47 protein-coding genes and 1 pseudogene (1 of these 48 running past the window's edge) are annotated in these 57671 nt (G+C 67.4%); 30 read left to right on the top strand and 18 right to left on the bottom strand.

Going from position 1 to position 57671, the window contains the following annotated elements:
* From eccB to fdhD, 5 genes are all read right to left on the bottom strand, one after another.
* Window positions 1-983: type VII secretion protein EccB (eccB, locus tag BST15_RS06395; protein ID WP_083070866.1), on the bottom strand; the 983-nt coding region annotated here is incomplete at its 3' end.
* On the bottom strand, window positions 980-2812 hold the full coding sequence (eccA, locus tag BST15_RS06400; RefSeq protein WP_046190754.1) for a type VII secretion AAA-ATPase EccA: 1833 nt from the start codon (window positions 2810-2812) through the stop codon (window positions 980-982). The genes eccA and eccB, both read right to left, overlap by 4 nt.
* Before the next feature lie 272 nt (window positions 2813-3084).
* Window positions 3085-3984 (bottom strand): class I SAM-dependent methyltransferase, encoded by a 900-nt coding sequence (locus tag BST15_RS06405; protein ID WP_046190758.1) that lies wholly within the window; start codon window positions 3982-3984, stop codon window positions 3085-3087.
* Between the two features lie 276 nt (window positions 3985-4260).
* Complete coding sequence (locus BST15_RS06410) at window positions 4261-4638, bottom strand: hypothetical protein (RefSeq protein ID WP_046190753.1); 378 nt, start codon at window positions 4636-4638, stop codon at window positions 4261-4263.
* Between the two features lie 106 nt (window positions 4639-4744).
* Window positions 4745-5569: a formate dehydrogenase accessory sulfurtransferase FdhD gene (gene fdhD / locus BST15_RS06415; RefSeq protein WP_046190757.1), complete on the bottom strand. Its 825-nt coding sequence runs from the start codon at window positions 5567-5569 to the stop codon at window positions 4745-4747.
* Between the two features lie 192 nt (window positions 5570-5761).
* On the opposite strand from fdhD, the gene BST15_RS06420 reads away from it, so the two are divergent.
* On the top strand, window positions 5762-6796 hold the full coding sequence (locus tag BST15_RS06420) for an FUSC family protein (protein ID WP_157861716.1): 1035 nt from the start codon (window positions 5762-5764) through the stop codon (window positions 6794-6796).
* Here BST15_RS06420 and BST15_RS06425 read toward each other — a convergent pair.
* Window positions 6793-7368, bottom strand: coding sequence for a VOC family protein (locus tag BST15_RS06425; RefSeq protein WP_046190751.1), 576 nt, complete (start codon window positions 7366-7368; stop codon window positions 6793-6795). The genes BST15_RS06420 and BST15_RS06425 overlap by 4 nt on opposite strands.
* Before the next feature lie 90 nt (window positions 7369-7458).
* Between BST15_RS06425 and BST15_RS06430 the strand changes: the two genes are divergently transcribed.
* Genes BST15_RS06430 through BST15_RS06445 form a run of 4 tightly spaced genes read left to right on the top strand, consistent with a single transcriptional unit; the run spans window position 7459 to window position 11831 of the window.
* Complete coding sequence (locus tag BST15_RS06430) at window positions 7459-8100, top strand: TetR/AcrR family transcriptional regulator (RefSeq protein ID WP_046190750.1); 642 nt, start codon at window positions 7459-7461, stop codon at window positions 8098-8100.
* A 2-nt stretch (window positions 8101-8102) separates the two neighbouring features.
* Window positions 8103-9059 (top strand): 2-hydroxyacid dehydrogenase, encoded by a 957-nt coding sequence (locus BST15_RS06435; protein WP_188108944.1) that lies wholly within the window; start codon window positions 8103-8105, stop codon window positions 9057-9059.
* Window positions 9060-9093: 34 nt separating this feature from the next.
* Window positions 9094-11292 carry an acyl-CoA dehydrogenase family protein gene (locus tag BST15_RS06440; RefSeq protein ID WP_083070868.1) on the top strand — a complete coding sequence of 733 codons (2199 nt, stop codon included), beginning with the start codon at window positions 9094-9096 and terminating at the stop codon, window positions 11290-11292.
* A 26-nt stretch (window positions 11293-11318) separates the two neighbouring features.
* On the top strand, window positions 11319-11831 hold the full coding sequence (locus BST15_RS06445; RefSeq protein WP_046190748.1) for a DinB family protein: 513 nt from the start codon (window positions 11319-11321) through the stop codon (window positions 11829-11831).
* A gap of 78 nt (window positions 11832-11909) precedes the next feature.
* On the opposite strand, the gene fadD2 is transcribed toward BST15_RS06445, so the two are convergent.
* A complete protein-coding gene (fadD2, locus tag BST15_RS06450; protein WP_046190747.1) occupies window positions 11910-13580 on the bottom strand; it encodes a long-chain-fatty-acid--CoA ligase FadD2 in 1671 nt (556 codons plus the stop codon).
* 66 nt (window positions 13581-13646) lie between these two features.
* On the opposite strand from fadD2, the gene BST15_RS06455 reads away from it, so the two are divergent.
* Window positions 13647-14897, top strand: coding sequence for a DNA polymerase domain-containing protein (locus BST15_RS06455; protein WP_046190746.1), 1251 nt, complete (start codon window positions 13647-13649; stop codon window positions 14895-14897).
* Window positions 14898-14915: 18 nt separating this feature from the next.
* Here BST15_RS06455 and casI read toward each other — a convergent pair whose 3' ends face one another.
* The 4 genes from casI to BST15_RS06475 are packed head-to-tail and all read right to left on the bottom strand — an operon-like array spanning window position 14916 to window position 19672.
* Window positions 14916-16595 carry a steroid-22-oyl-CoA synthetase gene (gene casI / locus BST15_RS06460; RefSeq protein WP_083070869.1) on the bottom strand — a complete coding sequence of 560 codons (1680 nt, stop codon included), beginning with the start codon at window positions 16593-16595 and terminating at the stop codon, window positions 14916-14918.
* 53 nt (window positions 16596-16648) lie between these two features.
* Window positions 16649-17410 carry an SDR family NAD(P)-dependent oxidoreductase gene (locus tag BST15_RS06465; protein ID WP_046188655.1) on the bottom strand — a complete coding sequence of 254 codons (762 nt, stop codon included), beginning with the start codon at window positions 17408-17410 and terminating at the stop codon, window positions 16649-16651.
* A gap of 22 nt (window positions 17411-17432) precedes the next feature.
* Entirely contained in the window at window positions 17433-18464 is a 1032-nt protein-coding gene (locus BST15_RS06470) for a phosphotransferase family protein (protein ID WP_046188656.1), read from the bottom strand.
* The gene (locus BST15_RS06475; protein ID WP_046188657.1) at window positions 18461-19672 is read right to left on the bottom strand and encodes an acyl-CoA dehydrogenase family protein; all 1212 of its coding nucleotides are present in this window, start codon (window positions 19670-19672) and stop codon (window positions 18461-18463) included. Before BST15_RS06475 ends, BST15_RS06470 begins: the two co-directional genes overlap by 4 nt.
* Before the next feature lie 156 nt (window positions 19673-19828).
* Between BST15_RS06475 and BST15_RS06480 the strand changes: the two genes are divergently transcribed.
* The 12 genes and pseudogenes from BST15_RS06480 (at window position 19829) to BST15_RS06535 (ending at window position 34645) form a co-directional block, all read left to right on the top strand.
* On the top strand, window positions 19829-20740 hold the full coding sequence (locus BST15_RS06480; protein ID WP_046188658.1) for a TetR-type transcription factor C-terminal domain-containing protein: 912 nt from the start codon (window positions 19829-19831) through the stop codon (window positions 20738-20740).
* 3 nt (window positions 20741-20743) lie between these two features.
* A complete protein-coding gene (locus BST15_RS06485) occupies window positions 20744-24346 on the top strand; it encodes a hydantoinase B/oxoprolinase family protein (protein ID WP_046188659.1) in 3603 nt (1200 codons plus the stop codon).
* 19 nt (window positions 24347-24365) lie between these two features.
* On the top strand, window positions 24366-25322 hold the full coding sequence (locus BST15_RS06490; protein WP_046188660.1) for an ABC transporter substrate-binding protein: 957 nt from the start codon (window positions 24366-24368) through the stop codon (window positions 25320-25322).
* A gap of 96 nt (window positions 25323-25418) precedes the next feature.
* The gene (locus BST15_RS06495) at window positions 25419-26078 is read left to right on the top strand and encodes a 5-oxoprolinase subunit B family protein (RefSeq protein ID WP_046188661.1); all 660 of its coding nucleotides are present in this window, start codon (window positions 25419-25421) and stop codon (window positions 26076-26078) included.
* 5 nt (window positions 26079-26083) lie between these two features.
* Window positions 26084-26980 (top strand): 5-oxoprolinase/urea amidolyase family protein, encoded by an 897-nt coding sequence (locus BST15_RS06500; protein ID WP_046188694.1) that lies wholly within the window; start codon window positions 26084-26086, stop codon window positions 26978-26980.
* 10 nt (window positions 26981-26990) lie between these two features.
* A complete protein-coding gene (locus BST15_RS06505; protein ID WP_109370697.1) occupies window positions 26991-27536 on the top strand; it encodes a GNAT family N-acetyltransferase in 546 nt (181 codons plus the stop codon).
* Between the two features lie 442 nt (window positions 27537-27978).
* Window positions 27979-29196, top strand: a complete 1218-nt coding sequence (locus tag BST15_RS06510; RefSeq protein ID WP_046188662.1) for a sodium-dependent bicarbonate transport family permease — start codon at window positions 27979-27981, stop codon at window positions 29194-29196.
* Between the two features lie 227 nt (window positions 29197-29423).
* On the top strand, window positions 29424-30827 hold the full coding sequence (locus tag BST15_RS06515) for an MFS transporter (protein ID WP_046188663.1): 1404 nt from the start codon (window positions 29424-29426) through the stop codon (window positions 30825-30827).
* An 85-nt stretch (window positions 30828-30912) separates the two neighbouring features.
* Window positions 30913-31218: pseudogene (locus BST15_RS06520) on the top strand (winged helix-turn-helix domain-containing protein); the annotation flags it as partial.
* Window positions 31215-31907, top strand: a complete 693-nt coding sequence (locus tag BST15_RS06525; protein WP_046188664.1) for a sirohydrochlorin chelatase — start codon at window positions 31215-31217, stop codon at window positions 31905-31907. The pseudogene BST15_RS06520 and the gene BST15_RS06525, both read left to right, overlap by 4 nt.
* A gap of 184 nt (window positions 31908-32091) precedes the next feature.
* Window positions 32092-33492, top strand: a complete 1401-nt coding sequence (locus tag BST15_RS06530) for a nitrate/nitrite transporter (RefSeq protein WP_046188665.1) — start codon at window positions 32092-32094, stop codon at window positions 33490-33492.
* A gap of 1 nt (window position 33493) precedes the next feature.
* The gene (locus BST15_RS06535) at window positions 33494-34645 is read left to right on the top strand and encodes a uroporphyrinogen-III synthase (RefSeq protein WP_046188666.1); all 1152 of its coding nucleotides are present in this window, start codon (window positions 33494-33496) and stop codon (window positions 34643-34645) included.
* On the opposite strand, the gene nirD is transcribed toward BST15_RS06535, so the two are convergent.
* Window positions 34642-35010, bottom strand: a complete 369-nt coding sequence (gene nirD, locus BST15_RS06540; RefSeq protein WP_046188667.1) for a nitrite reductase small subunit NirD — start codon at window positions 35008-35010, stop codon at window positions 34642-34644. The genes BST15_RS06535 and nirD overlap by 4 nt on opposite strands.
* A complete protein-coding gene (gene nirB / locus BST15_RS06545; RefSeq protein ID WP_046188668.1) occupies window positions 35007-37574 on the bottom strand; it encodes a nitrite reductase large subunit NirB in 2568 nt (855 codons plus the stop codon). The genes nirD and nirB overlap by 4 nt, the downstream gene beginning before the upstream one ends.
* Window positions 37575-37794: 220 nt before the next feature.
* Here nirB and BST15_RS06550 point away from each other — a divergent pair, with 220 nt between their 5' ends.
* From BST15_RS06550 to BST15_RS06570, 5 genes are all read left to right on the top strand, one after another.
* Complete coding sequence (locus BST15_RS06550; RefSeq protein ID WP_046188669.1) at window positions 37795-38253, top strand: Hsp20/alpha crystallin family protein; 459 nt, start codon at window positions 37795-37797, stop codon at window positions 38251-38253.
* Between the two features lie 165 nt (window positions 38254-38418).
* Window positions 38419-38715 carry a hypothetical protein gene (locus tag BST15_RS06555; RefSeq protein WP_046188670.1) on the top strand — a complete coding sequence of 99 codons (297 nt, stop codon included), beginning with the start codon at window positions 38419-38421 and terminating at the stop codon, window positions 38713-38715.
* A 69-nt stretch (window positions 38716-38784) separates the two neighbouring features.
* Complete coding sequence (locus tag BST15_RS06560) at window positions 38785-39615, top strand: hypothetical protein (protein ID WP_046188671.1); 831 nt, start codon at window positions 38785-38787, stop codon at window positions 39613-39615.
* 42 nt (window positions 39616-39657) lie between these two features.
* Complete coding sequence (locus tag BST15_RS06565; RefSeq protein ID WP_083070871.1) at window positions 39658-41577, top strand: fumarate reductase/succinate dehydrogenase flavoprotein subunit; 1920 nt, start codon at window positions 39658-39660, stop codon at window positions 41575-41577.
* The gene (locus tag BST15_RS06570) at window positions 41577-42332 is read left to right on the top strand and encodes a succinate dehydrogenase/fumarate reductase iron-sulfur subunit (RefSeq protein WP_046188673.1); all 756 of its coding nucleotides are present in this window, start codon (window positions 41577-41579) and stop codon (window positions 42330-42332) included. The genes BST15_RS06565 and BST15_RS06570 overlap by 1 nt, the downstream gene beginning before the upstream one ends.
* A 38-nt stretch (window positions 42333-42370) precedes the next feature.
* On the opposite strand, the gene BST15_RS06575 is transcribed toward BST15_RS06570, so the two are convergent.
* Together BST15_RS06575 and BST15_RS06580 are read right to left on the bottom strand one after the other, a co-directional pair.
* Complete coding sequence (locus BST15_RS06575) at window positions 42371-43240, bottom strand: inositol monophosphatase family protein (protein WP_046188674.1); 870 nt, start codon at window positions 43238-43240, stop codon at window positions 42371-42373.
* A 59-nt stretch (window positions 43241-43299) separates the two neighbouring features.
* Window positions 43300-43776, bottom strand: coding sequence for a flavin reductase family protein (locus BST15_RS06580; protein ID WP_276037974.1), 477 nt, complete (start codon window positions 43774-43776; stop codon window positions 43300-43302).
* Between the two features lie 282 nt (window positions 43777-44058).
* Between BST15_RS06580 and BST15_RS06585 the strand changes: the two genes are divergently transcribed.
* The 3 genes from BST15_RS06585 to BST15_RS06595 all read left to right on the top strand — a co-directional run bounded on the left by BST15_RS06585 (window position 44059) and on the right by BST15_RS06595 (window position 47756).
* Window positions 44059-45894, top strand: coding sequence for an acyl-CoA dehydrogenase (locus BST15_RS06585; protein WP_046188676.1), 1836 nt, complete (start codon window positions 44059-44061; stop codon window positions 45892-45894).
* A gap of 153 nt (window positions 45895-46047) precedes the next feature.
* Window positions 46048-47016 carry a GlxA family transcriptional regulator gene (locus BST15_RS06590; protein WP_046188697.1) on the top strand — a complete coding sequence of 323 codons (969 nt, stop codon included), beginning with the start codon at window positions 46048-46050 and terminating at the stop codon, window positions 47014-47016.
* An 11-nt stretch (window positions 47017-47027) separates the two neighbouring features.
* Entirely contained in the window at window positions 47028-47756 is a 729-nt protein-coding gene (locus BST15_RS06595) for a DJ-1/PfpI family protein (RefSeq protein WP_046188677.1), read from the top strand.
* A 139-nt stretch (window positions 47757-47895) separates the two neighbouring features.
* Here BST15_RS06595 and BST15_RS06600 read toward each other — a convergent pair whose 3' ends face one another.
* Complete coding sequence (locus BST15_RS06600; protein ID WP_046188678.1) at window positions 47896-49242, bottom strand: acetyl-CoA C-acetyltransferase; 1347 nt, start codon at window positions 49240-49242, stop codon at window positions 47896-47898.
* Window positions 49243-49380: 138 nt separating this feature from the next.
* Between BST15_RS06600 and BST15_RS06605 the strand changes: the two genes are divergently transcribed.
* Together BST15_RS06605 and BST15_RS06610 are read left to right on the top strand one after the other, a co-directional pair.
* Window positions 49381-50754, top strand: coding sequence for a 3-oxoacyl-ACP reductase (locus BST15_RS06605; RefSeq protein ID WP_046188698.1), 1374 nt, complete (start codon window positions 49381-49383; stop codon window positions 50752-50754).
* A gap of 5 nt (window positions 50755-50759) precedes the next feature.
* Window positions 50760-51602 carry a MaoC/PaaZ C-terminal domain-containing protein gene (locus BST15_RS06610; protein WP_046188699.1) on the top strand — a complete coding sequence of 281 codons (843 nt, stop codon included), beginning with the start codon at window positions 50760-50762 and terminating at the stop codon, window positions 51600-51602.
* On the opposite strand, the gene BST15_RS06615 is transcribed toward BST15_RS06610, so the two are convergent.
* Complete coding sequence (locus BST15_RS06615) at window positions 51603-52229, bottom strand: TetR/AcrR family transcriptional regulator (RefSeq protein WP_046188679.1); 627 nt, start codon at window positions 52227-52229, stop codon at window positions 51603-51605.
* Between the two features lie 79 nt (window positions 52230-52308).
* On the bottom strand, window positions 52309-53496 hold the full coding sequence (locus BST15_RS06620; protein WP_046188680.1) for a glycoside hydrolase family 3 N-terminal domain-containing protein: 1188 nt from the start codon (window positions 53494-53496) through the stop codon (window positions 52309-52311).
* Between the two features lie 133 nt (window positions 53497-53629).
* Here BST15_RS06620 and BST15_RS06625 point away from each other — a divergent pair, with 133 nt between their 5' ends.
* Window positions 53630-53803: a DUF2613 domain-containing protein gene (locus tag BST15_RS06625; protein WP_013827163.1), complete on the top strand. Its 174-nt coding sequence runs from the start codon at window positions 53630-53632 to the stop codon at window positions 53801-53803.
* 58 nt (window positions 53804-53861) lie between these two features.
* Window positions 53862-57671, top strand: the 5' portion of a protein-coding gene (locus BST15_RS06630) for an alpha-(1->3)-arabinofuranosyltransferase (protein ID WP_046188681.1). The gene runs 429 nt beyond the window's last position; only the first 3810 of its 4239 coding nucleotides appear in the window; it begins with the start codon at window positions 53862-53864; its stop codon lies off the right edge, out of view.

The raw sequence follows: 57671 nt of genomic DNA on the forward strand, positions 1-57671 counted from the left end.
GCCAACACACCCGAAATCGGCTGCAAACCATCCTCCAACACCGCGTAATAACGCAGCTCGCTGTCGGACTTGCCCTCCAGCGAATGCGCGGCCACGACGGCACCGACCGGGGCGGGCACGCGCAGGTCGAACGACGGCTTGTCGCCGGCGCCGGGGATCACCGGCGCCACCAGAGCCGGCGCCTCCGGGATCGCATTGAACAGTCCGGTGGCGATCGGGCGGGGGGTAGGCACCGCCGAACCCCGCTCGCCGAGGCCCAGGGCACCGGTGATGGCGTGATCGGCCAGGTCGATCCGGCTCCGTTTGCCGTCCCACAACAGCCACGCGCCGGCACCGTTGTCCACCAACACCGCCTGCTGCGCACCGAGTGCACCAGCCCGAGAACCACTGCTGTCCAACGGACCCGCGATCACCGTGACCCCGGCCGCTGAACCGCTCACCGCGTCACACACCGTCCAGTCGGCATCACGGGAGCTGCTCTGCACCATGCGTTCCGGAGCGCCGGGAATGCCGATCAGATTGCCGCGGGCGAACTTGTCCAGCGCCGCGCTTTTCACCATGGTCGGGTTGACGGGCCGGCCCGCGATCAGTCGCGCCGAAGTCAGGTTCAGCACCGGGTGCAACTGATCACCGACCCGCACATACAACGCCGACGTCGACCGGTCTGCCAGCACCGGATCGTTGTTGGCCGCACTGTTGGGCCAGATCAGGGTGAACACGAAGCAGCCGCCCACGACGGTGGCGAGCACCAGCAGACCCATCAGGACCGCCCGCGCCTGCGAGCGCAGTGGCTCCACCAGCATCCGGGTGTCGTGCAGCGCTACGCCGGAGGCGATCCGCCGCATGACGAAGCGCCACCCACTGACCTGATGCTTGGTGACGAACCCGCGCCGGTACTCCACCCGGTCGGGGTTGGCGTTGACCGGAGTGCGCGAAGCGAAGGAACGCCGCCCGTCCTCAGATCCATCGAACTGCTCGCTCATGCCTTGCCCTCCAGGCCCAGGCCGCGCAGCAACGGTGCCACCGAGTTACGAACATCGTCGGTCGTGATGGTCATGAGCTCCTCATCGGTGAACAGCCCGGTGCCGGACTGTTCGGAATGGTCAAGCCGGAATTCACGCTCTTCCTCGGAGCGCTCCACCAGGTTTCGCACGAACCGGCCGTTACCGGCAATGTCGAGGCTGCGCCGATCAACACCATTGGCATCCGGGCTCGACGCCGCCGCCAGTTGCGCGAACAGCGTCTCCATCTCGCTCAGAGCCTCCGGCTCGAAACGGCTGTCCCGGTGCTCGGCCATCTTGTAGGCGATCTCCACCAGCTCCGAGGGCTCGTACGAGGGGAATTCGATGCTGCGGGTGAAACGTGATCGCAGACCTTCGTTGGTGTCCAGGAGCCGGTCGAGATCGGCCCGATAACCGGCCACGATCACCACGAGGCGATCGCGGTCGTTCTCCATGCGCGCCAGCAGCGTGTCGATGGCGACCAGGCCGAAGTCATTCTTGGCGCCCGTGGCCACCAGGGCATAGGCCTCATCGAGGAACAGCACGCCATCGAGCGCGCTGTCGATGATCGCGTTGGTCTTGGCCTCGGTCTCCCCAATGTGCTGACCGATCAGATCGGCGCGGTGGACCTCTTTGATGTTCTCTTTCTTCAGCAGCCCCAGGCCGCAGTAGATCTTGGCCACCACGCGGGCAATGGTGGTCTTACCGGTTCCAGGCGGTCCGGCGAAGACAAGGTGGTGCGCGCGCTGACCGACGGCAAGGCCGTGTTGCTTGCGCACCACTTCCATGGCCACCGAGCTCTTGAGGCGCTGCACCTGGTTCTTGACCTCGGCCAGGCCGATGAACTCGCCGAGTTCCCGCTCGGCCTCGGCCAGTAGCTCTGCCTTGCGCTCGTGGGCGGACGGGTCGACGAAGTCTTCGGCCGTCGGCTCGGTCGCGGGGTCCCAGGGATCGGTGCGGGCTTCGATCCGGGCCGCGGTGGTCGTGACGATCCCGAAACTGTGGTCCAGCAGGGCATGCTGGACCTCTTCGTTCTCCGGATTGGCCGCATAGAGGTCCTGCAGCACCTCCGCCGCAGACTCCTCATCGTCTTGCGCCCGCAGGATCAGCCCCTTGGCCAGCGCACCGTCGGTGGCGGCGACAGCGATCGGGCCTTCCGGCTCCTCGAGGTACGACAACGCCGGCGCATACATACCCAGCCGGGCCAGCGCGATCCCCAGCGCGATCTTGGCGGCGTGCGAGAACAACTCGTCACGGGCCGGATCGTTGACGATCGGCGTCAGCAACCTGACCATGTCCGACCAGCGGCCGGCGTGGTGGTTCACCGCGATCGCCATCCAGCGAGCGTCATTCCAGTCGGGACGGCGCTTGCTGATCTCGGCGACCACCGCGTTCGCCTCGGCGCACCGGCCGGCCATCGCCAATTGTGCGGCGTGGGCGAGGTGGAAGTCGTCGGCCTCGGCGGCACGCAGCTTCAGGTACAGCCCGGTGTCGTAGTGGAAACCCAGCGCGCCCGGCTTCAGGTCCAGACGGCGCTGTAGCGCTCCGGCACTGGCGGCGGTCTGCGAGATGGCGGCGAGCACCCGCGGGGACTGGTCACCCGCGGCGGCCAGGCCGGTCCACGCGTCGCACTGCTCGTGGGCGATCCGCGTCAGCGCCGCGAAACCGGTGCGGGCGGCAGCCAGGTCTGCGGGCCGTTTGCGCTGGTAGACCTCGATACCGAGGGCACGACAGCAGGTGGCAAACCTGCTGAGGGTTTCCTCGTCCACACGGGGTTGCGGGGTGAGCACAGCCGCATCACCGTTGTTCATGCGTGACTCGCCCCTTCGCTGTTTTTCCTTGAACCAACCCGGCTGAAGTTAGCATTGCATAAGCTAACTGTCGAGATCGTCGGAGACGCTCGGCGGGCGACATTCGTCACCCTTGACCGGGAACTTCGGTCCCCCGAAGCCCCCGCTGACGCGCCGACGCCATCCCAACTCATCACCGGCTCCTTATTGAAAACGATTTTCGTTAAATGTGCACGGTACCGCATGCCGAACTCGTCTTCCACGGCGGTTCGCCCACCGATGGCGGAACGCACCTACTCCTTGACCGCCGAGACCAATGTGTTCCGCGAGACCATCTGTCCGGCCGGGGTGGCAGGGTCGGGCACGGGCCGACCCAGCCGACGCAGATACTCGGCCAGCGGTGTTGCGGCCGCCGCCCATCCCCGAGCGTTGAACCACTGGTCGGCAGGGGCATGTTGCTCGTTGTAAACCAGCCGATGAAAGTTGCGGGTGTCGTCGCCGGCCGCGACTTCGGCCGCTACCGCTGCGTCAAAATCGTCCTCGGCCATCGGGGCACCGTCCTCCACCGCGACATGGCTGCCCGGAGCGGCCAGACCGTCGATCCCAGCGAACAACTGCTGCTGCGCATCGGCGGGGAGATAGATCAGTAGGCCCTCGGCGATCCACGCCGAGGGCCGCGTCGGGTCGAACCCGGCGTCGCGCAGCGCCTGCGGCCAGTCCTCACGCAGGTCCACGGCCACTTCGCGCCGTTCGGCCGTGGCACGGATGCTGCGCTGGGACAGCACATAGCTCTTGAAGGCGAGCACCTGTGGCTGGTCCAATTCGAAGATCGTCGTCCCGTCCGGCCACGGCAGCCGGAACGCCCTCGAATCCAGTCCAGACGCCAGAATCACCACCTGGCGCACCCCCGCTGCCACGGCACCGGTGAGGTAGTCATCGAAGTAGCGGGTGCGCGCGCCCTGGAAGTTGACGAAGTGCTGACCGAAATCTTCGGACAACAGCTCGTGATCGGGCTGGCTACCGTCCAATACGGCGGCCCAGCCTCCCCCGGCGGCCCGACAGAACAGCTCCGCGTAAGGATCGACGGCGAGCGGGTCGGGTTTGGCGGCTTCCAGAGCCCTGGCGGTCGCCACGAACAAGGCGGTCGAACCAACGCTGGTGGTGATATCCCAGCTGTCACCGTCACTACGCATCAGAGGCATTCCACCGACCCTACGCCGGAGTAACCACACGGAACGCTGGATAAACGCTGTCCAAACCACCCGCGACGCGGCAGCCTCGCCGCGCGGTCAGCCCCACGTGCCGGCTTCTGCGGCGTCCAACAAACTCATCACCGCGCCCCTTTCACCCTTCCACTAGTCGTAAGCGGCGCCGGTGAAGTTCCCTGGATACCGGCCGCAGGACGGGAGGCTGTCACACAAGCCCTCGGGCGGGGTGTGATCAGGGGCGTGGAAGCCGAGCGGAAGTCCTCAGCCGAGCTGGTGCAGCTGGAACGGCCTCGAGGTCAGGGTGCTTCCCGGACACTCTCCGTCGGAGCTGGTCGTGACGACGCCACCGAGCGACGCCGGGTCGATCATCACCTCGATGACGGTCGGCACATAGTTGCCATCCGCACAGAGCCCACCGTCCGGCTTGGTGACACTGAAGTGCCACTCCCCGTTGACCAGCCTCATCGGACTCGTCCAACCCTGGTTGCTGCTCACAGTCCCATTGCAATCGACCTGGCTGCAGCTGGTGGCGATCGTCCAGGCGAACTCTTCGTCGGCGCCCTGGAAGACACCGTTGAGCAGCGGCGGTTCAGCGAATGCCGGCACGGCGCAACTGATCGCGGCAGCGCATACGGCCATCACACGGGCCACGTTGCGGGGAGAACACCGGAGAGGGCTGCGAGAAAGGGTCATGGTGATCGAGGAATTTATCAGAGTTCCACCGCAGCGCACCGCTATTCCGCGTTCAGTCGATGATGCGGTCAGACCTGCTGTAGACGTTCATGGACTCGCCGCGCAAGAAAGCCACGAGGGTCATACCTGACTGCGCGGCGAGGTCGACCGCCAGCGACGAGGGTGCGGAAACCGCTGCCAATACCGGTATCCCGGCCATCACAGCCTTTTGCGTCAGTTCGAACGACGCCCGTCCGCTGACGAGCAGCACCGTGCCGGCGAGCGGGATCCGGCCATGTTCGATCGCCCACCCGATCACCTTGTCCACCGCGTTGTGCCGGCCGATGTCCTCGCGGCCCACCAGCAACTGGGCATCCTTGTCGAACAGTGCCGCCCCATGCAGGCCGCCGGTGCTGTCAAACACCTTCTGCGACTCACGAAGTCGGTCCGGCATGGCGGTGATGGCCTGCGCCGAGACAGTCACCGGATCGTCGCCGGGACAGTGTCGGCTGACCGAGCGCACCGCCTCCAGGGATGCCTTGCCGCAGATGCCACACGACGACGTCGTATAGAAATTCCGGGTGACGTCGACTTCGGGCATCGGGACCCCGGGAGACAAGGTGACATCGAGGACGTTATAGCTGTTCACTCCATCCACGTCGGCGCCTGGACAATAGCGGATGGTCGCAATGTCTTCCCGTCGGGCGATCACCCCTTCGGTCAGCAGAAAACCCTGTGCGAGTTCGACATCGGAGCCGGGGGTACGCATGGTGACGGTCAAGGCACTGCCGTTGAGCCTGATCTCCAGGGGCTCCTCAACAGCCAGCGTTTCAGATCTGTCGGCCGCACCACCACCTGCCAGGTGACGGGCATTCCGGCGGGTGGTCACCCGTCCCATCGTCACCTGACTTTCTGAAGCGACGTCACCGGCGCGTATCGACGTCAATCACCGGCACAAAACCCCTACCACCGAGGCGAACCCGTGCACCAGGAACACTAACGGCGCCCGGGTGGGACGTCCACTTCTCACCCGAACCCATTCGTCGTCTTTGCGACGGCGCTCGGGGTGTCTTGTCTAGGCTTTATGGTGATGATCAGATCCGCGTTCCGCACGTGCTGTGGTCTGTTTCGCAAGCGCTCAGAGCTGCTGGGCACCGTCGTGTGGCCCAGCACGCAGACGGCACTGGCCGCCGGTTTTGCCTGGTATCTGGCCCGCGATGCGCTCGGCCACCCCGCCCCCTTCTTCGCCCCGATCGCGGCCGCCGTGTGCATGTGGGCCACCAATGTGGTCCGAGCGGAGCTCGCAGTCGAGATGATGGTCGGGGTCGGCCTGGGGATCGGTTTGGGCAGCGGTGCGCACAGGTTCCTGGGTGCCGGTCCTCTCGCGATGGCCGTCGTTGTCCTGGCCTCGCTGTGCGCAGCGCTGTTGATCGGGCGACGGTTCGTCATCCAGCGTCCGATGTTCGTCAATCAGACGGTGATCTCGGCGATCCTGGTGCTGGCTTTTCCGCACGGCGGTGTCGGAGCGGAGCGGTTGTTCGATGCGCTGATCGGCGGTGGGATCGCGGTGATCTTCAGCGTGGTTCTGTTCCCCAAGAATCCGCTGACGGTGCTGCGCACCGCCGTCATCGAGGTGCTGGCCACATCGCGCGACCTGCTCACCCAGCTCGATCACCGGTCCGGGGATACGGACTGGCTACAGGCGGTGGCGGCCCAGCAGTACCACCGGATGGCCCGCCTGAGCGAAGCCCGCCGCACCGCCGAGCAGGTGGCGCAGCTCTGCCCGCTGCGCTGGCACTTGCGCGGGGCGACCCGCGACGCCGACCGACAAGCCGCTCAACTGTCCCTGCTGGCCGGTTCGGTCCTGCACCTCGCGCACGTGGTGGCCGGGGCGCGCCAGCCCGTCACCGAATCGACCCGGGCCGCTATCGACGAGCTGGCCGCGGCGGTGTCAGCCCTGACCGTGGGCGGCCCGGCCCCCGCCGCGGCCCACGCACAGGCCGCCCGTGATCACCTGGTGCCGACCATGCCCGGCGACGCGGCGCTGCAGGACGCCGCCCTACACACCTGCATCGACGAACTCGACCGGGCGATCGGCCTGGCGACCCCGCCCAGAGCGGGTTAGGTGCTGGCCGGAACCCGGCGATCGGCCGCCGTCTTCGGCGTGACGTGCTCTTCGTCGCCGGTGAACTCTTTGGTCCAGCAGGCGAATTCCAGGGTGATCCCGTCAGGGTCCTGGAAGTAGAAGGAGCGGACATACACCCCGGGATGCAACGTGGGGCTGGCCTGCCACTCGGACTCGTCGTGGTTGAGGACCGGCCCGACCCGCACGCCCTTCTCCTTGAGCCGCTTGCGGTAGGCGTCGAACTTGTCCGCCGGGACGTGAAAAGCCAGGTGGTTGAGGGTGCTCACCGCACTGGTGATCTCACCGATCCCCGGAATGGCGGCCGGCGCGGAGATCCCGGGCACCCCATCCGGCGCGTCGCGGAACCAGAAGAAGGCCACGCAATCCCCGTTGCCGGCGTCGAAGAAGAAGTGCTGACCGATGCCCGCGGGCAGGTCCAGCGACTTGATCAACGGCATGCCCAAGATGTTGCTGTAGAAGTCGACGGTGCGTTCCATGTCCGAGCACACCATCGCCACGTGGTTGATCCCGCTGATTTCGAACTCGGTGTTCACGCCGTGTGGCTTGATCATTGCAGCTACTCCTCTGGTCAAGATCTGAAACTGAATCTAACATCAGATTTAGATCTGATCCAGGCCCACTGAGACAGGAAGTCAGATTCGGTGCCGAATCCCCCTGAGCAATCCGTCCACCGGGCGCCCTTGCCCACCCATCGCGGCCGGCGCACTCAGGCGGCGATCGACGCGGCTGCGCGGGCGGTAATCGCCCGCAAAGGAGTTCTGGCCACCACCATCTCCGACATCACGACCGAGGCCGGGCGTTCGGCGGCCTCGTTCTACAACTACTACGACTCCAAAGAGGCGATGGTTCGGGAGTGGGCACTACGCTTCCGCGACGAGGCCGGCGAGCGTGCCCTGAGCGTGACACGCCACGGCCTGTCCAACCGGGAACGGATCGAACAGGCCACGGCCGCTCATTGGCACACCTACCGCAATCGATTGGCCGAGATGGTGGGCGTCTCCCAACTGGCGATGGTCAATGAGGACTTCGCCCGCTACTGGGCGGAGATCTGCGCGGTTCCCGTCGGGCACATCACCGAGACGGTGAAGCGCGCTCAGTCCGAGGGCTTTTGCACCGATGACGACCCCGAGTTGCTGGCGGTCGCGATCGTCTCGATGCTCAATCAGTTCTGCTACATCCAGCTGGCCACGCCCCGGGCCGATGGCGGCCCCGATGATGCCGCGTGCATCCGCACGCTGGCCAACGTGTTCTATCGGGCCATCTACACCGAGGAGAGTTCCTGAGCATGACGTTGAGAGTCCTGGCGCACTTCATCCCCGGCCCGAAGGTGATGGAATTCGTTGCACCCGAATCGGATTGGCTGAACATCCGATGGTGCGCCGCCGACGATGACGCCACGCTGCATCGCGAACTGGCCGACGCCGAGGTCCTCTGGCATGTCCTACGACCCCTTTCCGGTGACGACCTGCGGCGCGGACCCAGGCTCCGCCTGGTGCACAAGTTCGGGGTGGGCATCAACACCATCGACGTCGACACCGCGACACAGCGGGGCATCGCGGTGGCAAATATGCCCGGCGCCAACGCCGCCTCAGTCGCCGAGGGCGCGGTGATGCTGATGCTTGCCGTGCTGCGGCAACTCCTGCCGTTGGATCGGGCGACCCGACAGCTCCACGGCTGGCCCACCGATCCCGATCTCGGTGAACGCTGCCGAGACATCGGCGGCGCCACCGTCGGGCTGGTCGGCTTCGGCAGCATCGCGCAGCGTGTGGCCCGCATCGTGTCCGCCATGGGCGCGCACGTGCTGCATACCAGCACCCGCGACGACGGGACACCCGGATGGCGGCCCCTGCCGGAGCTTCTGGCGGCCGCTGACATCGTCTCGCTGCACGTTCCGCTGACCGCCACCACCGAGGGCCTGATCGACCGGGCCGCGCTGGCGCAGATGAAGCCCGACGCGGTGCTGATCAACACCTCGCGAGGGCCGATCGTCGATGAGACCGCGCTGGCCGAGGCGCTGCGCCAAAGGCGGCTGGCCGGCGCGGGTCTGGACGTGTTCGCCGTGGAGCCGGTGACCGCCGACAACCCCCTGCTCGGACTGGACAACGTGGTGTTGACCCCGCATGTGAGCTGGTATACCGCCGACACCATGCGGCGCTACCTGGCGGCGGCCGTCGACAACTGCCGCCGGCTCCGCGACGGGCTGCCCCTGACCCACGTAGTCAACCAACCGACTGGTTGTTAGATTCACCTCACGTACCCACCGAAAGGCGTCTCTCATGCCGATAGCGATCAACTCCGAGCACCAGGACCTCGCCGATTCCGTGCGGGCCCTGCTGACACGCGCGGTGCCCTCCGAGCTGCTGCACGCGGCGATGGACGCTCCGATCGAGAACCCACCACCGTTCTGGCGCGCCGCCGCCGAGCAGGGCTTGGCGGGTTTGCACCTGGCCGAAGAGGTGGGCGGACAGGGATTCGGAATCCTGGAGCTGGCGGTGGTGCTCGCAGAGTTCGGCTACGGCGCGGTGCCCGGACCCTTCGTGCCGTCTGCGATCGCCAGCGCCCTGATCGCCGCCAACAACCCCACCGCCGAGGAACTCAGCGGGCTGGCCAGTGGTGAGGTGATCGCCACCTACACGATCAACCCGGGGCTGACCGCCACCGTCGGCGGCACGGGGTTGGTAGTCAACGGCGAGGCTCGCTCCGTCGTCGCCGCCGCTCAGGCATCTGTGCTGGTGCTGCCGGTGGCGCTTGAGGACGCCACGACCTGGGTGCTGCTGCGCGCCGACCAGCTCGAGATCGAGCCGGTGGCAAGCGTGGACCCGTTGCGACCCATCGCTCACGTGCGCGCCTACGGGGTCGAGGTGGACAACTCGGCGGTGTTGGGCAACCTTTCGGCGGAGCGCGCGCAGGCACTGATCTCAACGCTGCTGTCCGCGGAGGCTGTCGGGGTTGCCCGTTGGGCCACCGACACCGCAGCTCAATACGCCAAGATCCGGGAGCAGTTCGGCCGGCCCATCGGCCAGTTCCAGGCCATCAAGCACAAGTGCGCGGAGATGATCGCCGACACCGAGCGGGCCACCGCCGCGGTGTGGGACGCCGCCCGCGCTATCGACGAAGCCGACCACAACGGTTGGGAAACAGCAGGTTCGACGGTGCAGTTCGCCACCGCCGTGGCCGCCGTTCTGGCGCCCAGCGCGGCGCAGCACTGCACGCAGGACTGCATCCAGGTCCACGGTGGAATCGGCTTCACCTGGGAGCACGACGCCGGTGTCTACTACCGGCGGGCGCTGATCCTCGCCGCGTCCTTCGGCACCCGCTCGGCGCACCCGCAGCAGGTGGTCGACACCGCCACCGGCGGCGGCATGCGCAAGATCGACATAGACCTGGACCCCGACACCGAGAAGCTGCGTGCCGAGATCCGGGCCGAGGTCGCCGCGCTCAAGGCTATGGCGCAGAACGAGCGCACGGTCGCGATCGCCGAGGGCGGCTGGGTGCTGCCCTACCTGCCCAAGCCCTGGGGCCGCGCCGCCGAACCGATCGAGCAGATCATCATCGAGCAGGAGTTCTCCTCCGGCCGAGTGCGGCGTCAGGCGCTGGGTATCGCCGCATGGCTCATGCCCTCGATCGTGGCGTTCGGTACCGACGAGCAGAAGCAACGCTTTCTGCCGCCGACCTTCCGCGGGGAGCTGGTGTGGTGCCAGCTGTTCTCCGAGCCCGGCGCAGGCTCAGACCTGGCCAGCCTGACCACCAAGGCCACCATGGTCGACGGCGGCTGGCGGATCAGCGGGCAGAAGATCTGGACGTCGGCCGCACAGTTCTCGCAGTGGGGCGCCCTGCTGGCCAGGACCGACTCCTCGGCGCCCAAGCACGATGGCATCACCTACTTCCTGCTGGACATGAAGGCCGAGGGGGTGACCGTCAGCCCGCTGCGGGAGCTCACCGGCGGAGCCATGTTCAACACCGTGTTCATCGATGACGTGTTCGTGCCGGATGAATTGGTCCTCGGCGAGGTGAACCGGGGCTGGGAGGTCAGCCGCAACACGCTGACCGCCGAGCGGGTGTCGATCGGCGGCAGCGAGATGCCGTTCCTGGCCAGCCTCGACGGGTTTGTGGAGTTCATCCGCGACGGCCAGTTCGATCATGGCGAGCAGCGGCGGGCCGGGCAGCTGATCGCGGAGGGGCACGCCGCCAAGCTGCTCAATCTGCGCTCGACGCTGCTGACGCTGGCCGGCAAGGACCCGATGCCGGCGGCAGCGGTGTCCAAGCTCCTCTCGATGCGCACCGGCCAGGGTTACGCGGAGTTCGCCGTCGGCACGTTCGCCGGTGACGCCGCGATCGGCGATCGCGATCAGCTGCCCGGCAGGTGGGCGGAGTACCTGTTGATGAGCCGTGCCACCACCATCTACGGCGGCACCTCGGAGGTCCAGCTGAACATCATCGCCGAGCGCCTGCTGGGCCTGCCTCGGGACCCGTAACGGGATTACGGACTAACGTCAGGGAAGTGACCGATGCGCCACTGCCCCCGGGCCGCCGTGGCCTGGTCGGGCCTGGAGAGCGCGAGGTCCTCGAGGCATTCCTTGAGGACTACCGCGACATTGTGGTGCGCAAGACATCCGGGCTGTCGGAGGCCGACGCACGCCGGCGCCTGGTCGCATCGCCGACGACCGTGGGCGGGTTGGTCAAGCACCTGCGCTGGGCGGAATTCGGTTGGTTCGAACAGCTGTTGCAGGAGCGCCTCGACGACAACCGTCGCCCGCATGACCGGGACTGGGAGTTCACCCTCGCCGACGACGAGCACCTGTCGGCATTGATCGCCGACTACCAGCAGCAGTGCGAGCAGTCCCGGCAGATCGCCGCGGCATACCCGCTGGATCACACCGTGTCGCACCGACGCCTCGGTCGCGTCTCACTGCGCTGGATCTATGTGCACATGATCGAAGAGACCGCCCGGCATTGCGGCCAGATCGATATTTTGCGCGAACAACTTGACGGTGCAACGGGTTTCGACGGGTAGTCCTGTCTCGCGAGCGTGCGTGGTTGTACACAAAAACCGGCGTGTCCTTGCACAAACACGCACGCTCGCGCCAAAAAACTACAGGTCGCGGAGTTCGCGCTTGAGGATCTTGCCGGTGGGGTTCCGCGGCAGCTCCTCGAGGAACACCACTTCCCGCGGCACCTTGTAGCGGGCCAGGTGTTCCTTGACGTAGACCTTGATGGTGTCCTCATCGACGCTGGAGCCTTCTTTGAGCACCACGAAGGCCCGCAGGCGTGCGCCCCACTCCTTGTCCTCGACACCCAATGCGGTCGCCTCGATCACCTCGGGGTGTCCGCTGATCAGGTCCTCGACTTCGGCGGGGAAGACGTTCTCGCCGCCGGAGACGATCATCTCGTCGTCGCGGCCGCTGACATAGAGCAGGCCACGCTCGTCGAAGTAGCCGACGTCACCAGAGGACAACAGCCCGTCGATGATCTGCTTGCCGCCGCCACCGGTGTAGCCCTCGAACGGGAAGAAGTTGCCCACGAAGATCCGTCCGACCTCACCGCGCGGCACTTCGTTGCCGTTGTCGTCGAGGATCTTGACCTTGACCCCCTTGACCACCGGGCCCACGGTCGCAGCGTTGTGCTGCAGGTCGGCGGGTCCGGCGATGGTGGCGAAGGCGACCTCGGTAGAGCCGTACATGTTGTAGATGACCGGCCCCAGGTCCTTCAGCGCCCGCGAGGCCAGTTCGGCACCGAGCTGCGAGCCGGAGACGAACACGATCCGCAGCGCGGAAAGGTCCGGCTTGGGGCTGGTCTTCTCCAACTGGTCGAGGATCCGCGACAACATGACCGGCACGACGACCATGCCCGTGACCTTGTACTTCTCCAGGTCTTCCAGCACGGTGGCCGGCTTGAAGCGGCGCCGAAGCACCAGGGTCGAGCCGAAGAACATCGCCAAGGTGCCGTGCAGATACCCCAACGCGTGGAACATCGGCGACGGCAGCGATGTCACCTCACCGGCCCGGAACGGGACGTGCGACAAGATGCCGCCGATCGGTGCCAGCGTGGGCGGGGTGCTGCGGTTGGCGCCCTTGGGGGTACCGGTGGTGCCTGACGTCAGGATGATGATCGAGGCGGGCTTGGTGATCTTGGGCGCGGGAGCCTTGCTGCTGCGCGCGATCAGCTGCGCCAACGTCTCGTCGGCGCTGCCCGACGGCTCATCGGTGTCCGGGTTGACACCCAGTGCCCGCAACTTGCCCAGCGTGGGCTCGGCCTGCGCCACGGCGGCGGTGTATTCGTCGTCGTAAATGATCAGCTTGGCGCCTTCACGTTCGGAGACGTCCTTGATCTGCGGACCGGAGAATTCGCTGTTCAGCAGGATCAGACGGGCACCGACCCGGGCGCAACCATAGTTGGCGATCAGGAACCAACGGTGGTTGCGGGCCAGGATCGCCACCCCGTCGCCGCCGCGCACACCCATCGCGAGCAGGCCGTTGGCCACCGCGTTGACCGCGTCATCGAGTTCCTTGAACGTGATGCTGCCGTCATCGTCGATGACGGCGAGGCCGTTCGGGTTGCGGCGGGCATTGAGCGCGGGAATCATCCCGAGCTCGCCCCAGCGCGCCCCATCGGCCAAGGCACTGGCGATGAACCGCGGGGACTCCAGCTTCAGTGCGCCGGACTGCAGGATCTTGCGCAAATAGTGCAACTCGGCGCCACCGCGTTCGAGATAGCGACCGAGCTTGGTTACAGCCTGGCTGGGCAGGTCAGTGAGCTTAGCCATGAGACAACCTTATGTGACGCAGATCGCCGTCGGGCGGCGGATGGCGCCTCTCATTAACATGGGCGCATGGCCGGCGGGTTGTCGCTGGACGTGGCAGGGCACCGGGTGGTGGTCACCCACCCGGACAAGGTGGTGTTCCCGGGTGGACGCGACCGCGCGCCACGGACCAAGCTCGAGCTCATTCGCTACTACCTGTCGGTTGCCGACGGCGCGTTGCGCGGCGTGGCCGGACGGCCGATGATCCTCAAACGTTTTCTCGACGGCATCGACGCCGAAGCCATCTTCCAGAAGCGTGCGCCCTCCAACCGCCCGGATTGGGTGTCGGTCGCAGAGCTGCGCTATGCCTCGGGCCGCTCGGCGCACGAAGTCGTGGTCGACGACGCAGCAGGCCTGGCCTGGGTGATCAACCTGGGTTGCGTGGACCTCAACCCGCACCCGGTGCTCGCCGGCGACCTCGACCATCCGGACGAGTTGCGAGTCGATCTCGACCCGATGCCCGGAGTCGGGTGGCCCGAGATCGTGGAGGTGACGCTGATGGTCCGTGAGGTGCTGGCCGATCACGGGCTGACCGCGTGGCCGAAGACCTCCGGCTCACGGGGCATGCACATCTACGCCCGGATCGCACCGCGGTGGGAGTTCGGCCAGGTTCGGCTGGCGGCCCAGGCGGTGGCCCGCGAGATCGAACGGCGCGCGCCGCAACTGGCCACCAGCCGGTGGTGGAAAGAGGAGCGACACGGTGTGTTCGTCGACTTCAACCAGAACGCCAAGGACCGCACCGTCGCCTCGGCGTACTCCGTGCGTGCCACCGCCGACGCACGGGTCTCGACGCCGCTGTTCTGGGACGAGGTCGCCAAAGCGGACCCAGGTTCGTTCACCGTGGACACCGTGCCGGAGCGCTTCGCGCAGATCGGCGATCCCTGGGCAGGCATGGACGAGGCCGCCGGGGACCTGGAATCGCTGTTGGCACTGGCCGAAGCTCAGGGCCCCGCGGAGAAGGCGCCACGAGGCGCCCGCAAGAGTGCCGAAGGCCGGCGCACCTCGCCGCTGCCCCTGATCGAGATTGCCCGCACGAAGACCCGCGACGAGGCGATGGCCGCCCTGGACCTCTGGCGGCAACGGCATGGCCCGGTCGCAGCGCAGCTGGCGCCCGAAGACGTCCTGCTCGACGGCATGCGTGGTCCGAGTTCGATCTACTACCGGGTCCGGATCAACCTGCAGCACGTCGAGCAGGCGCAGCGCCCGCCGCAGGAGGATCTGATCGCCGATTACAGCCCCTGGAAGAGCCCGCAGAAGAAGGGGCCGGACACCCGGCCCTAGCGCCCGGGGACCGTTCCGCTACCCCTGATCCCGCAGGTAGCTCTGCCTGCCGTAGGTCGTGAATTCGGCGTCCAGGCAACGCTTGTCGGCGTCGGTCATTCGGGTGTACTCGGGGGCACCCCGGCCGACCCAGCGGTACACCGGCTCGCGCGTGTGCCAACGCTGCAGCTGCAACTCACGCTTGAGCACCTTGTTCGAACCGGTGACCGGCAAGCCCGCCGAGATCCGCAGAAACCGCGGGATGCCCTTGCTGCCCAGATCGGGCTGGGCGGCCAGATATCCGGCGAAGGCCGAGACGTCGAAGCTGTCGGGGTCGGCGACCTCGATGGCGCCCATCACCTGGTCGCCGGAGCGGGAATCGGGAACGGCGTAGACACCGGCACTGATGACCAGCGGATGCCGGCGCAGCACCTGCTCGATGGTCAGGGCGGAGGTGTTCTCGCCGTCGACCCGGATCCAATCGCCCCGCCGGCCGGCGAAATACACGAACCCGGCCTCGTCGAAGTAGCCCAGGTCGCCGGTCCAGTACCACCCGTCGCGAACCTTCTCGGAGTCGGCGGCGTCATTCTTGTAGTAGCCCTCGAAGTTGCGCGCACCCGTCTTGTCGACGATCTCTCCCACCGCGTCGTCGGCGTTGCACACCCTGCCGTGCTCGTCGAGAATCGCGGTGGCGCAGTCGGCCCGGGTCTTCGGATCGACAATCGCGATGCCCGCGTGCGCCGGACGCCCCAGCGCGCCGGGCGGCGCCGCCGGGTCCGGTATCGCGGCGTTGCCGCCCTCGCTGGAGCCGTAGCCCTCATGCAGCACCGCGCCGAAGCGGCGGAGAAACTCGGCCTGGTCCTGCGGGGAGGCCTCGGTGCCGAAGCCGCGAACCAGGGTGTTGTCCCCGTCGTCGGGCCGTTCGGGGGTGGCCAACAGGTAGCCCAGGGCTTTGCCCACGTAGGTGAAATACGTTGCGCCGAAGTAGCGCACGTCGGGCAGGAACTGCGACGCCGAGAACTTCGGCGTCAGACAGATCGTGGCACCGTTGGCCAGTGCGGGCGCCCACAGCGCCATGATCGCGTTGCCGTGGAACAGCGGCATGCAGCAATAGTCGACGTCGGAGCGGACGTGGCCGAATTTGGTGGTGGCCGCTTCGGCGATCCGAACCAGGCGGCCCTGGCTGCACTTGACCGCCTTGGAGGCGCCGGTGGTGCCGGAGGTGAACAGCAACAGCAGCAGCGATTTCGAGCCCACGCCGTCGGCGGTCTCCGGCTCCACCCGGTGCCCCTCGACCAGGGCCGCGTAGCCGGGATCGTCGACGATCAACACGCGCGCGGGGTCCAGGCCGTGATCCAGGCCGCGTAGCCGATCCATGCCCGCGGTGTCGGTGACGATCAGCTGGCAATCCGCGTGCCGGATCTCGGCGGCCATCTCGGCGTCCCCACGGGTGGGGTTGATGCCGACGATGACCGCGCCGCCCAGCGCTCCGGCGCCAAGCCAGAACACGAAGTCCGCAACATTGTCCAGCAGCACGCCGATGTGAAACGGCCCGTCGCGGCGCAGCGCGGCTGCCAGCGCAGCCCGCGCCGCCGACTCCCGAACCACCTGGTCCCAGGTCCAGTCCCGCTGCCGGGTACGCAGTCCCAGATGCTGATCGCCAAGACGGTCAAGCAGCATGCCCGCGATATCAGGCGGGCCATCTCGCCCGGGTTCCATCCGCCGAGGCTAGCGCGAGCCCGTCGCAGGCGGCGGGCGCGGGTCGCGTGGCTTCAGTTGATCGTGAAGCCACCGTCGACGGCGATGGTCTGCCCGGTGACGTAACCGCCGGCATCGGAGGCCAGCCACAGGACCGAGGCCGCGAGGTCCTCGGGGTCCCCCATCTTGCCCAGCACGATTCGGCCAGAAACGCTCTCGAGGTAGCCCGGCCGGTACTGCTCGGTCATCTCTGAAGCGAAGAAGCCCGGCGCGATCGCGTTGACCCGAATGCCCTTGCGCCCACCCCACTGCTGGGCCAGATCCCGGGTCAGACCGATGAGCCCGGCCTTACTGGCTGCGTAGGCCGCCTGCGGCAGACCGGCGGTGGTCAGGCCGAGAATGCTGGAGATGTTGACGATCGACGAGCCCGCCTGCATCACCCGTCCACAGGCCTGGGCCGCCCAGTAGGCGCCGTTGAGGTTGACGTCGATCACCTCGCGGAACTGCTCCGGGGTTTCGCGGGTGGCCGGGTGCGCCGTCCCGATTCCGGCATTGTTGATCAGCACGTCGACCCGGCCGAACCGCTCCGTGGCCGCCTCCACCATTGCCGTGGCGGCGTCGGGGTCCGCGATGTCGGTGGCCACCGGCAGGCCGACCCGGCCCGCGGCCGCCACCAGATCTGCCGCCTGCGCCAGTTTCTCCACGCGCCGCGCCGCCAGCACGACGTCGGCACCGGCCTCGGCGAAAGCCTTGGCGAAGTACACCCCGAGGCCCGAGGATGCCCCGGTCACCACGACGACTCTGCCGTCCATGCGGAACTTGTCCAGTACGCTCACCCGACTCACCTTTCTCGTCTTTTTAGTTCTGCTTCAAAGCTTTTCGTGCCGCGGCGATGAACTCCGGCGTGGCCTGCGCGGCTACATCGGCATTCTGCACGTCTTTGGCACCGTGCTGGGCGCGGTGGGTGATCCCCTTGGCGATGACGCCGATCTTGAAGCTCGCCAACGCCTGGTAGAAGCTCCAGTCGCTCAAGTCGCGGCCGGACAGCTGCGCGTACTGCTCGGCCAGGGCGTCGGCGGACGGCAGGCGCTCGCTGGTCCAGGCCGCGGGGTGGCCGAAGACCAGGTCGAACGCCGGCGACCGGTAGGCACACATCAGTGCGATGTCGGTGAGCGGATCACCGAGGGTGGACAGCTCCCAGTCCACCACCGCCCGGATCCGGTCCGCGTGCTCCGGATCGCAGATCGTGTTGTCGATGCGGAAATCTCCGTGCACCACCGAGGGCTGGGAGGTCTGCGGGATGCTCTCGCTGAGGGCAGCGGCCAGTTTCTCGACGTCCTCGGAGAGTGCGGCATCGGCCTCGCCGGTCTTGACCAGGTCCCACTGCCGGGCCCACAGGCGCACCTGGCGCTCCAGGAATCCGTCGGGCCTGCCGAAGGATTCGAGGCCGACGGCGCGATAGTCCACCGCATGAAGGTCCACCAGGACCCGAACCAGCGCCGAGGCGTTGGCCGCCAATTCCGCGTCCGTCAGGGAATCCAGGTCGTCCTTGTGCCGATAGACCCGGCCGGTCACGAACTCCGTCACGGTCAGCGGGGCACCGCAGACCACGCCTTCGGCGTCCAGCGCGACGGGCCGGGCGATCGGAACTCCGGTGCCGTAGAGCTTGTCGGTAACGACGAACTCGCGGCCCACATCGTGCGCCGAGGGAGTGAGCCCGCCCAGCGGTGGGCGGCGCACCACCCACGCCGATGCTTCGTCGCTGACCTTGAAGGTGAGGTTCGACCGGCCACCGGCGATCAGTTCGACCGTGAGCTCACCTGCGACGGGGACGCCGTGCGCGACCAGGTACTGCCGCAGGGCGACCGGATCCAGCGCTTGGACCGTCACCGGGCGGCGTCCTTGCGCGCCCGCCGCGCCGCACCGATCCGCCGCTTGGCGATGGCCCAGCGGTGCACCTCGGACGGGCCGTCGTACACCCGGAACGGGCGCACCTCGCGGGAGAGCCGAGCCGGCGGCAGATCCTCGGTGACGCCCAGCGCGCCGCACATCTGCACGCTGCGATCGACGATCCGGAAGATCGCCTCGGCGGCGAAGGTCTTGGCGATCGACGTCGCATCGCCGGCGTTGCCGCCCTGATCCAGTTCCCAGCACGCCCGCACCAGCAGCGACCTGGTGGCGGCGATGTCGATCTCGTTGTCGGCCACCATGTTCTGGATCATGCCCAGATCACCCAGCGCCGACCCGAACGCCTCGCGCGTGACGATGTGCGACAACGCGGTGTCATGGCCGCGACGCGCGGCGCCGAGCCATCGCATGACGTGCGTCATGCGCGCCGGCCCCAGTCGGACCTGGGCGTATTCGAAACCGCGGTCCACCTCACCCAGCACCGCCTCGTCGGGCACCCGGACGTCCTCGAAGAACACCTCGCAGTGCCCGCCCACCATGGAGCGGTCCAGGGTCGGGATGTGTCGCCCGACGGTCAGGCCCGGGGTGTCGGCGGGCACCAGAAACATGGTGGCCCCGCCGCGCTGGCCGGCCTCGCCGGAGGTCCGGGCCATGACGATGAAGAATCCGGCACCGTCGGCGCCGGTGATGTACCACTTGCGGCCGTTGATGTACCAATCCCCGGAGCGGCGTTCGGCGGTGGTCGCCAGCGCCGCCGGATCCGAGCCCGCGCCCGGCGCAGGTTCGGTCATGGCGAAGGCAGACCGCACCTCGCCGGCCGCCAGCGGCGCAAGGTAGCGAGCCTTCTGATCGGGACTGGCCACCTCGGCCAGCAGGTGCACGTTGCCCTCATCGGGGGCGGCGATGTTGACCGCCGACGGGCCGAACAGGGAATAGCCGGCAGCCTCGAACACCGGCGCGCGGTCGGACATGTTCAGCCCCAGCCCGCCGTACTCGACGGGCGCGTGCGGCGCGAACACGCCCGCGTCGCGGGCTGCGGCCTGCAGTTCCTTGACCGTGGCGTCCCCGCCCGCGGCAGCGATGTCGCCACCGTGTCGGTCTTCGACCGGCAGAACCACCTCTTCGATGAATGCCTGCGTTTTCTCGACCAGCGCCGTCACGTCCGGCGAATAGCTCAACTCGATCGCCATGTCACCCCATCACCCACTCGCATTGACCGACCGATCACTCGGCCCGAACACTACGGACTGTGACACAGAGGAGCATTTGCCGTCAAAAAACGGCGTACTGGCACCACCTCCGCTCCGGTATAGTTCAGTATTCCTGAACAACAGTGGAGGTGACCGGTGGCAGATTCGGCGCAGTGCGGGACCGCGATCCGCGCCGCACGCCGCGCCCGGGGCCTAACCGTCCGCGAACTCGCGCAGTGCCTTCGGGTCAGCCCCGCCACGGTCAGTGCGATCGAGAACGGCAAGACCGGGATCTCGGTTTCGCGGCTTCAGGAGTGCGCCGGGGCGCTCGGTGTGACTCCGGCCCAGATCCTCGCCGGCACCGTCGCCCGCCACCCGGCCACTCTGCACAGCGCGCAGGACCGCGACGCCGCCGCAGACCCCCGCGACTGGCGACGCTTTCCGCCCCTTTCGCTCGACGGCGTGCTGGCCGCGGCCATCGACGCCTTCGTTCAGACCGGCTACCACGGCAGCACCATGCGGGACATCTCCGCCCGCGCCGGGATGAGCGTTCCCGGGATCTACCACCATTACCCCGACAAACAGACCCTGCTGGTCGCGATCCTCGATCTGACCATGACCGAACTGCACTGGCGCGTCGACGCCGCCCGCGCCGAGGCCACGTCCGGCCTCGATGAGGTGCGCCTGGCCGTAGAAGCCTTGGCGTTGTTCCACACCCACCGCCAGAAGCTGGCGTTCATCGGAGCCAGCGAGATGCGCAGCCTTAACACCGCCAATCGCCAACGGATCGCTGACTCGCGAAATCAGCTGCAGCACATGCTCGACGCAGCCATCGACCGTTGCGCTCGAGAGTGCGCCGTAGACGTCGGCGACATTCTGAACCGCCGGATCGCCGGACGCGCCATCACGACCATGTGCACCTCACTGCCGCAGTGGTTCAACGCCGACGGGCCCGCCACGCCGGAGGAGACCGCACGCACCTATGCCGATTTCGCGGTCGCACTGCTCACCGGGCCCAGCAGCGCCGGACTGCCTTCCCCGCCCCCGCCCATCGACGGCAGAATGTGACCCGTGTCGGGTACATGGCAGTTCTGGATCGACCGGGGCGGCACGTTCACCGACATCGTGGCGCGTCACCCCGATGGCCACCTACTCACCCACAAGCTCCTCTCGGAGAACCCGGGCCACTACCGCGACGCGGCCGTGGCCGGAATCCGCGCACTGCTGCGCCTTGACGACGGCGCACCGATTCCCGCCGGACTGATCGAATCGGTGCGAATGGGCACCACGGTGGCCACCAATGCCCTGCTTGAGCGCGCCGGTGAGCGCACCCTGCTGATCATCACGCGTGGGTTCGGCGACGCACTGCGGATCGCCTATCAGAATCGGCCGCGCATCTTCGACCGGCACATCGTGGCCCCCGAGCAACTCTACGAACGCACCATCGAGGTCGACGAGCGCATCGCGGCCGACGGAACCGTGCTGCGGGCACCCGATCTGGAGGCCCTGGCCGGGCCACTGCGCGACGCCCACGCCGACGGTATCGGCGCCTGCGCGGTGGTGTGCCTGCACAGCTACCGCAATGCCGCTCATGAGAAGGCGATCGCCGAACTCGCCCGCCGAATCGGCTTCAGCCAGGTCTCCCTGTCGTGCGAGGCCAGTCCACTGCCCAAGTTGATTCCCCGTGGCGACACCGCCGTCGTCGATGCCTACCTTTCGCCGGTACTGCGCCGCTACGTGGCACAGGTCGCCGACCAGCTGACCGACGTGCGGCTGATGTTCATGCAGTCCAACGGGGGATTGGCGGCAGCGGATCACTTCCGCGGCAAAGACGCGATCCTGTCCGGGCCCGCCGGCGGGATCGTCGGCATGGTCCGCATGTCCGCGCTGGCCGGCTTTGACGCGGTGATCGGATTCGACATGGGCGGGACGTCCACCGACGTGTCGCACTACAGCGCGGCCACCGGCGGATACGAGCGGGTGTTCACCACCGAGGTGGCCGGGGTGCGGCTGCGGGCGCCGATGCTGCACATTCACACCGTCGCCGCCGGCGGCGGCTCGATTCTGCATTTCGACGGAAGTCGGTACCGGGTGGGCCCGGAGTCCGCCGGCGCGGACCCGGGACCGGCCAGCTACCGGCGCGGCGGTCCGCTGACCGTCACCGACGCCAACGTCATGCTCGGGCGGATCCAGCCCGCCCACTTCCCGGCGGTGTTCGGCGAGGCCGGCGACCAGCCGCTGGACGCCGCGACCGTCGAACGGTCCTTCGCCGCCCTGGCCGCCGAGATCCACAGCGCCACCGGTGACGAGCGCAGCCCCGAACAGGTGGCCGAAGGATTCCTGCGCATCGCGGTGGCGAACATGGCCAATGCCGTCAAGAAGATCTCGGTGGCCAAGGGCCATGACATCACCCGGTATGCGCTGACCACCTTCGGCGGAGCCGGCGGCCAGCACGCCTGCGCGGTCGCCGACGAACTCGGGATCCGCACCGTGCTGGTCCCGCCCATGGCCGGCGTGCTCTCCGCCCTGGGGATCGGACTGGCCGACACCACCGTGATCCGTGAGCGCGCGATGGAGATCCCGCTGGACGCCGGGGCGCTCGACGAATTGCACCACGTGGCCGACGACCTGGAACGGCAGGCGCGCACCGAGCTTGCGGCCCAGGATGTCTCGCCCGAGCGAATCCAGGTCGTCCGCCGTGTGCACCTGCGCTACCAGGGCACCGACACCCCGATTCCCGTCGAGCTCGGTGGCCTGACCGCGATGACGACGGAGTTCTACGACAGCCATCGCAGCATGTACTCCTTTCTGATGGAACGCCCGCTGGTCGCCGAGGCGGTGGCCGTGGAGGCAACCGGCCTCACCACGCAACCCGAGCTGTTCTCGCCAGATGCCGGCACCAGATCCGCCCGCAGTAGCGAGGTGGTGAGCCTGTATACCGGCGGCGCCTGGCGCGATGCACCGCTGTATCAGCGGGAGTCGATCACCGGCGTGGTGACCGGGCCGGCGATCATCGCCGAGGACAACGCCACCACCGTGGTCGACGACGGCTGGCAGGCGCAGATGACTGCCGACGGGCAATTGGTCTTGCAGCGGCTCAGCACGACCGCACCGGCGCGCGCGGGCACCGCGGCCGATCCGGTCCTGCTGGAGATCTTCAACAACCTCTTCATGGCCATCGCCGAGCAGATGGGCGCCCGATTGGAGGCCACCGCCCAGTCGGTGAACATCCGCGAGCGGCTGGATTTCTCCTGCGCGCTGTTCGACGCGCACGGCAATCTGGTGGCCAACGCACCGCATATCCCGGTGCACCTGGGATCGATGGGCGCGACCGTCAAGGAGGTGATCGCACGCAGGGCATCGACCATGCGGCCCGGTCAGGTCTACGCGGTCAACGATCCCTACCACGGCGGCACGCACCTGCCCGACATCACCGTCGTCACTCCCGTGTACGCCGCAGGTGCCACCGCCGGTGATCCGGTGTTGTTCTTCGTCGCCTCACGCGGTCACCACGCCGAGATCGGCGGCACCACACCCGGTTCCATGCCTGCGGACAGCCGTTCGGTCGTCGAGGAAGGCGTACTGTTCGACAACTGGCTGTTGGTCGATGACGGGCAGTTCCGCGAAGAGGCGACCCGGGAACTACTGGCGGGTGCCGCGTTCCCCTCACGCAGCCCGGAGACCAACCTCGCCGATCTGCGGGCACAGATCGCCGCCAACCGCAAGGGCATCGACGAGATCCATTCCATGATCTCCCATTTCGGCCTGGAGGTCGTCCAGGCGTATATGGGCCACGTCCAGGACAACGCCGAGGAAGCCGTCCGCCGGGTCATCGATTCCCTCGATGACGGCCAGTTCCGGTATGAGATGGATTCCGGCGCAACCATCGCGGCGCGGGTCGCCGTCGACCGCGCGGCGCGCAACGCCATCATCGACTTCGACGGAACTTCCGCACAACTGTCGTCTAATTTCAATGCGCCGTCCTCGGTGGCCACCGCCGCGGTGCTCTACGTCTTCCGAACTCTGGTGGCCGACGACATTCCGATCAATGACGGTTGCCTGCGCCCCTTGCAGATCAGGATCCCGGCCGACACGCTGTTGTCGCCGGCTTACCCGGCCGCTGTTGTCGCCGGCAACGTCGAGACCTCCCAGGCCGTCACCGGCGCCTTGCTGGCTGCGCTGCGTGTGCAGGCCGAAGGCTCGGGGACCATGAACAACGTCACGTTCGGCAACGCCGGCCACCAGTATTACGAGACCCTCGGCTCCGGCTCCGGTGCGGGCCAGGGTTACGACGGCGCCTCGGTGGTGCAGACCCACATGACCAATTCGCGGCTGACCGACCCCGAGATCCTGGAGATGCGCTTCCCGGTCTTGCTGCGCGAGTTCTCGATTCGCCGCGGCAGTGGCGGGGCGGGACGTTGGCGCGGTGGTGACGGCGGGCTGCGGCGAATCGAGTTCCTCGAGCCGATGACGGTCAGCGTGCTCACGGGGCACCGGCGAGTTGCGCCCTACGGAATGGCAGGCGGCCAGGCCGGAGAGTTGGGCCGTAACCGGGTGGAACGCGCGGACGGCACCGTGACCGAGCTGGCCGGATGCGATTCCACCGACCTGAAACCCGGTGACGTGCTGGTGATCGAGACCCCGGGCGGCGGCGGATATGGCGAGCCCGCCTGATCGGAGTTAATCTCACGCGATGTCCGACCAGTGGAGCCGGCGGGGGTTCTTGGGCCTCTGTGGCGCAGCCGGCGCCGCCGCGCTGCTGACCTCCTGCTCATCGAACAAGCACGGCAACGACGCGGCGCCCGGGCCGGTCACCATCACGCACCTCTTCGGCGAGACGACCGTTCCAGAGCCTCCGCGCCGGGTGGTCTGCGCCGGTTACACCGGGCAGGACGACCTGTTGGCGCTGGGCGTGGTCCCGATCGCGGTCACCGAATGGTTCGGCGATCAGCCCTTCGGGGTCTGGCCGTGGGCGCGGCGCCAGCTCGGGGATGCCAAGCCGGCAGTGCTGACTTTGGCCGACGGGATCGCCATCACGCCGATCGCCGACCTCAAGCCCGATCTGATCATCGCCACGAACGCCGGCGTGGACGCCGAGACCTATAAGAAGCTGTCGGCGATCGCACCGACCGTGCCGCAGTCGGGCGGCCCGAACGCGCAGGCCTTCTTCGAACCCTGGAAGGTTCAGGCCGCCGCCATCGGCACAGCGGTGCATCGCGGTCAGCAGATGCAGTCGCTGGTCGACGGCGTCGACGCCGCGTTCACCGCTGTCGCCGCCGCGCACCCCGGCTTCGCCGGGAAGAAGGTGCTGTTGCTGGACGGGCGCCTCGACCGGGGCGCGGCGAGCGTCGCCACCGGCTGGCGAACGGCATTTCTGGGCCAGATGGGGTTGACCGTCGCCGAGGCTCCGCCGCTGATCGAACAGGACCGGCTCGGGCCGACACTGCGCAACGCTGACGTGCTGATCTGGACCACCGAGAGCGACGACGAGCGCTCGGCGTTGTTGGCTGACCCCGAGATCGCCGCGTGTGAGTCGCGCTCCGTCTTCACCACCAAGGAACAGGCCGGCGCCATCGCGTTCGCCTCGCCCCTGAGCTATCCGGTGGTGGCCGCAGAACTGCCGGCGCTCATCGCGACGATCACCGGTTAGGCCCAACTCTGGACGTTCGGTAAGACCCCTCTGGCAGCCCTCGCAGAATTGTGTTCTACATCACTATTCGGCGGGATCGGGGGCTACCGTCGTGGCATGAGCGTGGCATTGGAATTCCCCCCTTTCACCAAGACCGACGCGATCCTCGACTACGGCGACAGCGCCCTGCTGCTGCAGTTCGACTCGACCACAGACGTCCTGTCCTGGACCGCGGCGCTGCATTCGGCCGCCTTGCCCGGAGTCGTCGACATCGTCCCGGCGTCGCACACCGTGTTGGTCAAGCTGGCCGCCCCTCGCCATCTGGCGGGCATCCGGCATCGCCTGACGCACCTGAGCGTCGACACCGACGCCAGTGCGGCCCGCGCCCCGCACCGCCCCGCCGATGTGGTGATCGACGTCATTTTTGACGGGCCGGACCTGACCGAGGTGGCGCAGCACACCGGCCTGAGTGTCGCCCAGATCATCAACGCCCACACGGCCACGCCATGGTTGGTCGGGTTCGGTGGATCCACACCGGGGTTCGCCTACCTTCTCGGCGGAGATCCGCGACTGCAGGTTCCGCGCCGGGCCGAGTTGCGTGCCGCGGTCCCGGCCGGCTCGGTCGCGCTGGCCGGCCAGTTCAGCGGTATCTATCCGCGTCAGTGGCCGGGCGGCTGGCAGGTCATCGGCCACACCGACGCGGTCCTGTGGGACCTGGACCGGCCCCACCCGGCGCTGTTGACACCGGGCCTGTCCGTACAGTTTCGGGCCGCGTGACCGCCATGACGACCTCACTGGAGATTCTGCACACCGGCCCCTTGGCCCTGGTCGAGGATCTGGGCCGGGCCGGCCTCGCACACCTGGGCGTGAGCACCTCCGGCGCAGCCGACCGTCGCTCGCACAAGCTGGCAAACCGGCTCCTGGCCAACCCCGACGATCGGGCCACCATCGAAGTGGCCTTCGGCGGGTTTTCCGCGCGGGTCTGCGGCGGGGACGTCGACATCGCCGTCACCGGTGCCGACACCGACCCCCAGGTCGATGGAGTCACTTTCGGCACCAACAGCATCCAGCGGGTCCGCCGGGGTCAGGTGGTGTCGCTGGGCACCCCCCGATCAGGCCTGCGTAGCTACCTGGCAGTTCGCGGTGGCATTGAGGTCGCGCCGGTGCTGGGTTCACGCAGTTACGACGTGATGGGCGAGATCGGCCCCGCTCCGTTACGCGACGGCGACGTAGTGCGGATCGGCGAACGCACTGGCCACTATCCCGAGATCGACCAGGCGCCGGTGGCGACCATCACCGACGATGTGGTCGAGTTGCGGGTCACGCCCGGGCCGCGCGATGACTGGTTCGTCGACCCGGACATCATGGTGCGGACCAACTGGCTGGTGAGTAACCGCAGCGACCGCGTCGGCATGCGCCTGGTGGGAATGCCACTGGAATACCGTTGGCCCGAAAGGCAATTGCCCGCAGAGGGCACCGACCGGGGGGCCATCCAGATCCTGCCGAACGGTTTCCCGATCATCCTGGGCCCCGACCACCCGGTGACCGGCGCCTACCCGGTGATCGGCGTCGTCGTCGATGACGACATCGACACGCTGGCTCAGGTCCGACCGGGACAGACCGTGCGGATGCACTGGTCGCGACCGCGCCAGCACCCCGCGCCGCATTCCACCTGGTAGGAAGGCCCGAGTGCCCGGCCAGCTGCACACCGCCCGGTTGATCCATACCAGCGATCTGGACGATGAGACCCGTCGCGGCGCGCAGCGGCTGGTGACGGAGGCCTCCGGCGGCACCCTCTCCGACGCCGACTGGCAGCACGCGCTCGGCGGTATGCACGCCCTGATCTGGCATCACGGCACCCTGATCGCCCACGGTTCGGTGATTCGGCGTCAGCTCCTCCACCGCGGCAGGTCCCTGCGCTGCGGTTATGTCGAAGCCGTCACGGTGGCCGCCGAACATCGCGGACGCGGCCTGGCCACCGCCGTCCTGCAGGCATGCGAGCAGGTGATCCGGGGCGCCTTCGAACTCGGAGCGCTCAGCTCGCCGGGCATCGGCCACCGGCTCTACACCGCGCGCGGATGGTTGCTGTGGCGCGGAGCGACGTCGGTGCTCTCACCCACCGGACCGGTCCGGACCCCCGAGGCCGACGGCTCTGTGTTCGTGATGCCGGTCGGCATCGATCTGGACACCGGCGCGGCGCTCGCCTGCGACTGGCGCGACGGCCACGTCTGGTAGCCCACGGTGAACGTCCGATAGACGGCTGGTGCACGCCGGGTGTCCGCGCGGTAGACCCTCCGGGACGCCCGCATCGCCGGCTCGTTCATAAGAATCACCCGTGCGATCGGGTCACCGCATGGATTATTCATTAACTTAATGGTGCGCTTCGCTCACCCGGGAACCTGCTGTGAGCCACCCGGCTGAGGTTCGCTTTTCTCCAGAGGCGTGGCAATCGCGGCGTTGAGCTGCACGTTCGCGGCGCCAGATCCCCACGGGCACAACGCACCCAGCATGCCGACGGCACAGGCCGGGAGGCACGAATTACTGACTCCCTGCCACTCTGCTGCCAATCGCTTCCAGGGGCCGACTTCGACAAGACGCCCGACAAAACGGCACCTATGGTGTGACCGTCGCGGGCTTGCCCTGGCCCTGTACGCGAAACCCCTGGAGAGAAACCCTCATGCTGTACGAGTTCTGGCACAACTTCACCCACAACTTGTTCAAGCCCTTGCTGCTTTTCTTCTACATGGGGTTCCTCATCCCACTGCTGCGGATCAAGTTCGAATTCCCTCAGGTGCTCTATCAGGGCCTCACTTTGTATTTGCTGCTGGCCATCGGCTGGCGCGGCGGTGAAGAGCTCGCCATGCTCGACGCCTCGAGCATCGGCAGTGTTCTGGGATTCATGGTGCTGGGTTTCTTCACCAACCTGACCATCGGATTCATCGCCTACGGCCTGCTCTCGCGAATGACACGTATGCGCCGGATCGATCGGGCCACCGTGGCCGGCTACTACGGTTCGGACTCGGCCGGCACGTTCGCGACCTGCGTGGGGGTGCTCGCCACGTTGGATATCGTCTTCGACGCATACATGCCGGTGATGCTGGCGGTGATGGAGATCCCGGGCTGCATGGTGGCCCTCATTCTGGTCGCGCGGATTCGGGAGCGCGGAGTGGATGCGCTGGGCAATATGGCCGACGAGCCCGGCTACACCCGGCAGGCCAGTCGACAACTCGTCGGGGCCGCCCAGGTGGGCGGAAGCGCCGCCACGCGGCGCACCCAAGGAGTTCAGGACGAGATCGACCTGTCACGGGAAAAGTTGGAGCACAACGGGTCAGGTACTACCGCGGCTTCTCCGACTTCGGTGCCGAGCACTCGTGCACTGGTGCGCGAAGTGCTGCTCAACCCGGGACTCTTCTTGCTGTTCGGTGGGATCATGATCGGCTTTGTCAGTCGCCTGCAGGGCGCCTCCGTCATCGAGGACGACGATCGTGTCTTCGTTACGGCCTTCCAAGGGATGCTCTGCCTGTTCCTGCTTGAGATGGGCATGACGGCGTCACGCAAGCTCCAGGATCTCCGCAGCGCGGGTCGTGGACTGATCGCCTTCGGACTGTTGGCTCCGAACCTGTTTGCGATCAGCGGGATCATCCTCATCCATGTCTATGCCCTGCTCACCGGCACCCACTTCGAGACCGGCAGCTACGTCTTGTTCGCGGTGCTGTGCGGCTCGGCGTCCTACATCGCGGTACCCGCGGTTCAGCGTGCGGCCATTCCCGAGGCCAGTCCGACCGTGCCACTTGCCGCCTCGCTGGGACTCACGTTCTCCTACAACGTGACCATCGGAATTCCGCTGTATCTCCAATTCGCGAAGGCCTTCGACGGCTGGTTTCCAGTCAGCTGACAGACGTTTCCAACCGAACGCAACGCTTCGGCGAGGGGCGGGTCAACCAGGCGAAATACGCTGCGCCTGACACGAATACGTGACGCGTACCACTCGCGACCCGGCGCTCCAACTCATTTTCAGGTTCCGCTCCGCTGCTTGCCAGATCGGCTCGGTAGGTTCGCACTCCGTCCATCGTGATGCGAGATTCTTCGTGTGGCGGTGGCCCCGGAGCCCGAGGAGACCGTATGACGAAGCGCCACATCAGCAATTTCGATCCGGAGGACGGCGCGGCGTGGGAGGACGGCAATGCCGCGATCGCACGACGCAACCTCATCTGGTCGACCGCCAGTACGCATGTCGCGTTCTCCATCTGGTCGCTGTGGTCGGTGGTCGTGCTGTTCATGCCCGAATCCGTGTACGGCATCAAAGCCGGTGACAAGCTGCTGCTGGCGGCGGTCGCCACCCTGATCGGTGGATGCGCCCGCGTTCCCTATGTGCGCGCAAACGCAAAGTTCGGTGGCCGGGATTGGGCGGTGTTCTCCTCGCTGATTCTGCTGATCCCCACCGTGGGGACGCTGCTGTTGCTCGTCAATCCCGGTAAACCACTCTGGATGTACATGGTGTGCGCAGCGTTGACCGGATTGGGTGGCGGCAACTATGCCGCGGCGCTGGCCAACGTCGACGCCTTTTACCCGCAACGCCTCAAAGGAATCGCTCTTGGGCTGTGCGGCGGTATCGGCAACCTCGGGGTCGCGGCCATCCAACTTGTCGGCCTGGTGGTCCTGGCCACCGTCGGCAACACCAAACCCGAATTGGTTTGCGCAATCTACCTGGTGCTGCTGGCCGTGGTCGGCGTCTGCTCAGCGCTGTGGATGGACAACCTCGACCACGGCCGGCAAGAGGTGGGCGGAATCCGCTCGATTCTGTCGGTCCCCGACAGCTGGATCGTGTCGGCGTTGTACTGCGCAGCATTCGGTTCGTTCATCGGATTCGCCTTCGCCTTCGCCCAGGTACTGCACGCCACCTTCGAGAAGGCCGGCCACAGCCCCGCCGAGGCAGCGCTCTACGCCGCCCGAATCGCCTTCCTGGGACCGCTGTTGGGCGCCTTGTCTCGCATCTACGGCGGCCGGGTAGCCGACCGCCGCGGCGGCGGTCGGGTCACCCTGGTGGTGTTCCTCGGCATGATCGTGGCCTCCGCGGTGCTGGTCATCACGAGCACCATCGATGACCACAACAGCCGCGCGTCCACATCGACGATCGTGTTCTACATCGTCGCGTTCATGGTGCTGTTCTTTCTGGCCGGGATGGGAAACGGGTCGGTGCTAAAGATGATCCCGTCGATCTTCGAGGCCCGCAGCCGTTCACTGGACGGCAGTGAGGCCGAGCGTCGCCACTGGGCACGTTCGCATTCCGGCGCATTGATCGGGTTCTCCACCGCGGTAGGAGCGCTCGGCGGGGTGGCGATCAACCTGATCCTGCGGCAGGCATACGCCAGCTTCGCAAGCGAGACGCCGGCGTTCTGGGTGTTCCTGGCCTCTTACTGCGCGGCTGCGGGATTGACCTGGGTGATGTACGTCCGCCGCCCTCCGCTGGATCGACGAGCCCAGCGCGCCGCCGTCGCGCGGGACACCGAGAAGGTATCGGCGTGATCGACGCCACTGGCCCGATCGAGCAACCGTTCGGAAATCGGTCGGTAACACCGCTGACATGGAGTGGAGCTAAATGTTGTACATGAGTACCGCCGTTAATGCCGCAGGTCACCGCATCGTGATCGAGGAGAGCCGGGTCCTGGTCGACGGCGTGGTGATGCCGGTCTCGCCCGCTGGCCTGGCCGCCCTGCGCATGCTGGCACAGCGTCCGGGCCACGTGGTTGCTCGCGACACGCTGCTGCGGGCGCTCCCGGGCCGCAGCACCAGCACGCACGCGGTCGAATCCGCGGTACTGCGGTTACGAAACGCGCTCGGTGACAGCCAGATCGTCGCCACCGTGGTCAAACGCGGGTACCGGTTGGCGGTCGACAGCGAGCAGGGCGCCGCGTGATCCCAGTCCTGGTCGCGCATGGCACCCGGGCCCCCGAGGGCATCGTCATGATCGGAGAGCTCGCCGAACGCGTGGGATCGGTGTTGGCGCAACCGGTCCGGGTGGCGTTCGTCGACGTGCTGGGACCCAGTCCGGCAGAAGTCCTTGCCGCGGAGGCCGGCAGCGGCCGTCCGGCTGTTCTGGTGCCCGCTTTCCTGGCGCGCGGCTACCACGTCCGGGTCGACGTACCCACCCACGTGGCCGCCAGTGGACACCCGGACGTCACCCTCACTCCGGCGCTCGGACCCGACCCACGCGTGGCCGCGGTGGTCGCCGCTCGGCTGATCGAATCTGGCTGGCGTGCTGGAGATTCGGTGATTCTCGCGGCAGCCGGATCATCGGACCCCGCGGCGCGTAACGACCTGATCCAGGCCACGGAGATGCTGTCCGCGCTGATCGATTCGCCCGTCGAACTGGCATTCGCGGCCACCGGCGGACCCCGTGTCAGCGAGGCCGTGGCGTGCCTGCGCAGCCGCCGAGCAGGCCGCGTTGTGGTGGCGTCGTACCTGTTGGCCGACGGCCTGTTCCAGCGCCGGCTGCATGACGCAGGTGCAGATCTGGTGACCAAGCCGCTCGGCACTCACCCCGGGATCGCACGGATCGTCGCCGACCGATTCATCACGGCTCAGCCGCCCATCTCGGTGCGCTGAGCCTGCCCTGTCGAATGCCCCTGCCGGGCGCCCCATCCCGGGTCGGCCGCCGCGCACCCAGGGGCGCCTTCCGCGCGTCGTGAGTCGATGCCTGCAACGCCGCTGACCAGGTGCGTGAGGAGAAGTTCACGAGCGGGTCATTTCGGGCAGCACGGCGGTAACGAAAGATTTCTACCGTGACTTCATGGCGCGTTCACACGTAATCACAAGGTGGGACCCCGAGGACACCGCGGCCTGGACCGCCGGCAACGACAGGATCGCACGGCGCAATCTGATCTGGTCGACCATTGCCGAACACGCCGGGTTCTCGATCTGGTCGATCTGGTCAGTCATGGTGCTGTTCATGCCGGAGGCGGTCTACGGCTTCACCGCCGGCGACAAGTTCCTGCTCGCGGCCACCGCCACCCTGGCCGGCGGCGTGCTGCGCATACCGTACTCGCTGGCCACGGCCGCATTCGGCGGTCGGAACTGGACGATCTTCTCGGCGCTGGTGTTGCTGATCCCCACCGTGGCGATGATGGGCCTGTTGGCACACCCGGGTCTCCCCCTGTGGCCATACCTGTTCTGCGCCGCGCTGACCGGCCTGGGCGGCGGAAACTTCGCCGCCTCGATGACCAACGTGAATGCCTTCTACCCACACCGGCTCAAGGGCTGGGCGCTGGCGGTCAACGCCGGTGGCGGCAACCTGGGCGTGCCGCTGATCCAGCTGGTCGGCCTGGCGGTGCTGGCCACCGCCGGTAACCGGCAGCCGTACTGGGTGTGTGCGATCTACCTGGTGGTGCTCGCGGTAGCCGCCCTCGGAGCGGCGCTGTTCATGGACAATCTCGACGGGCAGAAAGCCGATCTGACCGCGATGCGGTCGATCCTTCCCGAACTCGACACCTGGATCGTGGCACTGCTCTACATCGGGACGTTCGGTTCGTTCATCGGATTCTCCTTCGCGTTCGGCCAGGTGCTGCAGATCAGCTTCGTCGGGGGCGGTCAGAGCCCGGCGCAGGCCTCGCTGCACGCGGCCCAGATCGCTTTTGTGGGACCGCTGCTGGGGTCACTGTCCCGGATTGTCGGCGGCCGCCTGGCGGATCGCCTGGATGGCAGTCGCGTCACGCTGGCGGCCTTCGGCGGCCTGTTCGCGGCCTCGGGACTCCTCGTCACCGTGAGCACCATGGACGGCAACCGCAGCGGCCCCACATCCGGGGCCATCATGGTGGGCTATGTCGTCGGATTCGTGGCGCTGTTCATCGTGTCCGGAATCGGCAACGGCTCGGTGTACAAGATGATCCCGTCGGTCTTCGAGGCCCGCAGCCACCGCCTGGACATGCGCGAGAACGATCGGCGGCAATGGGCACGGGCCATGTCCGGGGCGTTGATCGGATTCGCCGGTGCCATCGGCGCCCTCGGCGGCGTGGGGATCAACCTGGCGCTGCGCCAGTCGTACATGACCAGCGGCTCGGCCACCTCGGCCTTCTGCATCTTCCTGGTGGGTTACGTCGTCGCCGGGGCGCTGACGTGGCTGCGGTACGTGCGTCGGCCGATCTTCGTCGTGCAGCCCGCGCAGCCCGCGCTCGCCGCGATGGCTACGGCGTAACGTGGCCGGCTCCCTCTGCGGCTACCGCGTCGCGGTGACGTCAGCGCGTCGCGCTGACGAGCTGGCCAACCTGCTTCGGCGCCACGGCGCCACGGTCTGTGCCGCCCCGGCCATCACCATGATCGATCTGACCGACGACATCGCGCTGCGCGGGCGCACCGAATCCTTGATCGAGGCGCCGCCCGACGTGCTCGTGGTGACGACCGCGATGGGCTTCCGCGGCTGGATCGGCGCCGCACACCGATGGGGTCTCGCCGACCAGCTGATCGCGGCCCTGGCCACCGCACGGATCGTGGCCCGTGGCCCCAAGGCAGTGGGAGCGTTGCGCACCGTCGGCTTGCCCGAGGAGTGGTCTCCCGATTCCGAGTCGTCTGCGGCCATCGCCGACTATCTCAAGTCCGACATCGCCGGCGCCCGCATCGCGGTTCAGCTGCACGGCACCACCGGTGACTGGGACCCGGTACCGGAGCTGCTCGAGCAGCTCCGCAAATCCGGAGGCGAGGTATTGCCCATCCCGGTCTATCGCTGGCGGCCGGCTCGGCCCGGCGGTGAATTCGACAAACTGGCGATCCAGATGTCGCAGCGGCAGTTCGACGCGGTGAGCTTCACCTCCGCCGCCGCGGTTATGGCGACCTTGACTCGTGCGGCCGAGCTCGGTATCTCCGACGCCTTGTTGCGCGCACTGCGGTCCGACGTACAGGCCATGTGCATCGGGCCGTTGACGGCGCGGCCACTGGAACTGTTGGGTGTTCCGACGTCGGCCCCCAAGCGGATGCGGCTGGGCGCGTTGGCCCGGCACATCGCCGACGAGTTACCGCGACTGCGCACCCACATCATCTCCGCGGCGGGTCACCGCATCGAGATCAGCGGCAGCGGCGTCTCCGTCGACGGGGTGCCCAAGCCGGTCTCGCCCGCGGGCATGGCCACCCTGCGCGCACTGGCCCACCAACCGGGCAGAGTCGTCTCGCGCGAGACGCTTCTGGCGGCGCTGCCTGGTCATGGCGCCAACACCCACGCCGTGGAGACCGCTGTGCTGCGGCTACGCACCAGCCTGGGCGACAAGAACATCATCGCCACCGTCGTCAAGCGTGGTTACCGCTTGGCGGTGGACCAGGCGGACATGGATCTGAATATGGGCCAGGCGGCCGGCTAGGCGACAGCCCTTTCCGGACTGACCTGGCCGATCTGCACGTAACCGTCCGGGGTGACGCGGGTCGGGTACACCCGCACCGACATGTCGGGGTCATCCAGGCAGCTGCCGTCGTCGAGGGCGAACGCCTGCTTCTTCAATGGCGAGATGACCGACAGGCGCCCCCCGCGGTCACCGACGATCCCACGCGACATCACCGCCGCCCGAAAGAACGGGTCGATGTTGCACACCGCACGGATCGAACCGTCGTCCAGCCGAAACAACGCCGCCTGCTTGCCGTCGGGGAGCAATACGCCGACCCCGAGTCCGGGCAGCAGACTGTCGTAATGGCATGCGGTGGTCCAGGTTTCGATGTTGCTGTTGTTCATGATGCCTCCTCAGATGAACGCAGGACTGGGACGGGTAAAGGGACTTTGCGGCCGTCGCGCACGGTGAACGCGACGGTGGGGTCTTCGGCGTCGGGGGCGTTGACGAAGGACACGAACCGCGACAGCTTCTCCGGGTCGTCGAGCACCCCCTTCCACTCGTCGGTGTAGTTGTCGACGTGGCGGGCCATCTCGGCCTCGAACTCCTCGGCCAGCCCCAGCGAGTCGTCGCAGACAACGTCGCGGACGTGGTCCAGGCCGCCCTCGATCGACTCGATCCACGGCGCGGTGCGCTGCAGCCGGTCAGCGGTGCGGATGTAGAACATCAGGAATCGGTCGACGTAGCGAAACACCGTCTCGGTGTCGAGGTCGCTGGCGAGCAACTGGGCGTGCTTGGGCGACATCCCGCCGTTGCCGCCGACATAGAGATTCCAGCCGACTTCGGTGGCGATCACGCCGACGTCTTTGCCGCGCGCCTCGGCGCACTCCCGAGCGCAGCCCGACACCCCCATCTTGATTTTGTGCGGCGCACGCAGACCGCGGTACCGCAGCTCCAAGTCGATGGCCATCTTCACGGAGTCCTGCTGGCCGTAGCGGCACCAGTCGCTCCCGACACAGCTTTTGACCGTCCGCAGCGACTTGCCGTATGCCTGACCGGATTCCATGCCCGCATCGACCAGCTGGCGCCAGATGGCGGGAAGCTGATCCACCCGGGCACCGAACATGTCGATGCGCTGTCCCCCGGTGATCTTGGTGTAAAGGCCGAACTCCTGGGCGATCTGGCCGATCAGGATCAAGTGCTCGGGCTTGATCTCACCCCCGGGAACCCGCGGAACAACCGAGTAACTGCCGTTGCGCTGGATGTTGGCCAGGAAGTGGTCGTTGGTGTCCTGCAACGCCGCCTGCTCACCGTCGAGGATGTGCTCGGAGCCGGTGGACGCCAGGATGGAGGCGACGGTGGGTTTGCAGATGTCACAGCCGTGGCCGGTGCCGAAACGCTCCAGCAGTTCGGAGAAGGTACGGATTCCGGTGACCTGCACGATCTGGAACAGCTCGGCGCGTGACTGGGCGAAGTGTTCGCACAATGCCTTGGACTGCTCAACACCTTCGGCCACCAGCAGTTCTTTGAGCAGCGGAATGCACGATCCGCAGGAGGTGCCCGCCTTGGTACAGCCCTTGAGGCTCTGCACATCGTGGCAACCGGCGCCGATCGCCTCGCACAGCTGCTCCTTGGTGACGTTGTTGCACGAGCAGATCTGCGCCGCGCCCGGCAGCGCACTGATACCTAGGCTTGTCTTGCCTTCACCCGTGCCGGCCGGAGCGATCAGGTCCAGCGGGTCGCCGGGCAACTCGGCGCCAACCATCGGACGCAAGACGCCGTACGAGGACGCGTCGCCCACCAGAATGCCGCCGAGCAACGTCTTCGCGTCGTCGGACAACACCAGCTTGGCGTAAGTCCGCTTCACCGGGTCGTTGATCACCACCGACAGCGAACTCTCGGTGGCGCCCATGGCGTCGCCGAAGCTCGCCACGTCGACGCCGAGCAGCTTGAGCTTGGTGGACATGTCGGCCTCGCCGAATTCGGCAGATCCGTCGAGCAGCCGGTCGGCGACCACCTCGGCGCTGGTGTAGCCAGGGCCCACCAACCCATAACAGACGCCTTCGATGGCCGCCACTTCACCGATCGCGTACACATCGGATTCGCTTGTCCGGCAGGAGAGGTCGGTCAACACCCCGCCCCTGTCGGCAATTGCCAGTCCGGCCTCACGCGCCAGCTCGTCACGCGGACGTACCCCCGCGGCGAAGATCACCAGGCCGGCCTCAATCGCCGTGCCGTCGGACAGGCGCACCCGCAGGCTTGGCGAACCGTGCTCGTGGGTCAGCTGCTCGATAGCCTCGGTGCCAACACCGACGTGCACCGCGATGCCGAGATCCGAGATCATCCGGCTCAGCAGCACCCCGCCGGCGTCGTCGAGTTGCTGCGGCATCAGACGCGGCGCCATCTCGACGATGTGCGGCTCGACCCCGGAGGCGCGCAACGCGTTAGCCGCCTCCAGGCCCAGCAGCCCGCCGCCGATCACCACGCCGGCGCGCCCGTTTCCGGCCTCGAGCATGCATTCGATGTCCGCCCGGATCCCGTCCAGATCGTCCAGGGTTCGGTAGACGTGACAGCCGGGCAGATCATGGCCCGGGACCGGCGGCACGAACGCGCGCGATCCCGTCGCCAGGACCAAGGTGTCGTAGCCGTAACGCTGGCCGTCCGCGGCGACCACCGACTTGTCGGCCAGGTCGACCCGGACCACCCGAGTGCTCAGCAGCAGCCGCACCTGCTCGTCGCCCGCGTAGTCATTACCGGGCAATGCCAGCCGCGACCTGTCCCAGCCGTCGGTGTAGGAGGTCAGCCCGACGCGGTCGTAGGCGGGGTCGGCCTCCTCGGCGAGCACCGTGACCCGCCAGTTCTCGGTGCCGGATCTGCTGCGGAGCGCCTCCACGAAGCGGTGGCCCACCATGCCGTGGCCGACCACGACAAGGTCCCTGACGGCCCGCGGGGTTTGGATCGTGGTCATACAAAAAAGATTAGGCAATCAATCATTGCTGGTATATCGCCACACGTTACAAATGCGTGAAGGTGTGCTCACGCGAGTGTGATCCATGTCACTTCAAGGCGTATATGCGCTGGTGTTCACCCATGGCGAACACGGAACTTTAGCGTCATCGACTCAAGTTCTACTCGGTGACGGACCGGCACCAGACCGGCACGCGGCAATCACCTCAAAGGAGAGACCCATGAGCACTCTGACACTGTGGCAGCGCCCACTCAAGCCCGCCTTCGACACCGAGCGCTGGGTCCGCGACTTCTTCGGACCGGCCACGGCCAGCGACTGGCGAGGGGTGCCCACTCCGGGCGAACTGCACCCGGCCGCCGAGATCATCAAGGACGGCGACGACGCGGTGATCCGGCTGGAGCTGCCCGGCATCGACGTCGACAAGGACGTGGCGGTCGAATTGGACGGCGGCCGACTGGTGGTCCACGGTGAACGCCGCGACGAGCACGCCGACACCGAGGCCGGCACCCAACGCACGCTGCGCGAGGTGCGCTACGGGGCGTTCCGCCGCTCGTTCGCGGTGCCTGCCCACGTCACCGGCGAATCCGTTTCCGCGTCCTATGACGCCGGCGTACTGACGGTGCGGGTAGCGGGCGTGTACGCCGGCAGCCAGCCGCAGCGGATCGCCATCACCAAGTAGCCCGGCACGACCGAACCGGCCCGAAAGCCCCCGCACACACCTGTGTTCGGGGGCTTTTCGGCGCCCAACACGTCCCGCAGACAACGTGATCTGTCTCACGTTCGGTTCCGGATGTGACTAGCATCGGGTGGACGTACTGTGAGCTGTACCACCCGAGGAGGCCTGGTGTCGAGCACTACCGAACTCGCCGAACTGCACACCCTGATTGGTGACCTGCGGCGCTGCGTGCTGGGGCTGAAGACCCGCGTCGGTGACATTCCCGGAATGCGCCGCATAGAGCTGGACGCCGAACGCATCCTTACCGATGTCCAGCTCCTCGAATCGGATGCCGGAGAGATGGACTTGGAGCGCTGGGCGGCCGAGCGGTCGCACGAGAAGATCACCATCCCCGACACCGAGTACGACAGCGAATTCTGGCGCGACGTCGACGACGAGGGCGTCGGCGGCCAAGGCAGGTACTGAACCCACCGGGTGCTGCTTGTCGATAAGGGGCGCCCTCCGACGAACTAAAGCCGAAGGGAACCCCACCAGATGAGCGCACCCGCCGTGAACCGTCCCGGCCCCGGCGTCTTCTCGGCGACGCGCGCACGGATCGCCAATCGGACGTTGCGGACCGACCGCTGGTGGCTCTCCCCGCTGCGAATCGACCTGGGCTTCGCCGCCTTCCTCATCTACGCGACGGCACGTGGGTTCCAGCAGAACCACTACTTCGTCGAGAAGTACCACTACCTGACACCGTTCTACTCACCGTGCGTGAGCCAAGGCTGCCTTCCCGAGGCCAGCGAGTTCTGGCCACGGTTCCTACCCGATGTGTGGTGGTTGCCCTATGCGGCGATGTCATTGCCGTTCCTCTTGCTGTTCCGGCTGACCTGCTATTACTACCGCGGCGCCTACTACCGGACGGTCTGGCAGTCGCCGACCTCGTGCGCAGTCCCCGAGCCCCGCGCCCACTACACCGGGGAGACGCGGTTTCCGCTGATCATCCAGAACAGTCACCGCTACTTCTTCTACATCGCCGCCGTCATCTCCGTCATCAACACCAACGATGCGATCGGGGCCTTCCACTCCGACACCGGCCCTCACGGTTTCGGTTTCGGGTTGGGCAATCTCATTCTGGTCGGAAACGTCGCCATGCTGTGGACCTACACCCTGTCCTGCCATTCGTGCCGGCACGTGTTCGGCGGGCGGTTGAAGCACTTCTCCAAACATCCAGTGCGGTACTGGATGTGGTCACAGATCAGCAAGATCAACGTGCATCACAAGCAATTCGCCTGGATCACGCTGGGCACGCTGATGCTGACCGACTTCTACATCATGCTGGTCGCCAGCGGCACCATCAGCGACCTGCGATTCATTGGCTGACAAGCGTTTTCGAAGTGTCAACTCTTAGACGAGTGAGGATTCATGGTTGAAGTCGAACGGCACTCCTACGACGTAGTCGTGATCGGTGCCGGCGGCGCTGGCCTGCGCGCGGTCATCGAAGCCCGTGAGCAGGGCCTGAGCGTTGCGGTGGTGTGCAAGTCGCTGTTCGGTAAGGCACACACCGTGATGGCCGAGGGTGGCTGCGCCGCGTCGATGGGCAATGTCAACTCCAAGGACAACTGGCAGGTGCACTTCCGCGACACCATGCGCGGGGGGAAGTTCCTGAACAACTGGCGGATGGCCGAGCTACACGCCCGGGAAGCACCGGAGCGGGTCTGGGAGTTGGAGACCTACGGCGCCCTGTTCGACCGCACTCCCGACGGCAAGATCAGCCAGCGCAACTTCGGTGGCCACACCTACCCACGGCTGGCCCACGTCGGAGACCGCACCGGGCTGGAGTTGATCCGCACCATGCAGCAGAAGGTGGTCTCGCTGCAGCAGGAGGATTACGCCCAGTTCGGTGACTACGAGGCTCGGATCAAGATCTTCCACGAATGCACCATCACCGAACTGCTCAAGGACGAAGCGTCCGGTGCCATTTCGGGCGCTTTCGGCTACTGGCGCGAAAGCGGCAACTTCGTGCTGTTCGAGGCACCGGCGATCGTGCTGGCCACCGGTGGGATCGGCAAGTCCTTCAAAGTGACATCGAACTCCTGGGAGTACACCGGCGACGGACACGCCTTGGCGCTTCGGGCCGGCGCGACGCTGATCAACATGGAGTTCGTCCAGTTTCACCCGACCGGCATGGTGTGGCCACCCAGCGTGAAGGGCATTCTGGTCACCGAAGGCGTGCGTGGCGACGGCGGCGTGCTCAAGAACTCCGACGGCACCCGGTTCATGTTCGACTACATCCCTCCGGTGTTCAAGGGCCAGTACGCCGAAACCGAACAAGAGGCCGACCAATGGCTCAAGGACAACGACTCGGCTCGCCGGACCCCGGTCCTGCTTCCGCGCGATGAGGTGGCCCGCGCCATCAACTCCGAGGTCAAGGCCGGGCGCGGCTCGCCGCACGGTGGGGTGTTCCTGGACATCGCCTCGCGCCTGACCGCCGAGGAGATCAAGCGGCGACTGCCCTCGATGTACCACCAATTCATGCAGCTCGCCGAAGTCGACATCACCAAGGACGCGATGGAGGTCGGGCCCACCTGCCACTACGTGATGGGGGGCATCGAGGTCGACCCGGACACGGGCGCCGCAGCGGTGCCCGGCCTGTTCGCCGCCGGCGAATGCTCCGGCGGTATGCACGGATCCAACCGGCTGGGCGGAAACTCCCTATCCGACCTGCTGGTGTTCGGCCGCCGCGCAGGGTTGGGCGCCGCGCAATATGTTCAGGCGCTTCAGGCCCGACCGACGGTGACCCCGGCCGCACTGGAAGCCGCAGCGCAACTGGCACTGGCACCGTTCGACGGGCCGGCCGGCGGCGGTACACCGGAGAATCCCTACACGCTGCATTCCGATCTGCAACAGTCGATGAACGATCTGGTCGGGATCATCCGCAACGCGGGCGAGCTGGAGCAGGCGCTGGTTCGCATCGAAGAGTTCAAGGCCCGGTTCGCCGCGGTGACAGTCGACGGCGGACGCCACTACAACCCGGGCTGGCACCTGGCCATCGACCTTCGCAACATGCTCCTGGTCAGCGAATGCGTGGCCAAAGCCGCGCTGCAGCGCACCGAGAGCCGCGGTGGACATACCCGCGACGACCACCCGGGTATGGACTCCAACTGGCGCAAGACCCTGCTGGTCTGTCGGGCTTCGGACGACCGCGTCGTGCCCGACATCACGGTCACACCCGAGGCCCAGACCGGGATGCGCGAGGACTTGCTGGAGCTGTTCGAGATCTCCGAGCTGGAGAAGTACTACACCGACCAAGAGCTGGCGCAACATCCGGGACGGAGAGCGTAATGACATACAACGCCCAGCTGCGAGTCTGGCGCGGTGACGTCGACGGCGGTGAACTGCAGGACTTCGAGGTCGAGGTCAACGAGGGTGAGGTGGTGCTCGACGTCATCCACCGCCTACAGGCGACCCAGACACCAGACCTGGCGGTGCGCTGGAACTGCAAGGCCGGCAAATGCGGATCGTGTTCGGCCGAGATCAATGGGCTGCCCCGGCTGATGTGCATGACTCGAATGTCGACGTTCGACCCGGAGCAGACGATCACGGTGACCCCGGTGCGCACCTTCCCGGTGGTTCGCGACCTGGTCACCGACGTCTCGTTCAACTATCAGAAGGCCCGGGAGATGCCGGCCTTCAAGCCCCCGGCCGATCTCAAGCCCGGCGAGTACCGCATGCAGCAGGTGGATGTGGAGCGCTCGCAAGAGTTCCGCAAGTGCATCGAATGCTTTCTCTGCCAAAACGTCTGCCACGTCATTCGTGACCACGAGGAGAACAAGGAGCAGTTCTCCGGGCCTCGTATGTTCATCCGGCTGGCGGAGTTGGACATGCACCCCTTGGACACCGCCGACCGGCGCGACTTCGCCCAGGACGAGGCCGGACTCGGGTTGTGCAACATCACAAAATGCTGCACCGAGGTCTGCCCGGAGCACATCACGATCACCGACAACGCCATCATCCCGATGAAGGAGCGGGTGGCCGGAAACCGTTATGACCCGGTCGTCTGGCTAGGCCGAAAGATCTTCCGCCGCAAGGCGGATTGACTCGGCGAAGCTCCGGCCGGTGCACTTGGACGCAACGGCTACTCCGGCATCGGCGGCCAACCGCCCTCCCGGTGAAGCAATTCGATGAGGGCGTCGGCGACGCCGGGCGCAGCGGCGACGAGCACTTCTCCGCTGTCGATCACCGGGCCGGGCAGCACCACCCGGGCACCCGCCTCCGCCGCGATCAGCGCACCGGCGGCGTAGTCCCAGGGCTTGGTCCCGTGCTCGAAATAGGCATCGAGCCGGCCCGCAGCGACCATGCACAAGTCCAGGGCGGCCGAGCCGATCCGGCGTACGTCACGGACCACCGGCAGCACCCGGGTGAGCAGCTGCGCCTGGGCGGCCCTGCGACGGGGTGAATAGCCGAAGCCGGTACCCAGCAGCGCCAGCGACAGCTCACTGACTTCGGTGCATCGCAGCGCAACTGAGCCGTGCCGATCGAGCACCTGAGCGCCCAATCCGGCAGCGGCGGAATAGATCCGGTCCGCCACCACGTCGGCGACCGCGCCCGCCACCGACACCCCGCCGATCTGCGCCGCTACCGAGACCGCGTATGCCGGGACGCCATACATGAAATTGACGGTGCCGTCGATAGGGTCGACGACCCAGGTCACACGGTTGGGTTCACGGCCGCCGGCCTCGCCGGAACCGCCGCCCTCTTCGCCCAGCACCGCGTCCCCGGGACGCAGCACGGTCAGCCGCTCCCGGATGAAGCTCTCGGTCTCGGTATCGACCACGGTCACCGGGTCGGTCGGGGTGCTCTTCGTCTGAACCAGACCGGGCGGGTTCGCCGCACCGGGGGTACCGAACACCTCTGCGCGCCGGCGCCGTACGAATTCCGCGGCCTCGGCCACCAATGTTTCGGCGATGGTCCTCAACTCAACCGGGTCAGTGCTTCGCGGAGCCATCTGCCCATCGCAGCACATCTGCGGCGATCCCCGCACCTCGAGCAGCGCGGGAACCGGCCCTAACCTCCGAGCCGGCGAAAGCCGCTGCGATGAAAGACGATCGGCGCGATCTCTGGATCCACGGTGAGTTCACAGACCCGCAGCACCACGATGGTGTGGTCACCGGCGGGAACCAACTGCTCGATCGCGCTGCCCAGCCACACCCCGGTTCCCTTGATGAAGACCGCGCCATCGTTGGTCACCGTCTCCAACCCGGCGAACCTGTCACCGGTCTTGGCAGCCAGGGTGCGGGCCGCCACGTCGTGCGCCTCGCCGAGCACGCTGATGCCCAGTCGCGGCGAGTCCTTGAGCTTGGGCCACGTGCTCGAGGAGTTCTGCACGCAGAAGGACACCAGCGGGGGATCCAAGGAGACCGGCACGAAGGTGCTGGCTGCCAGGCCGATCCGGACGCCGTCGATCTCAGCGGCCACCGCCACCACTCCGGACGGGAAATGCCCGAAGGCTTCCCGAAGTGACGTCGGTGTCAGCGGAGTCAGTTTGCTCTCGGAACTCACGTGGGGATTCACCGGGACCCGTTCGGCTCGTCTGGTCTGTCGTACTCGCCCAGAACCCTACCCGCCAGCCCGTGGCCTCGGCAGATGGGCCGATTGCGGCCAGATTCTCGGGCGAAGACCAACCGGTTGGTTACCCGATCGAAGGACATAGCTCACATCAGCTTGCACTATGGCTACTGGCGAGTATATTTCAGGTTACGTTACTGGTGGGTAACTTAATCCCGAGTACCCAACCATCAAGTGGCATTCCATGAGGAGGAAGTTGTGAGCCACTACAAGAGCAATGTCCGTGACCAGGTGTTCAACCTGTTCGAGGTGCTGGGCCTGGACCGAGTCTTCGGCGAAGGCGACTATGCCGACCTGGACATCGACACCGCTCAGGAAATGCTCGGCGAAATGGTCCGCCTGGCTGAGGGCCCGATTGCCGCGTCCTTCGTCGACGGCGACCGCAACCCGCCCGTGTTCAACCCCGAGACCCACACCGTCACCCTGCCCGAGTCGTTCAAGAAGTCGGTGCGCGCCAACTTGGAAGGCGGCTGGGATCGGGTCGGTGTCATCGAGGAGCTGGGCGGCATCCCCATGCCCAAGGTCCTGATGTGGGCGCTGCAGGAGCACATCCTGGGCGCCAACCCGGCCGTGTGGATGTACGGCGGTGGAGCCGGATTCGCCAACATCTTCTACAACATCGCCACCGAAGAGCAGAAGAAGTGGGCCATCCTGGCCGCCGAGCGCGGTTGGGGTTCGACGATGGTGCTGACCGAGCCGGACGCCGGCTCTGACGTGGGCGCCGGTCGCACCAAGGCCGTGCAGCAGCCCGACGGCTCCTGGCACATCGACGGTGTCAAGCGATTCATCACCTCGGCCGACTCCGACGACCTGTTCGAGAACATCTTCCACCTGGTGCTGGCGCGCCCCGAAGGTGCCAAGCCCGGCACCAAGGGCCTGTCGCTGTTCTTCGTCCCGAAGTTCCTGTTCGACTTCGAGACCGGCGAACTCGGTGAGCGCAACGGCGCATTCGTCACCAACGTCGAGCACAAGATGGGCCTGAAGGTCTCGGCCACCTGTGAGCTGACGTTCGGCCAGCACGGCGTTCCCGCCAAGGGCTGGCTGGTGGGCGACGTGCACAACGGCATCGCGCAGATGTTCGAGGTCATCGAGCAGGCTCGGATGATGGTGGGCACCAAGGCCATCGCCACCCTGTCCACCGGCTACCTCAACGCGCTCGAGTACGCCAAGGAGCGGGTGCAGGGCGCTGACCTGACCCAGATGACCGACAAGTCGGCGCCGCGGGTCACCATCACCCACCACCCGGATGTCCGCCGGTCGCTGATGACCCAGAAGGCCTACGCCGAGGGGCTGCGGGCGCTGTACATGTACACCGCCACGTTCCAGGACGCCGCCGTGGCAAAGGCACTGCACGGGGTGGACGCCGACCTGGCGGTCCGGATCAATGACTTGATGCTGCCGATCGTCAAGGGCGTCGGCTCCGAGCAGGCCTACGCCAAGCTCACCGAGAGCCTGCAGACCCTGGGCGGCTCGGGCTTCCTGCAGGACTACCCGATCGAGCAGTACATCCGGGACGCCAAGATCGACTCGCTCTACGAGGGCACCACGGCGATCCAGGCGCAGGACTTCTTCTTCCGCAAGATCATTCGCGACAAGGGTTCCGCACTGGGCCACGTCGCGGGCGAGATCGAGGCGTTCATCTCCAACGAGACCGGCAACGGCCGACTCAAGGCCGAGCGGGAGCTGCTGGCCACCGCACTGGCGGACGTGCAGGGCATGGCTGCCACGCTGACCGGTTACCTGATGGCCGCGCAGGAGGACATCTCCAGCATCTACAAGGTCGGTCTGGGCTCGGTGCGCTTCCTGATGAGCGTCGGCGACCTGATGATCGGCTGGCTGCTGACCCGCCAGGCGGCTGTCGCCGTGGAGAAGCTCGACGCCGGTGCCGAAGGTGCCGACCGCTCCTTCTACGAGGGCAAGATCGCCGTGGCGTCGTTCTTCACCAAGAACTTCCTGCCGCTGTTGACCAGCACGCGGTCGGTGATCGAGAACATCGACAACGACATCATGGAGCTCGACGAGGCAGCGTTCTAAGGCGCTGAGCACAGACCGCGCAGGCCCTCGGGGAGACCCCCTGGGGGCCTGCTGCATTGTCGGGTCGCCCCTGCGCGCGAGCGTAATGAGTTTGTCCTGATTTGTGGGATACATGTCGTGGACGCCATGCCCGCGGGGGCCGACACTGGTGAGATGACACGCAAGGTCGTCATCCTCGGCTACCCCGGCATCCAGGCCCTAGACATCTTCGGGCCCGCGGAGGTCTTCGCCACCGCGACATTCGCATTGATCGGGCAAGGCCGTGGCGAGGACGGCTATGAAGTCACCGTGGCCGGCGTCGACGGCACACCGATAGCCACCAGCGGAGGGGTGTCGCTGGCCCCGGGTGCCGCACTTGAGCCCGGTGAGCCCATCGACACCCTGGTAATCCCCGGCGGGATCGGCGTCCAGGCGGCGCAGGCCGACCCGCAGACCGTTGACTGGGTCCGCCAAGCCTCGTCGCGTTCGCGGCGCGTGGTCAGCGTGTGCACCGGGGCGTTCTTAGCCGCGCAGGCGGGCCTGCTCGACGGGTGCCGTGCGACCACGCATTGGGCGTTCGCCGAGGCGCTGGCCCGCGAGTTTCCCCAGGTCACCGTCGACCCCGAACCGATCTTCGTCCGCAGTTCGGCATCGGTGTGGACAGCAGCTGGGGTGGCCGCAGGGATCGATCTGGCGTTGGCGTTGGTCGAAGAAGATCACGGCACCGACGTGGCGCAGACGACGGCGCGCTGGCTGGTGCTGTATCTGCGACGTCCCGGCGGGCAGTCTCAATTTGCGGCACCGGCGTGGCAGCCGCGGTCTCGGCGGACACCGATCCGTGACGTGCAGGAACTGATCGAGTCCGAACCAGGCCGCCCGCACCGCATCATCGAGTTGGCCGCCCGGGCCGCGATGAGCCCCCGGCACTTCACCCGAGTCTTCACCGACGAGGTGGGTATGGCGCCCGGAGCGTACGTGGAGCGAGTACGGACCGAAGCCGCGCGCCGGCAACTCGAGGAGTCCGACGACACCGTCGCAGCGATCGCCGGCCGCTGCGGATTCGGCACGCCAGAGACTTTGCGCCGCACATTCATTCGCCGACTCGGCGTCTCACCCGACCACTACCGCAAGACGTTCGCCTGAAAGGGACACCCATGCAGATCGCCGTCGTGCTCTACCCCGACTTCACCGCGCTGGACTTCATCGGCCCATACGAGGTGTTACGCCAGCTACCGCAGGCACAGGTGCGCTTCGTGTGGCATACGCCGGGACCGGTAACGGCCGACTCGGGGGTGCTCGTGGTCGGGGCGACACACTCCCTGGACGAGACACCCGCCCCCGACGTCATTCTGGTCCCGGGCGGTCCCGGGTGCATGGCGGCCGCCCGGGACACGGTCTTACTGGAGTGGCTGCGACGGGCCCAGCGGACCGCCACCTGGACCGCCTCGGTGTGCACCGGATCGGTGGTGCTGGCCGCCGCCGGCCTGCTGGAAGGCAAGCGGGCCACATCGCATTGGTCGGCGCTGAGCGCACTCAAGCCGTTCGGCGCGGACCCGGTCGGTGACGAACGCATCGTCCACCAAGGCGATATGGTCACCGGCGCTGGAGTGTCGGCCGGGATCGACCTTGCACTCTGGCTGGCTGCGCAGATTGCCGGTGAGCAGCGCGCCAAAGCCATTCAGCTTCTGATCGAATACGATCCGCAGCCGCCTTTCGACTCCGGCCACACCTCCAAGGCGTCGGTCCAGACCAAGGCGGCGGCCACCGCGCTGATGGCCCGGGACGTTGCGAAGCCGGCACAACTGAAGGCCAGCGCACTGCTGCTGTGGGATCAGGCGATCGGCGCGGTCCGCAACCGGCGGAGCCACATGACCCGCCGTTGAATCCCCTCAGTTCAACGGCGAGCCACCGGCGGGCTGCCCCGCGGTGTCGCAGGGGGCGGGCGACCTCGCGAGGCCAACCACACCCTGTGTTTTACCCGGCTTCGCCGTCGGTCAAACCAGAGTCGGGCACGGCCGGGCGCTACCCCTCAAGGATGGCCGCTACGCCCTGACCGCCCGCGGCGCAGATCGAGATCAGCGCACGCACCGGCTTGTTCTTCGCTGCACCCTTCTTGGCCGCCTTCGCCTCGGCGATCTGCTTGGCCGCCTGGGCCACGATCCGCCCACCGGTGGCGGCGAAGGGGTGCCCTGCCGCCAGCGACGACCCATTGACGTTGAGCTTGGAGCGGTCGATGGCGCCCAGCGCGGAGTCCAGACCCAGCCGCTGCGTGCAGTACTCCTCCGACTCCCACGCTTGTAGGTGGCACAGCACCGTGGCTGCGAATGCCTCGTGGATCTCGTAGAAGTCGAAGTCCTGCAGGGTCAGGCCGTTGCGCGCCAGCAGTCGCGGCACCGCGTAGGTCGGCGCCATCAGCAGGCCGTCGGCGCCGTTGACGTAGTCCACCGCGGCCGTCTCGGCGTCCACGAAGTACGCCAGCGGGGTCAGCTTGTGCGCGGCGGCCCACTCCTCGCTGGCCAGCAGCGCCACCGACGCACCGTCGGTGAGCGGGGTGGAGTTGCCCGCGGTCATGGTGGCGTCACCGGCCTTGGCGCCGAACACCGGCTTGAGCGTGGCCAGCTTCTCCGGGCTGGACTGGGGCCGCAGGTTGTCGTCGCGGTAGAGCCCCTGGAACGGCGTCACCAGGTCGTCGAAGAAACCGCGGTCATAGGCGGCGGCCATATTGCGGTGGCTGGCCGCGGCAAGCTCGTCCTGGTCGACCCGCTTGATCCCCATCTGCTTGGTGGTGATGGCCTGGTGCTCACCCATCGACAGGCCGGTGCGGGTCTCCTTGTTGGCCGGGATCTCCACGCCCAGCGCGGCCGGCAGCTTGCCGACAAGCTTCAGCCGTTGCACGTTCGACTTGGCCCGGCGCAGCGCAAGCAGCGTGCGACGCAGTTCGTTGCCGATGGCCAGGGGGGCATCGGAGGTGGTGTCCACCCCGCCTGCGGCGGCCACTTCGTAACGACCGGCGGCAATCCCGTCGGCGGCGCAGATCGCCGCCTGCAAGCCGGTGCCGCAGGCCTGCTGCAGATCGAACGCCTGCGTGTACGGCGACAGCGCAGAGCCCAGCACCGATTCGCGGATCAGGTTGAAGTCGCGGCTGTGCTTGAGCACCGCACCGCCGATCACCGCGTCCAGCTTCTCTCCGGCCAGGCCGAATCGATCGACCAGGCCGCCCAGCGCCGCGGTGAACATGTCCTGGTTGGACGCGCTGGCGTAGGCGCCGTCGGAGCGCGCGAACGGAATGCGATTGCCCCCGAGGACGGCGACACGGCGTCGCGTGCCGGCGGTCGCCTCGGCAGGTTGAGCAGCAGATGCAGGTGCCACGATCTCTCGTCTCTGGTGGTGGGTCCCCGAGTCACCGGGGGCAGTGGGGTGATACTACCCAGTATTCTTACTCTGGAGTAAGTTCGTTGTCGACACCGTGGCCCGCACCAGGCACGTCCCCACATGGAAGGCAGCACTATGCCCCCCAAGGCCCCCAGAGTCCCTTCGGACCTGTTGTCCCAGATCCTCGGCTCCGCCCCCGGATCGTTCCTGTCCAAGCAGCTCGGCGTTCCGCAGGCCGAGACCCTGCGCCGCTACCGGGTCGGCGAGCCGGCACTGGCCGGCCCCCTGCTGATCGGCGGGTCGGGCCGGGTGGCCGAGCCGCTGCGCGCCGCGCTGGCCGACGACTACGAGCTGGTCGGCGACAACCTGGGCGGTCGTTGGGCAGACTCGTTCGGCGGGCTGGTCTTCGATGCCACCGGCATCACCGCTCCGGCCGAGCTGAACCAGCTACACGAGTTCTTCACCCCCCTGCTGCGCAACGTGGGCCGCTGCGGTCGGCTGGTAGTCGTGGGCACCACCCCCGAGGCGGCCGGCAGCGTCGACGAGCGGATCGCGCAGCGCGCCCTGGAAGGCTTCACCCGCTCGTTGGGCAAGGAGCTGCAGCGCGGCGCCACGGTGCAGTTGGTGTACCTGTCGCCCGACGCCAAGCCCGGCGCCACCGGCCTGGAATCGACGTTGCGGTTCATTCTCTCGGCCCGGTCGGCCTACGTCGACGGCCAGGTGTTCTACGTCGGCGCCGACGACGCGATCGCCCCCGCCGATTGGGACCGCCCCCTGGAGGGCAAGGTCGCGATCATCACCGGCGCGGCACGTGGCATCGGCGCCACCATCGCCGAGGTGTTCGCCCGCGACGGCGCCAAGGTGGTGGCGATCGACGTGCCCCAGGCCAGCGAGGCGCTGGAGACGACGGCTTCCCGGGTTGGCGGGACGGCGCTGGCGCTGGACGTCACCGCCGCCGACGCGGTAGAGCAGATCACCGCGCACCTCACAGAGCACTATGGCGGCAAGGCCGACGTGCTGGTCAACAACGCCGGCATCACGCGCGACAAGTTGCTGGCCAACATGGACGACGCCCGCTGGAACGCGGTGCTGGCGGTCAACCTGCTGGCGCCGCAGCGCCTGACCGAAGGATTGGTCGAGGGCGGCAGCATCGGCGAAGGCGGCCGCGTGATCGGCCTGTCGTCAATGGCCGGCATCGCCGGTAACCGCGGCCAGACCAACTACGCGGCCACCAAGGCCGGCATGATCGGCCTGACCGAGGCGCTGGCGCCGACCCTGGCCAAGAAGGGCATCACGATCAACGCCGTCGCCCCGGGGTTCATCGAGACCGAGATGACCGCCGCGATCCCGCTGGCCACCCGCGAAGTCGGCCGTCGGCTCAACTCGCTGTTCCAGGGCGGCCAACCCGTCGACGTGGCCGAACTGATCGCCTACTTCGCCAGCCCCGCATCGAATGCGGTGACCGGCAACACCATCCGGGTGTGCGGTCAAGCCATGCTGGGGGCGTGAGCACCATGACGCAACCCAGTGGCCTCCGCAACATGGCGCGCGCGGTAGCCGGGGCGCTGCCCTTCATTCCGCGCACGCAATCCCTGCCGAACCGGACGCTGCGGGTCGATGAGCTTGCCATCGACCCCAACCACGTCGCGGCCTACGCGGCCGTCACCGGACTGCGGTTCGCCGACCAGGTTCCGCTGACCTACCCGTTCGCCCTCACCTTCCCGACCGTGATGGAACTGGCGACCGGGTTCGATTTCCCGTTCGCGGCGATGGGCTCGGTGCACACCGAGAATCGGATCGTCCGGCATCGCCCGATCACGGTCACCGACACCGTCGGCGTGACGGTGCACGCGGAGAATCTGCGCGAACACCGCAAGGGTCTGCTGGTCGACATCGTCACCGACGTCAGCGTCGGCAACGATCCGGCCTGGCATCAGGTGACGACGTTCCTGCATCAGCAGCGCACCAGCCTCTCCGATGAACCCAAACCTCCGCCCGCGAAGCAACCCAAGCTGGGCCCGCCCCACGCGGTGCTGCGGGTCACCCCGGGGCAGATTCGGCGCTATGCGTCGGCCGGGGGCGATCACAACCCGATCCACACCAGCTCGATCGGCGCCAAGCTGTTCGGCTTCCCCTCCGCGATCGCGCACGGAATGTTCTCCGCCGCGACGGTTCTGGCCAACATCGAGGGGACGCTTCCGGATGCCGTGGACTACACCGTGCGATTCGGCAAGCCGATGCTGCTGCCGGCCAGCCCGGGCCTCTACGTCGACAAGGTCGACGGCGGCTGGGATCTGGCGCTGCGCAACATCGCCAAGGGATACCCCTACCTGACGGCCACGGTGCGGGAGCTGTAGCTACCCGGCCGCGGCGGCGTCGGCTCCGTCGCGGCCGCCCGGGGCTTCCTTGAGCCCTCGCCAGAACAGGTCGATCATCAACTGACCCGCCTCCTCGACGTCGGTGTCGCCGGTGCTGACCCGGCTGGCGATCGCCTCGCCGGCGCCCACCAGCGCGACCGCCATCAACTCGAAGTCAAGGCCCGGCTCGGGTTTGCGCGTACCGGCCCGCAGCAACCGACCCACCAACTCGATGATTCGTTCCCGGCCTTCGCGCACGGTGTGGGCGAACGCCTGCGAACTGGTGGCCTGGGTGTACATCACGATCCACGACGCCCGATTGGCATCGATGTAGCGCAAGAATGCCCGAATCGTGTTACCCAGCATGTCTTTCGGGGACTGCTGAAAGTCGATCTCCGTGCGAACCGACTCGACGAAGCGGCGCAGTTCGCGGTCCAGACATGCCCCGAACAACTCTTCTTTGGAGCCGTAATACAAGTAGAGCATCGGCTTGGAGATCTGCGCGGCCGCGGCGATCGAGTCCATCGACGTCTCGTGGTAGCCGTTGATCGAGAACATCTGCACGGCGGCGTCGAGCATCTGCTGTTCGCGCACAGCTCGCGGTAACCGCTTACTGCCAGCTGCCATCGACTCGAGGTCCTTCCGCGCGCCCCCTCGGCACGATCTTACCGAAGAGTAACTTGTGTGGTTCCCCGCGCCGCCGGGATCAGGCGTGGCAGTGCGTACCGGGCAACTTGGCCGCGGTCACCCGCGCCAGCGACGCGTCGACGGCCTCCTGCTTCAGCTCGCCTGCCGACAGCGCCTGCTCCAACCTGTCCAGCACCGCCGGCACCTCGTCGGTGGTGACCCACAGCGCGATGTCGACACCGGCCGCCAAGCTGCGCAGCACCGCCTCGGCAACTCCGTAGTGCTCGGTGATCGCCGCCATCGATGACAGGTCATCGCTGAATACGGGGCCATCGAAAGCCGGGCCGCCGTATCCGGTGCCCGTACGCAGCAGGTTGACCGCCGCCGGGCTCAGGCTGGCGGGGTCCTCGGTCAGCCCGGGCACCTCCAGGTGACCCATCATGACTGCCACCGGCGCCGCCGTAACCAGCGTGCGATACGGCGCCAGGTCGCCGTCCAGCAGCTGAGTCAGCGGCGGGGTGATCACGGCGCCCGCGGTGTGTGAATCACCGGATCCGTGGCCGTGGCCGGGGAAGTGCTTGAGCACCGGGAGCAGTCCGGCGTCGCGCAACCCCTGCGCGTAGGCCCCGGCGTATTCGGTGACCTTGGCCGGGTCCGACCCGAACGATCGATCACCGATCACGGTGTCGTCATCGGTGTCGGAGTCCACCACGTCGACAACCGGTGCGAAATCGACGGTGATACCCAGGTCGGCCATCTTGCGGCCCCGCTCGGCGGCCAGCTCGCGTACTTGCTCGGCGCTGCTGGTCTGCGCCAACTCCTTCGCCGACGGCGACGTCCCGATCAGCGACGACAGCCGCGACACGCGGCCGCCCTCCTCGTCCACACTGACCGCCAGGGGCAGCGGGCCGGTCGGCGCCTGGCTTGCCTTGATCTCCTTCAGCGAGCCGTCTGTGAGCAGGGCCAGATCGGTCCAACTGCCGATGAAGATGCCGCCGACATGGTGATCGCTCACCACAGCACGTGCGTCCCCCGCGTCGCGGACACCCACCATCACCAGCTGGGCCAGCTTGTCGCGGGTCGACAGGGCCGACACTCCCTCGCACACCGGGTCCACCGGCGCGGCGGCGGTCGACGACGTGGCCGCAGCTGCCTCAGACGAGGGCTCCGATGTCTCACCGTCGTGCGAGCACGACGTGACAAGGGCGGGCAGCAGGGCGGCGGTCAGCAGCAGACCGGGCAGTCGGCGAGTCAGCGATCCAGGCATCGCACCATGCTGTCACGGCCGGAACCGCCAGGCACATGCGCCCACGTGCTACTTTGACGGGCGGGGACCAGCGGGGGCTGAGTTTGACGGTGCCCCAGATCTACGTCACGAGATTTGCAGGAGGAGCCTGACCATGCCTCGGTTCGTGGTACCGGCCGCCATCAGCATCGTCGTGGGGGTGTTGCTGGGTGCGGCGGCCGTCTTCGGCGTCACTCTGATGGTGCAGCAAGACACCAAACCCCAGATCGCCGGAGGCGACCCGCAGTCCTCGGTATTGAACAGGGTGGAATACGGCAACCGCGGCTGACCTGCGCACGCCGGCTACGTCCGACCAACCGCCGGCGACGCCGCAGGCAGTAGCACCGTTGTCCCGACGCTGGTTGTGGCTGGTCGGCAGTGTCGCTCTGGCCTGTAGCCTGCTGCAGGCACCCGGCCTGATCTCTCCGGACACCAAGCTTGATCTCACCGCTGATCCGCTGCGTTTCCTGGCTCGCGCCGTCAACTTGTGGAGCAGCGAGTTGCCCTTCGGCCAGGTGCAGAACCAGGCCTATGGCTATCTTTTCCCGCACGGGGCTTTTTTCGCGGTCGGCGACCTGCTCGGGCTGCCCGGCTGGATCATTCAGCGGCTCTGGTGGGCGGCGCTGCTCACGGTGGCGTTCTGGGGTCTGCTGCGGGTCGCTGAGGCGTTGCGGATCGGGACACCGACGGCGCGGCTGATCGGCGCCGCCGCGTTCGCCCTGTCGCCACGGGTGTTGACCACCCTGGGCTCGATCTCGTCGGAGACCTTGCCGATGGCGCTGGCCCCGTGGGTTTTGCTGCCGGTCATCCGCGCCCTGGGCACACCCGGCGATCCCGAATCGGGCACGCCGCAACGGCCTGCCCGGATGCTTGCCGGCCAGGCCGGGGTCGCGGTTGCCCTGATGGGCGCCGTGAACGCGGTCGCGACGCTGGCGGGTTGCCTGCCGGCCATCATCTGGTGGTTGTGTCACCGCCCGACCCGCCGCTGGTGGCGCTTCACCGGCTGGTGGCTGCTGGCCCTGATGCTGGCCGTGACGTGGTGGCTGGTCGCGCTGATGTTGTTGGGCCGGGTCAGCCCACCGTTCCTGGACTTCATCGAATCGGCCGGCGTCACCACCAGGTGGACCTCGCTGACCGAGATGCTGCGGGGCACACACAGTTGGACGCCATTCGTGGCGCCGAACGCCACCGCCGGGGCACCACTGGTCACCAGCCCGGTGATGATCCTGGGCACCTGCCTGGTGGCCGCAGCCGGTCTGGCCGGACTGACCGGCCTGCTGTCGCGGCGGACGCCCGGCGCCGGCCGGCTGGTCACCATGCTGCTGATCGGGGTGACGCTGCTGGCGATCGGCTACGCGGGCGGCCTGGGCTCCCCGCTGGCCCATGCGGTACAGACCTTCCTCGACGGCACCGGAGCCCCGCTTCGCAACCTGCACAAGCTCGAGTCGGTGATCCGGATTCCGTTGGTGCTGGGCCTCATCCACCTGCTGGGCCGTATCCCGCTGCCCGGCAGCGCGCCTGCGCTGGTGTGGCGCCGCGCATTCGTCCACCCCGAACACCACAAGTCGGCCGCAGTCGGCCTGGTGGTCCTCACGGCACTGCTGGTCTCCACCTCGCTGGCCTGGACCGGCCGGTTGACTCCGCACGGGACATTCAGCGCGCTTCCGCAGTACTGGCGTGATGCCGCCGCCTGGCTCACCGAGCACAACGGCGGCGGTCCCACGCCCGGACGGGTCCTGGTGGCACCGGGGGCACCGTTCGCCACTCAGACCTGGGGCACCAGCCATGACGAGCCCCTGCAAGTACTCGACGTAGGCCCGTGGGGCGTGCGTGACTCGATCCCGCTGACCCCGCCGCAGACCATCCGGGCGCTCGACTCGGTGCAGCGCCTGTTCGCCGCCGGCCGTCCCTCTGCCGGCCTCGCCGACACCCTGGCCCGCCAAGGCATCTCCTACCTGGTGGTGCGCAACGATCTGGACCCCGACACCTCGCGATCGGCGCGGCCCCTGTTGGTGCATCGCTCTGTCGACGGCTCACCTGGCCTGCGGCGGGTTGCCCAGTTCGGCGATCCGGTCGGGACGGGAACGGTCCCCGGTTTCGTCGCGGACAGCGGCCTGCGGCCTGCCTACCCGGCGATCGAGATCTACCGAGTCGGTGATCCGACCGCCGCCAACCCCGGTGCGCCTTATCTGACCGACCTCGACGCGATGCCGAGGGTCGACGGCGGACCCGAGGTACTGCTGCGACTCGACGAGCACCAACGGCTCCTGGGCCAGCCGCCGCTGGGCCCGGTTCTGATGACCGCCGATGCCCGGCGCGCAGAGCTGGGCACTCCGGTGGTCACCGTCACCGACACGCCATTGTCCCGCGAGACCGATTACGGCCGGGTCGACGACCACTCGTCGACGATCCGGGCGGCCGGCGACCCCCGGCACACGCTGAGCAGGGTGCCGGACTATCCGGCTCCTGGAGCCAGCACCGTGTTCGGTGGGTGGATGGGCGGCCGGCTCACCGCATCCAGCTCGTCCTCGGATGCCACCACACTGCCCGATGTGGCCCCGTCGACCTCACCGGCCTCCGCCATCGACGGCGACTCGGGAACAGCATGGGTGTCCAACGCACTGCAGACCGCGGTCGGCCAGTGGCTGCAGGTGGATTTCGATCACCCACTGACCAACGGCACCATCACCGTGATCCCCAGCGCGACCGCCGTCGGGGCACAGGTACGCAGGATTCAGATCTCCACGGTCAACGGCACCACGACCCTGCGGTTCGACCGCGCCGGCGAGCCTCTCATTGCTGCACTGCCCTATGGCGAGACACCGTGGGTGCGAATCACGGCATCAGGGACCGATGACGGTTCACCGGGGGTGCAGTTCGGCATAACAGATCTGGCCGTGACCCAGTACGACGCTTCGGGTTTCGCCCATCCGGTGGACCTGCGCCACACAGCCGTGGTTCCCGCGCCACCCGCCGGCGCACAGGTGGCACAGTGGGACTTGGGTGCTGGGCTACCGGGCCGGGCCGGCTGTGCGCCCGCCGCCGGCGCGGTTCGCTGTGCGGCGTCGATGATGCTGGAGCCCGAGGAACCGGCCACCTTCAGCCGAACCCTCAACGTCCCCCGGCCTACGCAGGTGACCCCGACCGTCTGGGTGCGGCCCCGTCAGGGACCGAACCTGATCGACCTGATCGCCGAGCCAGGCAGCCTCCGGGCCCGCGGTGACGCGGACGTTCTCGACGCGCTGGGGGCAGCCTATGCCGCGGCCGACGGCGATCCCGGCACCGCGTGGACGGCCTCGCAGCGCGTGGTCGCTCACCACACCCCGCCGACGCTGACCATCACGTTGCCCAAACCGGTCAAGGTGACCGGGGTGCGGTTCACGCCCAGCCAGTCTCCGCTGCCTGCGCGCCCCACTCTGGTGGCCATCGACCTGGGCTCGGGGCCACAGGTCCGGGAACTGACGGACACCGACACTGAGCAGGTGCGGCTGTTGCCGCGGGTGACCGACACCGTCGCCATCAGCCTGCTGGCCTGGGAGGACGTGATCGACCGCACCGCTATCGGCTTCGATCAGCTCAAGCCGCCGGGCTTGGCCGAGGTCAGTGTGCTTGGGGCCGACGGCCGGCCCGTCGCTCCCGCCGATCCCGCCCGCAACCGGTCACGTGAGGTCCGGGTCGACTGCGATCACGGGCCCATCATTGCGATTGCAGGCCGCTTCGTGCACACCTCGATCAGCACGACCGTCGGGGCGTTGCTCGACGACAAGCCGATACCGGCACAGGCGTGTGACCAACGTCCGATCGCGTTACCCCCCGGCGCGCAGGAGTTGATGGTCAGCCCCGGTCCGGCGTTTGTGGTCGACAGTGCGCTGCTGTCCGGGCCGCCGGTGGCCACCCCCCGTGCTGGGACAACTCCCGCCGAGCTCGGCAGCTGGGGCGCGGAACGGCGTGAGGTGAGGGTCCCGGGGTCGAAAACCGCTCGGGTTTTGGTGGTCCCAGAGAGCATCAACGGCGGCTGGGTGGCGCGGGCACCGAACGGCGCTCGGCTGACGCCGGTGGTGGTCAACGGCTGGCAGCAGGGTTTCGTGCTGCCGGCCGGCACCGACGGCACAGTCACCCTGACGTTCGGTCCCAACCGGATGTACCGGCTGGGAATG

The sequence above is a fragment of the Mycolicibacter arupensis genome (assembly GCF_002086515.1).
GTDB classification, from domain to species: domain Bacteria; phylum Actinomycetota; class Actinomycetes; order Mycobacteriales; family Mycobacteriaceae; genus Mycobacterium; species Mycobacterium arupense.

Bases quoted from the DNA above. Each gene is read 5' to 3' on its own strand.
- eccA (WP_046190754.1), bottom strand. From the start codon at position 2,812: ATGAACAACGGTGATGCGGCTGTGCTCACCCCGCAACCCCGTGTGGAC.
- BST15_RS06405 (WP_046190758.1), bottom strand. From the start codon at position 3,984: ATGCGTAGTGACGGTGACAGCTGGGATATCACCACCAGCGTTGGTTCG.
- BST15_RS06410 (WP_046190753.1), bottom strand. From the start codon at position 4,638: ATGGCCGTATGCGCTGCCGCGATCAGTTGCGCCGTGCCGGCATTCGCT.
- fdhD (WP_046190757.1), bottom strand. From the start codon at position 5,569: ATGGGACGGGTGACCACCCGCCGGAATGCCCGTCACCTGGCAGGTGGT.
- BST15_RS06420 (WP_157861716.1), top strand. From the start codon at position 5,762: ATGATCAGATCCGCGTTCCGCACGTGCTGTGGTCTGTTTCGCAAGCGC.
- BST15_RS06425 (WP_046190751.1), bottom strand. From the start codon at position 7,368: ATGATCAAGCCACACGGCGTGAACACCGAGTTCGAAATCAGCGGGATC.
- BST15_RS06435 (WP_188108944.1), top strand. From the start codon at position 8,103: ATGACGTTGAGAGTCCTGGCGCACTTCATCCCCGGCCCGAAGGTGATG.
- BST15_RS06440 (WP_083070868.1), top strand. From the start codon at position 9,094: ATGCCGATAGCGATCAACTCCGAGCACCAGGACCTCGCCGATTCCGTG.
- fadD2 (WP_046190747.1), bottom strand. From the start codon at position 13,580: ATGGCTAAGCTCACTGACCTGCCCAGCCAGGCTGTAACCAAGCTCGGT.
- BST15_RS06455 (WP_046190746.1), top strand. From the start codon at position 13,647: ATGGCCGGCGGGTTGTCGCTGGACGTGGCAGGGCACCGGGTGGTGGTC.
- casI (WP_083070869.1), bottom strand. From the start codon at position 16,595: ATGGAACCCGGGCGAGATGGCCCGCCTGATATCGCGGGCATGCTGCTT.
- BST15_RS06475 (WP_046188657.1), bottom strand. From the start codon at position 19,672: ATGGCGATCGAGTTGAGCTATTCGCCGGACGTGACGGCGCTGGTCGAG.
- BST15_RS06490 (WP_046188660.1), top strand. From the start codon at position 24,366: ATGTCCGACCAGTGGAGCCGGCGGGGGTTCTTGGGCCTCTGTGGCGCA.
- BST15_RS06495 (WP_046188661.1), top strand. From the start codon at position 25,419: ATGAGCGTGGCATTGGAATTCCCCCCTTTCACCAAGACCGACGCGATC.
- BST15_RS06500 (WP_046188694.1), top strand. From the start codon at position 26,084: ATGACGACCTCACTGGAGATTCTGCACACCGGCCCCTTGGCCCTGGTC.
- BST15_RS06510 (WP_046188662.1), top strand. From the start codon at position 27,979: ATGCTGTACGAGTTCTGGCACAACTTCACCCACAACTTGTTCAAGCCC.
- BST15_RS06515 (WP_046188663.1), top strand. From the start codon at position 29,424: ATGACGAAGCGCCACATCAGCAATTTCGATCCGGAGGACGGCGCGGCG.
- BST15_RS06530 (WP_046188665.1), top strand. From the start codon at position 32,092: ATGGCGCGTTCACACGTAATCACAAGGTGGGACCCCGAGGACACCGCG.
- nirD (WP_046188667.1), bottom strand. From the start codon at position 35,010: ATGAACAACAGCAACATCGAAACCTGGACCACCGCATGCCATTACGAC.
- nirB (WP_046188668.1), bottom strand. From the start codon at position 37,574: ATGACCACGATCCAAACCCCGCGGGCCGTCAGGGACCTTGTCGTGGTC.
- BST15_RS06550 (WP_046188669.1), top strand. From the start codon at position 37,795: ATGAGCACTCTGACACTGTGGCAGCGCCCACTCAAGCCCGCCTTCGAC.
- BST15_RS06560 (WP_046188671.1), top strand. From the start codon at position 38,785: ATGAGCGCACCCGCCGTGAACCGTCCCGGCCCCGGCGTCTTCTCGGCG.
- BST15_RS06565 (WP_083070871.1), top strand. From the start codon at position 39,658: ATGGTTGAAGTCGAACGGCACTCCTACGACGTAGTCGTGATCGGTGCC.
- BST15_RS06570 (WP_046188673.1), top strand. From the start codon at position 41,577: ATGACATACAACGCCCAGCTGCGAGTCTGGCGCGGTGACGTCGACGGC.
- BST15_RS06575 (WP_046188674.1), bottom strand. From the start codon at position 43,240: ATGGCTCCGCGAAGCACTGACCCGGTTGAGTTGAGGACCATCGCCGAA.
- BST15_RS06590 (WP_046188697.1), top strand. From the start codon at position 46,048: ATGACACGCAAGGTCGTCATCCTCGGCTACCCCGGCATCCAGGCCCTA.
- BST15_RS06595 (WP_046188677.1), top strand. From the start codon at position 47,028: ATGCAGATCGCCGTCGTGCTCTACCCCGACTTCACCGCGCTGGACTTC.
- BST15_RS06605 (WP_046188698.1), top strand. From the start codon at position 49,381: ATGCCCCCCAAGGCCCCCAGAGTCCCTTCGGACCTGTTGTCCCAGATC.
- BST15_RS06610 (WP_046188699.1), top strand. From the start codon at position 50,760: ATGACGCAACCCAGTGGCCTCCGCAACATGGCGCGCGCGGTAGCCGGG.
- BST15_RS06615 (WP_046188679.1), bottom strand. From the start codon at position 52,229: ATGGCAGCTGGCAGTAAGCGGTTACCGCGAGCTGTGCGCGAACAGCAG.
- BST15_RS06620 (WP_046188680.1), bottom strand. From the start codon at position 53,496: ATGCCTGGATCGCTGACTCGCCGACTGCCCGGTCTGCTGCTGACCGCC.
- BST15_RS06625 (WP_013827163.1), top strand. From the start codon at position 53,630: ATGCCTCGGTTCGTGGTACCGGCCGCCATCAGCATCGTCGTGGGGGTG.